Here is a 57,671-nt window from a genome sequence, read left to right on the forward strand (position 1 = left end):
AAGTCGGCGCCGTGGCAGTCGGCGGAGCTGCAGCCGCCGAGGCCCTTGGCGATGTGCTCCCCTCGCTCGAGCACGGCGGGATCGGCGCTCCGCTCGATGGGCATCGGCGGCACGTCGTAGACCTTCGCCATGCTCTCGTCGAACGCGCGGACCTGGAGCCCGACAAATCCGCCGAAGCCGACGAGCGCGAGCCCGAGCGCGGCGCCGATCCCTTGAAGTACCCGCTTCGTCCTCGTCTGCATCGGCAGAGGTTACGTGAAGCGCGTCGTGCGTGGGGCGCCTGTGCGACGCGTGACACACGGCGCGACGGGACTCGGGTAGAAGCTCGGCATGGTCGCCGAGACATGTCGGGTCGCGTCTCCGCTGAAGCAGAAGCCGCGCTATCGCGGGGTCTCCCACCAGGCGGGCTTCTTCGTCGCGATCGTCGCCGGCTTCCTGCTCGTCGCGTGGGCGAGCCCCGGCGTGGCCCGCGGCGCCGCGGCCGTCTTCGCTGGCAGCGTCGTGATGCTCCTCGGGACGAGCGCGCTCTACCACCGGCGCCACTGGGAGCGCGTCGGCCGCGAGCGCATGCGCCGGCTCGACCACGCCGCCATCTTCGTGCTCATCGCGGGCGGGTGGACGCCGCTGCTCACGGTTCTCCCGCGGCCCGGCGGCGGCCACGTCGCGCTCGCCGTCATCGTCGGTGGCGCGGCGCTCGGCGTCGTCAAGTCGATCCTCTGGCCCAACGCGCCCAAGTGGATCATCGCCGTGCTCTGCGTCGCCCTCGGCTGGGCGGGCATCGGCGAGGCGGCGCGCGCGTCGTCGGTGCTCGGCCCCGCCGCGATCGGCCTCCTCCTCGCGGCGGGCGTGGTCTACAGCGCGGGCGCCCTCGTGTACGCACGCAAGCGCCCCGATCCGCTCCCCGAGGTGTTCGGGTACCACGAGGTGTTCCACGCGCTCGTGCTCTTGGCCACGGCGTGCCTCTACGGGTTCGTCGTGATCGTGCTCGGCCACGCCTGAGGTGATCACGAGCTCGGTCATGCCCGCTGAGCGCCGTCACGCCGACGTGATCAGCCGGCGCGATCAGCCGGCGCAGAGAAAATCGGCGCCCTCGAGGCGCCCGCCGGCCGTGAGGCGCGCCCGCACGATATCGCGCGCGTAGCCGCCCACGCCCGCCGCGCCCGCCGCGCCCGCCGAGGTCGTTCGCCGTTCCCGCTCGGACAGCGCGAAGGCGCCGCGGCCGCGCAGCGCCACGAGGACGAAGGCGTCGAACGGCAGCGCCTCGGGCGCGACGATGGGTGCATTCTGCAACGACCTGCCGATCTTCGCGGGATCGAGGTCGACCCAGAGATCGGCCGCGAGCCCACGCTCGGCGAGGGCCCTCCCGAGGCGCCGCCCGGTCTTGCCGGCGCCCCAGATGGCGAGGGGGCGGCGTGACTGCCCGCTCTCCAGCCCCGGCGCGAGCGGGCCGAGGTGCTCGTCGAGGTGCCGCGCGAGGTAGTGCGCGCGGGCGAGGAGCAGCGCGCGCTCGGAGCATCGCGCGTCGCGAAACGTGGCGCGGCCGGCGTGGTGACGCCACGAGAGGAGCACCCGCGGCACCTTGGCGAGCCCGAAGCCCGCCTCGGCGAGGCGCAGCCAGAGGTCGTAGTCCTCCGCCCAGTCGTGGTCCGCGCCGGCGGCGCCGGGCTCGCGGTAGCCCCCCACCTGCGCGAGCGCGTCGCGGCGGAGCAAGGTCGACGGGTGACACAGCGGCGCCTCGATGAAGCGCGCGGCGGCGTGCTCCTCGCGAGTCACGAGCCCGTTTTGCCACGCCACGTAGGCCTCCAGGCCCGGCGCGGGCGTCTCGCTCTCCACGGCCACTTGGGTCCCCACGGCGCCGAGCCCGGGATCGCTGGCGAGCAGCGCCGCGCTCGCCTCGAAGCGTCCGGGGAGGCTCAGGTCGTCGGCGTCCATGCGCCCGAGCAGCGCGTGCCGCGCGAGGCTCACCCCGAGCGCGAGCGCGCGCGCGACGCCGACGCCGTGGCTCTCGACGACGCGCACTCTCGGGTCACGGTCGGCGAGCTCCCGCACGCGGGCCGCGCCGCCGTCGAGCGAGCCGTCGTCGATCGCGAGGAGCTCGCGCACGAGCGGCGATCCGAGCACGCCGCGCGCGGCGGAGGCCACGGTGCCGGCGGCGTCGCGGAAGGGCAAGAGCACGCTGATCGCCGCCCCGTCGCGCACGCCGCTCACCTCGCGAGCACTGCCGCGAAGCGCAGCGCGGCGCGCACCGTGTCTTCGGGCAGCCCCGTGTCCGCGGCGAGCGCGGCCACCGTAGGGCGCTCGCCACGGGAGGCGCGGGCGCGCGCCGCCGTCACGACCGCCGCGAGGTCCTTCGCCACCGAGCCGCTGGGGGAGGAGTCGCCCGACGCCGTGTCGGCGATGGAGTGTCCCTCGGCCTCGAGGGCCGCGAACAGCGCCTCGATCTCGTCGCTGCTGGCCGCCACCGTGCCGAGCGCGCGGGCGACCTCGTCGAGGGTGATCGCGCGGGCCGCGTCGCCGCGGAGCAGCTCGCGGAGGACGAGGGAGAGCGCCGGACGCAGGGCCATGTCTCTTAGTGCACGCCTCGCGCGGTGCCCGCAAGGGCGACCTGCCAGCGGCGCGGCCCTCGCCCCTGGGCCGCCTCGTGGGTCTCAGCGGTACGGGCCCTCGAAGCGGAGCCTCTCGCGCGCTCGCTCCCACGGCGCCTCGCTCGGGGACGTGCGCGCGAAGCCGGGAGCGAGCGCGAGAAGAGCTTTCACCGCGCGTCGGGCCCCAGCTCGAAGAGGGTCAGCTCGGGGCGACAGCCTATGCGCACGGGGAGCTTCGAGAGGCCGATTCCACGGTTCACGTAGAGCACGCCCCCGCGCCTCCACGCGTGCCTCCCGCGCACGTACGGCCGGTCACGCGCGGGCCCGGCGCAGACCGAGGTGAATGGCAGACAGAGCTGGCCGCCGTGGGTGTGCCCGACCAGGCCGAGGTCGAAGCGCACGTCCTCGTCGAGCGCGTGCCAGTCGTGCGCGACGGCGAGCCGCTTCTTGCCCGCGGGCACCGCCGCGAGCGCGCGCTTCGCGTCGGCCCGCCCCGCCTGGACCTCGTCGACGCCGGCGAGCCACAGATCGCCCCGGAGCTCCACGGCCTCGTTGTGCAGCACGCGATAGCCGAACCCGGTGAGCACCGCGGCGATGGCGTCACGTCGCGGCGTGTCGTCTCCGTAGGGCTCGGAGTCGTGATTGCCGAGCACCGCGAAGACGCCCCCCGGTGCGCGGAGGCCCCGCAGGCCCTCGAGCTTCGCGCGCCGCTCATCCGTCAGCTCGTACCCGCTGATGAAGTCGCCCGCGAGGAGCACCACGTCGGGGGCCTCGGAGTTGGTGCGCTCCACGACCCGCGCGACCTTCTCCCGGTCGGACCGCCCCGCGTGCAGATCCGCGAGCAGCGCGATCCGGAGCGGCGCCGCCGTGAGGGCGAGGTGCTCGCGGGTCACCTCGGTGAGATCGGGCTCGACGCGCTTGCCCCACGTGAGCGCGCCACCTCCCGCGACGCCCAGCGCGGCCGAGGCGGCCCAGCGGCGCCCGCGGGCCCCCGCGCGCCGCCGCGCGAACCACAGGCCCATCGAGCCCAGCGTGAAGAGGGCGGCGAGCCAGTCGCCCGCCAGCGCCAGCGAGTCGAGGTCTACACTCTCGACGAGGGCCGTCACGGCGCGCGCCCGGATCTCCGGAGCTGCACGAGGCCGAACGGGCCCTCGGGGGCGGGCGGCTCGGGCGCGTCGGCGGGCTCGACGATGAGCTCGAACTGGCCATTATCGAAAGGGGCGCCGGGCGCCGGGCGACTCGGCACCATGCGCTCTCGCTGGCCTCGCGCGTTCAGCGTGCGGGCGCGGTAGTGGCAATACGGGTTGTTGCCTGGGCGGCCGAGGATCGCGTGCGCGGTGAACGTGCAGCCGCCGAGGCACACGTCGGCGAAGTCGCACTCGGCGCAGAAGCCCCAGAGGTCCTCCCGAGTGCGGGCGCGCGCGAACGCGAGCTCGGGGGAGGACTCCCAAAGTGCGCGGACGGTGGAGTCGCGCAGCGAGCCCCCGACGTAGCTCGTGGTCTGGAGGGAGGGGCACCCCTTGACCGCGCCGTCCGACTCGATGCCGAGCACGTAGCGCCCCGCCTGGCACCCTTGGAAGTGGTCTGCGCCCTCGGGCTCCAGCGAGCGGAGAGTGGCCTCCTCGGGCCCGAAATAGCCCAGGTTGTTCCCGGGCATGAGGAGCACGCCGTCGCGGAACGCGCGCTCCTTCAGGTGCGCGACGCGGGGCAGGAGGTCGAGCAGGTCATAGGGCTGGAGCACGAGATCGGGGCGGTCGGCGGCCCGGCCGAGGGGCGTGGTGAGCTGCACCTGCCACGACGCGATCCCGAGGCCGCGCAGGTGCTCGTAGAGGGCCTCGAGCTCGCCGCGGTTCTGGCGGTTCACGTTCGTGTTCGAGGAGGTGGCGATGCCCGCCGCGCGGAGGGCCTGGAGCGCGCGCGTCGCCGCCGCGAAGCTGCCGCGGTTCGCGCGGAGCAGATCGTGGGTGCGCTCGAGCCCGTCGACGCTCACGCTCGCCGCGAAGAGGCCCGCGTCCGCCGCCGCGCGCGCGAGGGCCTCGTCGACGCCGCGGCCTCCGGTGGTCATGGTGGGGCGAACGCCCGCCTCGGAGAGGGCCTTCACGACCTCGAGGAAGCCGGGGTGCAGGTACGCCTCGCCGCCGATGAGCACCACCTCGCTCGCGCCGAGGGCGGCGAGCTCGCGGGCGACCTCGAGCGCGCGCGGCGTGTCGAGCTCGCTTGCGCGGGGATCGCCCGCCCGAGACCCGCAGAAGACGCAGGGCTGGTCGCAGCGGAGGGTGAGCTCCCACACCACGTAGTGGGGCCGGAACGCGCGCGCGGGGTCGGCCCGCTCGCCTCTGCCCGGCTCGGCGACGATTGGCAGCTGCAGGCGCCGCGGGTTCCGTGCCATGATGTTGGCGAGGATAGGCCATGCAGCTCGACAAGTGTTCCGCGTGCGGTGGCTTCGTCGCCCCGCGCTCTCCGAAGTGCCCCCACTGCGCCGTGGTCTCGCCCGTGAAGGTCGGCGTCGGCACGGCCCTCCTGGGCGGCGCCATCGCCTTCACGCTGATGGCCTGCTACGGCATGCCTCCTCAGCCCCGCGGGCCCGAGATCGTGCCCCCCACGCCGGAGCCCAATGGGGCAGACGCGGGCTCACCGATCGAGGTCGTGCCGCCGCCCACCACCACGCCCACGAGGCCGCCAGGGTGAGCGCCCTCGGCCGGTGTGTTTGCGGGGGCTTCGTGCTGGTGGCCCGCGCGTCGTGCCCGCACTGCGGCGCTTCCCGCGAGCCTTCGTGCGTGCGGCGCGGGCTCGGGCTCGTCGGCGGCGCGCTCGGCGGCGCGACGATCGCGTTCACGCTGATGGCCTGTTACGGCCGGCCGCCCTGCCGCGGCGAGGCCTGCAAAGAGGTCGACTCCGCGGGCGCCGAGACCGGCGCCACCCCGGCTCCCTCCGCCAGCCCGAGCGCCGACGCTCGGTAGCGGCTCTCGGAGCGGCTCCCGCCTGCCATCGCGGTCCTAACGAACCTCCGCCACGAGCCCTGAGCCGCGCGCCGGAACGCCGATGATCGACCCCAGAGCCCCGTTCGGGTCGCCCGGAGCCCGATTTCGCGTGCCCAAAGCCCTGATCGGCGACCCCGAGCGCCAAAAATCGCGCCAGGAGTGACCGCGGCGGGCCCCGGAGCCCCTGATCGCCGACCGAGCGGCACCCTTTCCGCGCCCGGCGCGCCCCGAGCGCGCACACCGACGGCTGATCGCCGACCCGGCGCGGCCGAAAGTGCGCCGGGGGCGAACGATCGCGCGCCAGGCGTGACCGATCGCGCGCCAGGCGGGGCTCTACGCGTTCGCTCCTCACCGCCGCAGAGCGCTGGCCGCTCGCGTCACTGCTGCGGATAGCAGGTGTGCTCGGACTCTTTCGGCGCGTTGAAGCGCACAACGCGCGTGCAGGTGTAGCCCGTGCGGCACTTGGGCGCGGCGGGGTTGCAGAGCGCGAGGCAGTAACCGCCCTGCGAGACGAAGTCGGCGCAGAAGCCCTTCGCCTTGCCGGGCACGTCGGGGCACTCGCCCGTGCACTTGACCGTGCAGAGCCCGCCCGGGTAGTTCGTCGCGCAGATGCGATCCGCCTGGGGCAGGGCGCACTGCGCGTCGTTCTTGCACGGATCGCCGATGCCGCCGCCCTCGCCCGGCGTGTCGAAGGGGGCCGAGTATTGGTAGGCAGCCACGTATTTCTGCCAGAGGTTCCACACCAGCCACGTGCCGCCGGCCTTGTCGCGCGCTTCGCGGGGGAGCACCTGGTAGATCGCCGCCGTGGCGCCGTTCGTCGGCGTGACGCGTGCGCCATCGACCGTGAACGACGTGCGGTTGGGGCCAAACCCGGACGCCGTCGCGCCGCTCAGCTTCACCGCCTCGACGGCCTCGCGGAGCTGCCGCGCGAGGCAGTGGACCTGCCGGTCGAAGCCGGCGAGGCGGGGATCGCACACGCCCTTCGCCTCGCACCCGCAGTCGAAGGCGTACTCCACGCGGGCGGGGTCCTCTGGGTAGATTTTCAGGCTCACGAGCCCGGCGCGCACCTGCGCGAACACGAGCAGCGCGATGGGGTTGATATTGTACGTACGCGCCGACGTGACGAGCGCGTCGGAGGCACGCAGTCCGCTCGACTGGTAGGTGCCGAGGAAGCTCCGGCTGCCGTACGAGGTGCGCTCCAAGTACTCCTGAACGACCGCGCTGGTCGCCTGGGTGGCGTCGAGGAACGACGCGTCGTCGATGAGCGTGTTGCGATCGTACGGGGTCTCGATCTCCTCTTCGACCGGCTTCCAGGGCTGCAGGTCGCTGGGGTCGAGGAAGCTCGTCTCGACCTTCGTCGCGCACGCCGAGAGCGCGAGGCCCACGCAGGCGAGCGCCAGCGCCACCCGCGCAGCGCTCGCCCACCTCGCGCGTCCGCTCGCCTGTATCGCCCGCCCGCTCACGCCGTCACCCATCCGCGCCTTCCCGCTCGTGGCTCGCCGCCCGTGCGCCCATCATGCCCTGGTCGCCGCGTTCGCGCCACGACGAGGACCGTGGCTGGTCTGGGCGTCTCCGCGCGCCGCCACTACTTCACCGTGATGGGGACGCGGGTCCACGCGACGCCGCCGCGGTTGTCGTGGACCACCGCGAAGAGCGTGCCGAACCCCGCTTCGGCCGAGCCCTTGAGCTTCGCCTCGCTCGCGGGCACGGCTCCCGAGCCCACGTCATAGAGCAGCCGCGCGGAGTCGATCTCGGCGAGGGTCGAGTAGTAGTTGACCCACACCTGCTCGCGCGAGACCGCGCCGTCCGTGCCCACCACGCCCTCCTGCACTTCCCAGCTCGCCTCCGGCACGACGGTGCCGACCTTGGTCTCCGGGCAATTCATGCGGTTCGTGAGCGAGCATCGGTCGACCACGATGCCGACGCTGGGGTCGATGGGCGCCCCCTCGTAGGTGAGGCCGGTGATGACGGGGTTCTCGTTGCGCTTCTTCTCGTAGACGTACGTGCGATGGATCCCGAGCACGTAGTCCTTCGAGGAGACGGGCAGGCCGTCTTCGTCGACGCAGGCGAGGGGCACCTGCTGGCGAGTCGCGATGTCGGGGCGCTTGAACACCACGCGCCCGGCGCACGCCACCGTGAAGACGATCGTGAGCCCGTACGGCTCGTCGGGGGTCTCCTTGCGAGGGATGACCGCGCCTTCCGGGACCCGGTACGAATAGCGTGTACCCTGCACCAAGATGGGGGTCAGATCGGTGCCGTCCGGGATGCCCCCAAGGAATCCGCCCGCCGCGCCCGCGCCCCCTGCCGCGCCGCCGCCCGCCCCGCCACCGCCGAAGGCGCCGCCGTCCGGCGAGGCCGCGACGCTGGGCGAGAAGCAGCCAAAGTAGGCGTCCGCCGGGGGGTTCACGCAGGTGAACGGCAGGAAATAATGCCGCATGGGACGCGTCGGGTTCGGGCGCCCGTCGTACGCGAGCACGTCGAGCGTGACCACCTCGCCGGGGCGCGCGTACGGCTTGTCGGCGCGCGCCGCGAAGAGCCGGACCGAGTCGACCTTGCTTATCGAGTCGAACCCCTGGCCGCCGCACGCGAGCGCCGAGAGCAGCGCCAAGGCGCCGAGCAAGACCGGCCTCGACCAGGAGGAGCTCGCGAGAGCGCGCGCCGGCGAGCTCGGGCGGGGGAGCGGGCTCACAGCTCCCCTCGCAAGCCGAGGCTAGGCAGAATGGGGAGGCTGTTGGTCTGCGTGCTCACGGTCGAGTTGTAATTGTACGTCACGCCCTCGGAGTTGGCCTGGTTGTAGACGTTCAGGATGTCGACGTAGAAGCCGAGCTTGGCGCCGTTCTTCAGGTACCAGGTCTTGTCGAGGCGGATGTCGAGCTGGTGGAAGAGCGGGTTGCGCTCGCTGTTCGGCGGGTTGCCTTGCAGCGGCAGATAGGCGCCCACGTTGAGGTCGTAGAACCCGTAGAGCTGCGGCGTGCGCAGGCTGCCCGAGATCAGGCGATAGCGCGCGCCGAACTCCCACCCGTCGCCGAGGCGGTAGCTGCCGAGCGCCGTGAGGATGTGGGTCTGGTCGAACGGGAAGATGCGCTCCTCCTCGTTCGGGCCGTCCTTCCGGACGCTTCGCGAGAGCGTGTACGCGAGGAAGCCGAAGAAGTGGTCGTCGGGCTTGTAGCGGAGGAGGGTCTCGAGGCCGGCGGCGCGCCCGGTGCCCGTGTTGCCGACCCGCGGCACGACCAGGTTGTCGAGGTCGCGGTAGAAGCCCTCGAGCGACACCTCGACGTGCTTCGTGAGCTCGCGCTCGACGCCCAGTGAGTAGTGGATCGCGCGGTTCGACGAGAGCCCCGGCACGCCGAAGCGCGCCGCGGTGTCCTGCGGCTGGGGTGGCTGCTGGAACACGCCCACGCCGCCCTTGAGCGTCGTGCGCCGGGGCGACGAGGTGAGGTCCTGTCGGGCGGCGAAGCGCGGCGACACGTCCCAGCGCTGGGTCGCTTTCGTGTAGTCTACACGCAGGCCGGTCACGAAGCGCCCGCCCCGCCACGGGGTGATTTCCAGCTCGTCGTAGAGCGCGGGTGCGTAGATCGTGCCCGTCTCGGTGAGCTGCAGGGGAGGGCGACCGCCGAACGGGGCGCCGGGCGGCTCGCCCGGGCGGGGCAGGGGCGGCAAGCGCAGGGCGATCTCGTAGGGAGTCCACAGCCAGTCCATGCCCACGTTCATGCGCACGCCCTGCCCGAGCTTCTGCGCGACCTCGGTGCGGAGCGTGAAAGGCGTGCTCGTGAGCGTGAAGTAGTTGTCGCCGAGTTGGAAAGCGATGGCGTCTTTGCCGCCGGCCGCGACCACGCGCAGCTCGGTGCCGTCGGAGACCTTGTTCGTGTACTTGCCCTGGAAGCGGTAGAACGCCGTGCCGAAGCTGAGGTTGCCGCCGATGCCCGGGTTCGAGGCGTTGACGCCCTTCACGAGCACCTCGAGCCGGTCGTCGGAGCCGAAGAACGCGAAGCGCAGGTTCTGGTTCTTGCCGATGTCGCGCTGAAGGATCGCTTGGTAGTCGTAGTACACGGGGGCGGTGGTGACGCCCGCGCCGGCCGCGTCGAGCACCGGCTTCAGCCACACGTCGACGTAGCTCCGGCGGCCCGCGAGCGCGAACTTCCAGCCGGTAGAGAACACGGGGCCCTCCGCGAGCACGCGCGCGTCGATGAGATCGACCTGCGCGAGCGCGTGCAGCTTGGGCTTCGGATCGCGGAGCCCGACGTCGACGATGCCGCCCACGACGCGCCCGTACTGGCTCGAGAAATTGCCGGGGTAAAAGTCGATCTTTTCGAGCATCTCCGTGGGCACCACGCTGGAGAGCCCGCCGAAGTGGTAAACCAGCGGCACGAGCGTGCCGTCGACGAAGATGTTGGTCTCGTTCGGGGCCGAGCCGCGCACGATGAGCAGGCCCGCGAGGCCGGGCGGGCGGGCCACGCCCGGGAAGTTCTGGATGGCGCGGAGGGCGTCGCCGTTCGTGCCAGGGATGCGCGACAGCTCGCGGCGCTCGAACGTTCGCTTCGTGACCTCCCGCGGGGGCTTCTGTCCCTGGACCGTGACCTCGACCACCGGGCCTGTGACTGTGTCAGGCGGCGGCGGGGCCCCGACGAGGACCACCGGGTCGAGGGTCAGCGCGAGCTCGAGCCGCTCCCCGGGCGCGATGTCCTTCTGCGACTTGTAGGGGACGTAGCCCTTCGCCTCGACGACGATCGTGTACGAGCCCGCGGGAAGATCGCCCGGGTCGAACGTGCCGTCCGCGGCGGTGACGACCTGCTTCGTGACGCCCGCCCCCTCGAGGCGCAGCGGCACGCCGGCGAGCGCGCCGCGGCTGCCCGCGGCGACCGAGCCCACGATGCGGCCTGGCTGCGCGGGGAACGTGTAGACGTGCTTGATGCGCGCCGGGATCGGCTTCCCGTCGCGCTTGGCCGGCGTGAACACCAGCTTGCGCCCAGCCTCGAGCGCCGCCTCGTCGAAGCCGTCGCCCGCGGGGGCCTCGACGGCGGCCTTCGCGACCGCGCCCGAGGCGTCGAGATCGAGGAGCAGCACCACGCGGACGGCCTCTCGGCCCCGCGTCTTCATCGCCGCGGCGGGGTAGACGGCGCCCTCGTCCTTCTGCAGCGTCGGCAGCTCGATGCGCGGAGGCGCCGGCGCCGGGGTCTCGTCGGGCTTCGGAGGCTTGACGAGATCTCCCGACCGCTGCGCGCTCGCTGAGCGCGGCCACGCGGCGGCGAGCGCGACCAGCGATGCCCCGATGAGGGCTCCGCGGACGCGAGAAATCGCCATTCTTTTCGCGCCCATGACGGAGCGACCGTACCAAGAAGCGTGGGAGGCGTGCAACGGCGAATCGGCGAGCCCAGGGCGTTCGAGGTGCGCATCGGTGGTTCTCCGACAGGCCGTTCGTGCCCGACGAACCCTCCTCGGCGTGGGAGCGGCAGCGCTCGGGCTGCGCCCTGGCGCGGGGAGTGGTAGACAAGGGGCTGTGGGGAGTTCGCACACGGGAGGGGTCTACGGGCGGCGCGCCGCCGCCGGATCTCGTGGCGTGACGCTCGCGCTCCTCGCGGCCTGCGGCGCCGCGCTCCTGCTCGCGGGCGCGTGCAGCGGCGCGGCGGGGCCTGCATCGGGCCCAGGGCCCGCGCTCGACGCCTCCCCGACGGACGCCCTGGTCGGCCCGAGCGCGACCGATGCCCCACCCGCGCCCTGCGTCGACGGTCAGCCTGGCCCGTACCCCGCCTCGTCGAGCCTCGATCTCGCGGCCGTGGTGCCCGACCTCACCTTCGCGGCGCCCTCGGGACCGCTCGCGCTGCGCACGTTTTACGAGCCTTGCGCGCCGCGCGCGCGCCTCCTCGTGCTCCGCGAGGTCGCCGGCTTCTGCGAGGGGTGCCGGTGGAGCCTCGCGCACACCGCGGACCTCATCCCGCCCGAGCTCCGCGAGCGGGTCGAGGTGGTCGACCTGGTGGTCTCCGACGAGCACAACTTCCCCGTCGCGACCCCGGCGGATCTGGCGCGTGCCGCCAAGGCGCTCCCCGGGCTCTCCCCGGTCCACGCCGCCGATCCGCGGTTCACCTTCGGGCCCGTGGGGCTCGCCGACCGGCGCCTCCCTTTCCTCGTCGCGGTCGAGCGCCGCACGATGAAGATCGTTCAGTTCCTCGTCGACCCTGCGCCGGAGGACGCACGCTTCACGCTCCGCCAGACGATCGCAGCGCTGGACGGCGTGCCGGCGCCGGCGCCCGAGCCCCTCGCGGTCGTCGACGGGCTGTTCCCGCAGAACCACTGGGCGCTCGTTCAAAACATGCGCACGCCCGGCGCGCCGCCCCCCGACCCCACGAACGCCGTGGCCGACGACCCCGCCGCCGCCGCGCTCGGCAAGCGGCTCTTCCACGACGCGACCCTCACGCCCTCGGGCACGGTGTCCTGCGCGACCTGCCACGCCCCCGAGAAGGGCTTCGCCGATGGCCGCGCGCGCGGGTTCGGCCTCACGGAGGGCGACCGCCACACCCCGTCGGCCACGCTCGCCGCCCACGCGCGGTTCCAGTTCTGGGACGGCCGCTCCGACACCCTCTGGCATCAGGCGCTCGGGCCCTTCGAGAACGCCAGCGAGATGGGCTCGAGCCGCCTGTTCGTCGCGCGCCGCGTGGGCGCCGCCTACGCCGCCGAGTACGCCGCGGTGTTCCCGCGCGCCCCGCTGCCGGCGATGGGCGACCTCGCCCGCTTCCCCGCGAACGGCAAGCCCGGCGAGCCGAGCTGGGACGGCATGGCGGCCGCCGATCGCGACGCCGTCACGCGGGTGTATGTGAACGTGGGAAAGGCGATCGCCGCCTACGAGCGCACCTTGCGCGTCCGCCCCGGTGCCCTCGACCGCTACGCGGCGGGGGACCTCACCGCGCTCACGCCGGCGCAAAAGACGGGCCTCCACGTGTTCTTCCTCGCGGGCTGCGCGCAGTGTCACCACGGCCCGCGGCTCACCGACGACGCCTTCCACGCGCTCCGGTTCGAGACCGGTCGGCGCGACGGGAAGCCAGACCGCGGCGCGCTCGACGGGCTCGCCGCGCTGCTCGCCGATCCCATCCGCCGCGAAGCCGCGCTCTACTACGACGCGCCGCCGCCTGCGCTCCCCTTCACTGTGGTGCCGGGGTCGATGCTCGGGGCCTTCAAGACGCCCACCCTCCGCGGCGTGGCGAGCCGCGCGCCCTACGGACACGGTGGCACGCTCGCTGACCTCGCCGCGGTCTCGAAGCACTACGGGGAGCGCGGCCTCGCGGCGGACGATCCGCGCACGGTGGGCGACACGGAGCCCTGGGCGGTGCGCTTCATCCCCCAGCACGCCGACGAGATCACCGAGCTCATGCGGGTCCTCGACGAGGCGTCGATCGAGCCGTGATGGCGCTCGAAGGCGCGCCCCGGGTAGCAGGCTACGAGATCCTCCGTGAGCTCGGGCGGGGCGGAATGGGCGTCGTGTACGAAGCGCTCGACGCCCGCCTGGAGAGGCGGGTCGCGCTGAAGGTCCACCACGCCGGGGGCTCGGCCGAGGACACGGAGCTCGCGGGCGCGCAGATCCGCGCGGAGGCGAAGCTCGCGGCGCGCATCGCGCACCCCGGTGTGGTGCCCATCCACGACGCCGGCGTGACCGACGCGGGCGATCCCTACTACACGATGGAGCTCGTCTCTGGCGCCGGCCTGCACGACCTCATCGACGAGGGGCCCTTCCCCGAGGAGCGGGCGCTCGACACCCTCGCGCAGCTCGCCCGCGCTGTCGCCGAGGCCCACGAGCTCGGCATCGTGCACCGCGATCTCAAGCCCGCGAACGTGCTCGTCGACAAGTCGGGGCACGTGCGCGTGCTCGACTTCGGCCTCGCCCGACGCTGGCGCGCGGCGGAGGACGACCAAACCATCGCTGGCACGCTCGAGTACATGTCGCTCGACCAGCTCGTGGGGGAAGCTCCGCGCCCCGCGCACGACGTCTACGCGCTCGGCGTCATCTTCTACGAGATGCTCACAGGGCGGCTCCCCTACGGCGGTCACAACGTCGTCGCGCTCGTCGCGCGGCACCTCGACGCGCCTCCGAAGCGCCTCCTCGAGCTGCGACCGAACCTCGCGGCCGACCTCGAGCGGCTCTGCCTCCTCTGCCTCGAGCGCGACGCGGACAAGCGCCCCACCGCGCGCGCCCTGGCTACCGCCGCTGAGGGGCTCCACCGGGGCCGTCCGCTCGACGGCCTCCTCTCGCCGTCGAGCGCGCCACCGCACGTCCCGAAGGCCCTCACGTCCGCGCCGTTGCCCGCCGCGCTCACGACGGAGGCGACGATCATCCACGCATGGTCGTGGACGTTGAAGGCCTCGGCGCGCTCGCTCTGGCCGCTCGTGTCGAACACCGATCGCTTCAACAAGGCCGCCGGGCTCCCGGCGGTTCACTACGACGAGCCGACCGACGGCACCGGCGTGAGGCGAGGCCGCGCCCGCGCCCTCGGCTTCGCGCTCGAGTGGGACGAGCACCCGTTCGAGTGGGTGCACGAGTCCGAGCACGCGGTGTACCGGCGCTACACGAGCGGGCCCGTCGCGGCGGTGTGGAACCGAGTCGCGCTCACTGCCCGGGACGACGGCTCGACCGAGCTCGTGCACGAGGTGCGCGTCGCGCCGCGGAGCGCGTTCGGGCGCGTGGCCGCCGAGGTGCAGCTCCGGTTTCTCCTCCGCCCCCGCGCCGACGCCGTGTACCGCCGCCTGGAAGAGGCCGCGCGCGCGCTCGGCGACGCGGTCGCTCCGGCGGACGACCCGTTCGAGCCACCGCACGTGCCCGACGACGCCCTCCGCGCGCGGCTCGCGAGCGCGGCGAAGCGGCTGACGGGAGCGCGCCGCCAGACGAGCGAGACGAGCGAGACGAACGAGACGAACGAGACGAACGAGACGAACGAGACGAACGAGACGAACGAGAGCGAGGCAGGCTTTCGCGCCGCCCTCGTCGGCAAGCTCACCGAGCTGTTGCTCACCGCGCCCGCGAGGGCCCTCGAGCGCCTGCGCCCGTACGCGCTCGCGGACGCGTGGGGTGAGGCGCGCGCCGAGGTCCTCGATCTCATGCTGCACGCCGCGAGCGCGGGGCTCCTCGAGGTCGCGTGGGACCTCGTGTGCCCGGAGTGCGCGCAGCCGCGCGCGACGATCCCATCGCTGGGTGGGGTGAGCCGCACCGGCGCCTGCCCCTCCTGCCGCGTGACGTACGCCGAGGACCTCGCGTCTACCGTGGAGCTCGCCTTTCGGCCTCCACGCTCGCTGCGCGAGACGACGGCGTCGGTCTACTGCCTCGGCTCGCCGGCCGCGCGGCCTCACGTCCTCGTGCAGCAGGTGCTCGCGCCCGGCGAGGTGCGGGTCGTGCGTGCGCGCCTCGGGGTCGGAGAGCACCGCGTCGCGGGCCCGGGCCTCGCGCCATGGGAGCTCACGGCGAGCCCCTCGGCGTACCTCGATGTATGCAAAATGCACGTAAAAGACGGCGCCGTGTCTGCGGCGACCCACCTCGTGCGAGCCGCGGAGATCACGTTCGAGCTCGAGAACCTCGGCGTCGAGCCAGCCCTCGTCCGCGTGGAGACCCTGGCCCACCGCCGCGACGGCGTGACCGCGGCCGTGGCGCTCAGCCACCCCACGCTGCGCGGGCTCATGTCGGTCGCGCTGCTCCCCGAGGGCGAGCACGTGTCGGTCACCCACGCGGCGTTTCTGTTCGTGAGGGTGGGGGAGCTCCTCGGCCTCTTCGCGGACCTCGGCGACGCGGGCGCGCTCGCGCTGCTCCAGTCCCTCGACGCGGTCCTGGTCGACGCGAGCAGCCGACACCGTGGGCGCGTGGTGGAGGCCTCGTCCGACGGCGTGATCGCGGCCTTCCCCGACGCCGAAGCGGCCGTCTCCGCGGGGCTCGAGATCGCGTCGACGCTGGGCGCGCGCGCAGCGCTCGGTGAGCGGCTCGGCGGCAGGGTGCGCCTCGCGGTCCACCAGGGGCGCTGCGTCGCGTTCACCCGTGGTGACGGCGTCGCCTACTTCGGCGAGACCGTCGCGGTGGGCCTCTCGCTGCTCGCGGGCGCGGAGCCCGGCACCGTGGTCGTCTCGGGCGTGGCCGCCGACGATCCGGGCGCGACCACCGCGCTCCGGCGCGCCGCGTGGAGGCGCCGCGACGAGCGCGCGCCCATCGGGCTAAGCTCGGACCGAGGGCCCAGCCTGCGCCGTGTGGTGCTGAGCCCGCCCGAGACCGAGTAGCCCGCTGCGCACCACGGGCCACCGCGGCCCCAACGGTAGCGCTATGTTCCTCGCAGCGACACGAGCGGCACCTTCCCGCGGGAGACGTCCATGCCCAACCTGCGCCTCAGGCCCAAAGAGCACCTCTCTTCGTTCCGGCGCATCGCCATCGGCACCTGGGAGACCACGAAGGACCCGCAGGTCTACGGCGCGCTCGAGCTCCGGGCCGACGAGGCGCTGCGGTACCTCGCCGAGTTTCGGGCCGCGACCGGCAAGCGCGCGACCCTGAGCCACCTCATGGCGAAGGCCGTGGCCCACGTGCTCCACGAGCTGCCCGACGCGAACGCGGTGCTCCGCTGGAACCGCATCTACCTCCGTGACGACATCGGCGTGTTCTTCCAGGTCGAGATGAAGGACCCGGTCACCGGCGAGATCGATCTCTCCGGCGCCACCCTCTTCGACTGCCACCAAAAGTCACTCGAGCAGATCGTCGACGAGTTCTCCGCGCGCGTGAGCACGGTGAAGGCCGGCAAGGACCAGGCGCTCGAGGGCACGCGCTCCACGTTCAAGAAGATCCCCTACTTCTTGCTGAATACGGTGCTCAACGTGCTGGGGTTTCTGTCGATTACGCTGAACCTCGACCTGCGGTGGGCGGGTATCCCGAAGGACCCCTTCGGCTCCGTGATGGTGACCAACATCGGCTCGCTCGGGCTCGACGAGGCGTACGTGCCGCTCGTGCCCTACAGCCACGTGCCGCTGCTGCTCGCCGTGGGCGCAGTGAAGCGCGCCGCGGTGGTCGAGGGCGACCGCGTGGTGGTCGGCCAGGTGCTGCGGGTCTCGGCCACGTTCGACCACCGCGTGCTCGACGGCTCGCACGCCGCGAAGATGTCGCGCGTCCTGCGCGCCTTCTTCGACGACCCGTTCGGGAAGCTCGGGCCCATCCCCCAGGCGCCCGCCGCCTCGCCGGAGGGCGAATGAATGGGAGACGGCGCGGGGCGTGACCGGGAGCCACGCGCCGCGCCGTGACGCGCCTCCTCCCGCCTACTGCTCGAGCTTCGCGAGCTCGACGATCGCCCGCGCCCAGGCGGCGAACTTCCACTCGCCGAGATCCCGGATCGTCTTGATGCCGCACGCCGCGAGGTGCTTCTGGTGCTCCTCGGTGAGGCCCTCGATGGCGGCGATGGGGGCGTCGCAGATCTCGTTCAGGGTCTTGGTCTCGTAGGCCTTGTCGACGGCGCGGTTCACGTTGATGGGCATGGAGTTCTCCTCGGGTCAGTGGCCGGGGGGCGAGTGGGGCGCGGAGCAGGACTCCCCCCTCCGATGGGCCACCACTCTATCCACCTCGTCGCACGCGACCAGGGCAATCGGCGTGGGTCACGAGCGCGGGGCGCGGGACCGACGAAAGGCTTCCCCCCGACGCCCCGGCCTCGGTACGCTGCGTCACCGCTCAGGGAGGCTCCATGGCGTCGCCAGTTGTCGTTGCACTCGACGGGAAGGTGAGCACCTTCTCGCTCTCGAAGGTCGATCGCGAGAAGCTCTATGGCAAGCGGGAGCGCGTCGTCGTCGACGAGGCGGGCGAGCCGTGCGTGGGCGCGTCGCTCACCACCGACGGCGGCGCGATCATCCCGCCTGGCGGGCTCGCCTACGCCTACCTCGACGACGCGTGGGACACGCTGGAGCGCTCGGAGCTCAAGGCCGTCGACGCCGCCGGCGCGCCGGTGCCGATCGCGCCTTCCACGCTCGGCAAAGAGCAGGCCCTCGTCGGCCCGGTCGACCCTTCGAGGCTCCTCGATCACACGTGCACCACGGTGTACGAGCTGCGCCCCGAAGAGGTGTCGGAGGCGCTCACAGCCGCCCTCGCCGCGGGCGACGTGTTCGAGACTCGCTTCAACTACCGCGACGACTACGCGGACGCGGCCGCGTTCCTGCTCGCGAACGAGCAGGGCACGTTCTTGCTCGTCGGCGAGCCCTCGCGCTTCGAGATGCTGCGGCAAGAGCAGCAGCCCGCGGACCTGGCCGAAGAGGCCGAAGACACCGACGACCTCGACTTTGGCATGATGTGAGGAGCGCGCGATGGCCCGACTGATCCCGCTGATGGACGCGAAGAAGCGCGACGCTCACGTCGCCGCCGAGTGGGCGAAGAAGCCCCCGGCCTTGCGGATGCTCGGGCCGAGCGGCGGCCCGGCCCGGCTCGAGCGGCTCATCCGCACGACCGACGCGACGGGCTACGACGCCCTGCTCCGCGCCCACGGCGACGACGCGGGCGTGGCGCGCGCCCTGGTAGCGGGCGATCCGGAGATCGATCTGCACCTCGTGGGTCGCCGGCTCGGCGACGCGGCGCGTGTGTACCTGCGCCGCGACGGCGCGGTGCTCTCCGTGGCGCGCGTGCTGCGCGTGGTGCGGGGACCCGACGGCGTGGAGCGCTCGCGCGATGACTTCCTCGACGTGGAGGCGACCCTCGCCGAGGAGTCGGCGCCCATGGTGTGGACCGGGAAGCTCTCGCCGATTGGTGAAGCGATCCGGAAGTTTGCGTTCACGAAGCAGCTCCAGCTCCGGCACGTGAGCGGCCTCACGTTTCAGTTCCTCTACGACATCGCGAAGGAGCTCCACGGCGCGAAGAAGATGGTCTTCGTGGGCACTGGCCCGAAGGGGCAGGGGCCGCTCATCTTCACCACCAACGGCGCGCCGTACCGCGGCTTCCTCGAAGGGCGCGTCGACGGTGACGCGTATCGCCTCGTGCTCCACCTCTCGAACCTCGAGCTCAAGTCGGCCGGAGGCGCGTCGTGAGCGCGCTGCTCGCGGGGGTCACCCTGACGCCGTACGCGGGGGGCCAGCGAGGCGCCATCGGCGCGCTGCGCGACGCGAGCCTCGTCGCGCGGCTCCAGCGCTACCGCATGGAGGTCGCGAAGCGCTACCGGGTGATCACGGCCGACGAGCTCGCCGCGTCTCTCCCGCGGGGCAAGGCGTGGCTCTCGACCAAGCTCGACGGCGAGCTCTGGTTCCTCGTCAAGCGGGGCGCCGAGGTGGTGCTCGCGTCGTTCAACGGGCGGGTGCTCTCGGGCACGCCGCTCGCGCGCGAGGCCGCCGCCCGGCTCGAGGGCTCGGGCGACGCCATCTACGCGGGCGAGCTCACGGCCACGCCGCCGGAGGGCCGCCCGCGCGTGCAGCACGTGGGCGCGGCGCTCGCCGACGAGACCTTGGAGCCGCGCCTCCGCTTCTTCGCGTTCGACGTGGTCGAGCAGGGTGAGCCGGGTGAGGGCGCCGAGGACGGCGCGCGCCTCCCGTACGAAGAGCGCCTCGCGATCCTTCGCGAGCGCTTCGGCGCGGAAGACCATGGCGGTCGGGTGGCGCTCGTCACCACCGTCGCGGGCACCGGCGAAGACGCGCTCGCGTACTACCGCGAGTGGGTCACGGCGCAGCGCTTCGAGGGCCTCGTGCTCCGGAGCGAGGTGGGGCTCACTTACAAGATTAAGCCGTTCTTCACGGTCGATGCGGTCATCGTGGCCTACGGCGCGCGGCTCGAGGGCCAGCGCACGGTGCTCCGCGAGATCACGGTCGCGCTCCGGCGGGACGACGGCACGCTGCAGCTCCTCGGGCCCGTGGGGACCGGCTTCAGCGAGGACGACCGCGCGACGTGGCTCACCCGCCTCGCGGCGATGGAGGTGCCGAGCGCCTTCCGAATGGCGAACCGCGACGGCACGCTCTGCCGGTTCGTGCGGCCCGAGATCGTGGTCGAGGTGAAGCTCTCCGACCTCGTGGAGACCGACGCGAACGACGTGCCCGTGGTGCGCATGACGCTCGCGTACGACGCGAGCGCGGGCTACGCGCCGCGCGGCGACGCGCCGATCGCGGCGATGTTGTTCCCCACGTTTCTGCGAGAGCGCACCGACAAAACCCCCGACGTGGCGAGCGTCGGCATGACGCAGATCACGAGCCGCCTCGCGCTCGACCCCGACGCGCGGGCGGGCGGCCTCGCCGCGCCCGCGCCGGCCGAGGTGCTCCGCCGCGGGGTGTGGGTGAAGGGCGCGACCGCGGTGCGCAAGTTCGCGCTGCTCGCGACGCACAAGGAGCCTCGCCAGGGCTTCCCGCGGTTCCTCGTGTATGGCACCGACTTCTCGGGCGGGCGGGCCGAGCCGCTGAAGACGAGCCTGCGCACGGCGAGCACCCTCGAGAAGGCCGAGCAGCTCGTGGCCGCGTGGCTCGAGGACAACGTGAAGCGCGGGTGGCTGCCCGCCGGCGAGGGGGCGGCCGCGGAGCCCGCGCCCGCGCCTGCCGCGCCGAAGAAGGCCGCGAAGAAGGCCGCGGCGCCCGCGGCGGACAGCGCGCCCCTGGCGGCCGCACCCGCGGAGCCCGGCGCGACGGAGGCCGCGCCGCCCAAAAAGAAGCCCCGCAAGAAGAGCGAAGCCTGACGGCAGGGCGTTCCGGCTGCCCAGGGCCCTCTGGCCCGCCGCCACGCGAGGGCGTGGAGGACCCGCTCGACTAGAGCGCCGAACCGCTTGATTCGGTCGGCCTTTCGCCGATTTACGTCGCCGTACTCGTTGCTCCTCCTCGCCTAGGAGCAGTAGGACTCGTCGTCGCGCCTCGCACGGCTCGCAACAAAACCCTCGGTCATCAAGCGGTTCGGCGCTCTAGCTAGCTTAGCTAGTCTCCTGGAAGCGTGATCCCTTCCAGAAGTCGCGCGGCTCGGCCTTTCGCCACAAGGGAGCGAGGGGGTGTCCCGTTTTCGGCGGCGGTGGGAGGATACTCATGTTCGAGGGTCGGCGTTCTCGCGCGGTCACACCCGAAACCACTGTCCCCTGAGCGCAAAGCGCCGCCTCCACCGCGCGGAACGACGTCCGAGTTGAGGACGGGCCCGCCGCCGCCGAAAACGGGGCACCCCATCGCTCCTCGGCATGACACCGAAGACCGGACTTCTGATACGAACCACGACTCCAGGGGACTAGGGGCCCGCCACCCTCACGGCGACCCACGCGAGCACCGCGGTGAGCACCCCGTGGATCACCATCGCGGCGGCGCTCGCCCCCTCCTCGGCGGCGCCCTCCTCCCGGGCGCGGGCGGTCCCCACGATGTGCGCGGCGGCGCCCATCGCGAGCCCGAACGCGTGGCGATCACGCACGCCGAGCGCGCGGAGGAGCGCTGGACCGATGAGCGCGCCGACGACGCCCACGAGCACCACGACCACGGCCGCGAGGGAGGCATCCCCACCGAGGCGTGCGGCCACCGGCGCGGCGATCGCGGTCGTCGCGGATTTGGGAGCGAGCGACGCGACGACCACGCGCGAGGCGCCGAGCGCGCGCGCGACGAGCACCGCCGTGAACGCGCCGCTCACGGCGCCGAGCGTGAGCGACACGAGCACGGCGCGGGCGCGGTCGCGCAGCTCGTCGAGCCGCGCGTCGAGCACGTACGCGAGGGCCACGACCGAAGGACCCACGAGCCACGACAGCGGCCGCGTGGCCTCGCGGTAGGTGGCGAGCGGCAGGTGGAGCGCGCGCAGGGCGAGGCCCACGCACACGATCGTAAGCACCAGCGGGTTCAGCCACGCGCGCTGCGCCCGCGCCCGCGCCTGGAGCGCGCGAAATCCCTCGTAGAGCGCGAGCGTCCCGGTGAAGAGCGCGACGGCGAGGCCGACCTCCCCGATCATGACCGAGCCATGCGCTGCGCGGTGAGCCCGACCACGGCGAACACCACGAGTGTGCTCACCACGGAGGCGACCACGACGGGCACGAGCGCGCTCGAGATGAGCTCCACGCTCGTAGGGCCAAAGATGGCCACCGCCGCCGGCACGATGAAGAGCGCCATGCGCCCCGTGAGCGCGCCGCAGGCCTCGGCGATCGCGGCCCGCGGCACGAGCCCCGCCCTGAGCGCGACGAGCAGCGCCACGAGGCCGAGGACCGGGCCGGGCAGGGGCAAGCGCGCGAGGCGCTCGAACGCCTCGCCGAGCGCGGTGAAAAAGGACACGAGCAGGAGGCCTCGCAGCATGGGCGGGAGCAGAGCACACTTGCCTGGCGTGTGGGCGTGGCGCGCGCCTGGCCGCGTCCCGTGCCGCGCGTCCCGCGCTGCAGAGCGCCCTCCCGGGGTCGAATTTCGCGCCCGTGGCCGCGAGCGTCGATGACGCCGTCGCCGGCCCGTGCTGTAACCCCAGCCGCGGTCGCGGCAGAGGTGGCCGCGGCGGGCACGACCCCGCGCCGGACTCGGCCCCACGCGAACCAGGAGATGCTATGGCGGACTTTGCGTTTACTGAGCTCTTGCCCCTCGGCGAGGACACGACCTCCTACCGCAAGATCACCGGCGACCACGTGTCCACGTTCGACGCGGCCGGCGCCACCTTCCTCCGCGTCGAGCCCGAGGCGCTCACCAAGCTCACCCAGGAGGCCATGCGCGACATCGCGCACCTCCTGCGCCCCTCGCACCTCGCGCAGCTCGCCCGCATCCTCGAGGACCCCGAGGCGTCGCCCAACGATCGCTTCGTCGCGCTCGACCTCCTGAAGAACGCGAACATCGCGGCGGGCGGCGTGCTGCCCATGTGCCAAGACACCGGCACCGCCATCGTGATGGGCAAGAAGGGCCAGCGCGTCTACACCGGCGGCGGCGACGAAGAGGCCATCGCGCGCGGCATCTACCAGACGTACGCGACGTCGAACCTGCGGTACTCGCAGCTCGCGCCGCTCGACATGTACACGGAGAAGAACACGGGCACGAACCTCCCCGCGCAGATCGAAATCTTCGCGACCGACGGCGACGCCTACAAGTTCCTCTTCATGGCCAAGGGCGGCGGCTCGGCCAACAAATCGTATCTCTTCCAGGAGACCAAGGCCCTCCTCAACCCCGCGAGCCTGCTCGCGTTTCTCGAGCAGAAGGTGCGCTCGCTCGGCACCGCGGCGTGCCCGCCGTACCACCTCGCCGTGGTCGTGGGTGGCACCAGCGCGGAGCACGCCCTCAAGGTCGCGAAGCTCGCCTCGGCGCGCTACCTCGACGCGCTCCCCGCGCACGGCAGCATGACGGGCCACGGCTTCCGCGACCTCGAGCTCGAGGCCGAGGTGCTCGAGCTGACCCAGGCGGACGGGCATCGGCGCGCAGTTCGGCGGCAAGTACTTCTGCCACGACGTGCGCGTGGTGCGGCTGCCCCGGCACGGCGCCTCGTGCCCCGTGGCGATCGCGGTGTCGTGCTCGGCCGACCGGCAGGCGCTCGGCAAGATCACCCGCGACGGAGTGTTCCTCGAGGCGCTCGAGTCGGATCCCGCGAAGTACCTGCCTGAGCCCAGGGAGGAGGCCCTCGGCGGCGAGTGCGTGAACGTCGACCTGAACCGCCCGATGTCCGAGGTGCGCGCCGAGCTGTCACGTTACCCCATCCGTACGCGCCTCTCGCTCTCGGGCTCGCTGATCGTCGCGCGCGACATCGCGCACGCGAAGATCAAGGAGCGCCTCGACGCGGGCCTCGGCATGCCCGACTACATGCGCAACCACGCCGTGTACTACGCCGGCCCCGCCAAGACCCCGGCAGGTTACGCGTCGGGCGCGTTCGGTCCCACCACGGCGGGCCGAATGGACTCGTACGTCGAGCTGTTCCAGAAGAACGGCGGGAGCCTCGTGATGCTCGCGAAGGGCAACCGCTCCCGCGCCGTGACCGATGCGTGCAGAGTGCACGGGGGCTTCTACCTGGGCTCCATCGGCGGCCCGGCGGCGCGCCTCGCGCAGGACTGCATCAAGCAGGTGAGCGTGCTCGAGTACCCGGAGCTCGGGATGGAGGCCGTCTGGAAGATCGACGTCGTCGACTTCCCGGCGTTCATCGTCGTCGACGACAAAGGCAACGACTTCTTCGCCGACATGGACGGGGCCTCGAAGCGCCTGCCGGTGGCGTAGCGGTCGCCGTCGCCTCTCGTCCCGTCGCTCCGCGGGTTTGCTACGCTCACGTGATGTTCGTCGTCGCGCTCCTCGCGCTCGCGCGCACCGTAGAGGAAGAGGTGCCGGCCCTCGCCGCGGATCTGGGCGTCACGCCGTACGACGCCGGGCAGCTCCTGCGGAGCGGACCGCCGTCGATCCTCCTCCGCGTGGCAGACCGCGAGCGCGCGGCGTGGCTGCTCGGCCGCGTCCGAGCGCGGGGCCACGACGCCGTCGCGTTCGACGCGTCGGTGGTCGCCGCGAGCGACGTCATGCCCACCGTACGATCGTTCACGCTGGAGGCCGCCGCGCTCGTGTGCGCGTGCCACGGCCGGCCCGACGAGCGCGTCGAGTTCCCCGATCTGGTCGCCCTCGTGCGCGCCGTCCATCAGACCCGCACCGAGTCCACGGTGTCCACCAAGCAGACCTCCGTCAGCCTCGGCCGGCTCGCGCTCTCCGGCGGGCTCATGCTCACGAAGACCGTCACCAAGGAGGCCAAGAAGAGCACCGACGATCGCGAGGCGGTGCTCTACCTCTTTCGTCGCGTCGGCAAGCCCGTGCTCTTCGGGGCTACGCGCGCGCGATACGCGGGCCTCGGCGCCGACGTGAGGCCCACTCAGGCGGAGAACTTCGAGCGGGTCATCGCCCTGCTCCGCGAGCGGGCGCCCGACGCCGCGTACGACGCACGGCTCGTGTCGCTCCGGGTTGGCGTACGCGAGAAGGTGTCGCTGGCGGGCGCCAGCGGAAGCGCCCTCGGCCTGACCATGACAGCGTCTTCGGCGAGCGCCGTCGACATCCTCGCCCACACGGTCGCGCTGGCGCTCGCGCGACGCGAGGCGGGGCCGTACCGCGGGCGGTAGCCAAGTCGCCGAGCGCCGCGCCGCCGCGCTCAGTAGCCCGCGAGCGCTCTCACCACTGGAATGAGCGCGGCCGCCGCGCGGTCGTGCACCGCCTGGCTCGGGTGGTAGTCGCAGCCGCCGAGCTCGGTGGTGGGCTCGGGCGCGAGCGCGACGTAGTGCACTCGCGCGTCACCCGCCCGCTGGCGCGCGGTCACGGCGGTCGTCACCGCGGCCGTCTGGTCGGTGCGTGCGCCGTAGCGCGCGGGCGTGGCGTCGGTCTGCGTGGGGCCGACGAGCGCGAAGATGTGCGCCTGCGGGGCGCTCGACCGCGCGCGCGTGAGCAGCGCCTCGTACGCCGCCTCGAAGGCCGCGAGGTCGGGCGGGTCGAACACCTGGGGGCGCTCCTGGAGGAAGTCGTTGGCGCCCACCATCACGAACACGGCGTCCGGCACGAGGCGGGAGGGCGCCCACACGCTGAGCGCGTCGTCCGGCAGCGCGCGGTCGTAGAGCTCGGGGAAGAGCAGCGGGCTCCCGCGCCGGTAGTTCTTCGTGAGGCCCTTGCCCTGGTAGGCCACGCCGACCTCGTCGGCGTCGAGCGCGCTCGCGACCTGCGCCGCGAAGGTGGTGTGGAAGTTCTGGGTCGCGGCGGAATAGGGGCACTGAGGGCCCGGGCCGGCGATGCCGTAGCCGTTGGTGAGAGAGTCTCCCAGGAACTCGAAGACGCGCCGCCGAGGCCCGGGAGCCGGGAGCAGCGTACCCGCGCCGAGGCCCACGCCGAGGAGCTGCGTGCGCCCGCCCACGGCCTCCGTGCGGCGATAGAGCTCGAGCGTGTGCTCCGAGGCGGGGAGGCCCTCCGCCAGGCGGTAGGTCGAGCGGCCCGGGCTCAGCACCAGCGGCGCGGCCCGCCACACGCCGTCGACCGCGACGTCCCACTCGCTGGGTCCGCCTGCGCCCGGCAGCTCATCGAGCGTGAGCGACACCTCGGTGCCGCGAAACCTCAGGCGCAGCTTGCTGCCGGGCCACGCGGCGCGAGGGCCCGCCGGGTCACGCGTGTCCCAGCGGCCGAAGGTGGCGACGGAGGGCGCGGGGCTCGCGTCGGGTGCGTTACGGTCTGCGCCCGCATCGCTCGGCGGCCGGCCGGCGTCGCGCGGGCTTGGCGCCGGCTCGCCCGGCGTCGTCGAGGGCTCCGCCGGCGGTGTCGGAGTCGTCGCCGAGGGCCCGGGCGCCGACGCGGTGCTCGTGACGACGACCTCGCAGCCGAGCCCCGTGAGCCCGAGCCCCGCCAGGACCAAGACCGCATGGAAGGGACGGCGCAGGGCGGGGGAAAGCGAGGGCCGCATGGACCCGCGAGGATACGCGACGCGCCCGTCGCGCGCTCGTCACGGGAGTAACTATTTTCCAGGGCCCGTCGCTGGCGCCGCCTTGGCCTTCCGCCGGCGGTCGTCGCGGTAGTCGAACTTGGCTTTCGACGGGCCTGGCGGGCTCTTCGCGATGATGGGATCGGGGAAGAAGTCGTGCGCCTCCACCGTGGGCGCGGGGGTGTTGCCGGCGTCGGCCGGGGGCTTCCACGAGGGCGCGCCGGCCGCGTCCTTGCAGCAGCGGAACGACCAGAAGTAGTACCACTCGTCGGGCGTGTGCGCGTGGCTCGAGGGCCGGCACTGGTTTCTGACGTGACCCCACGCGCCGCCCTTCAGCGCCGCGAAGCGGGACTTCTCGACGGCTTTTTCGTCGTGAATGGCCCACTCGTCGAAGTTGCCAGTCTGGTCGTACACGCCGAAGCCGCTCTTGCAGCCAGGCATCGAGCCCGACGGCACGCTCTGGTCGAGTCGCGACAGCTCGGCGAGGCGCGTCTCCGGGTCCTTCGACGAGAACAGGAACGCCCCGTACTTCTTCTCAGGGTTCACATAGAAATTGTCGATGTTGCACACGTCGTGATCGCGCTTCCACCCGTAGGGGAAGGGCGTGTGCTCCGGACCCTCGCACGCGGCGGTCCACTCGCTGCTCCAGCAGAGGCGCTTCCCGTGGGCCTCGCACGACGCCTGCGCTTCATACCAAGTCGCGTTCCACGCGGGGTGGCCGCCCGCCTTGTTCGGGTACTCGTACGGGTCGATGCAGAACTGGCGGTGCTCGGTAGGCACGAGGCACTTCTGCTTTCCCTTCGCGTATTCGTGGCAAATCTTGAGGTGGTTCGTCGTGTCCTTTTCGAGCTCCACGCACTCGCGCTCGACCTTCGGACAGAACTCCGTGTCGACGTACACCATGTCGGCGGGACACGCGGCCGACGAGGCGCCGCCCTCCACCAGGGGCGCCGCGTCGATCGAGGCGTCGGCGCCGTCGGCGGTGGCGTCGGGGGGCGTCGGGGCGGGCGCGGCGCTGGCCTTGCGCGCGGTCGCGGCCGCCGCGTCGTCGGGCTCCGCGTGGCTGCACGCGGCTGCGCCCACGAGCGAGCCACAGGCGAGGGCGACGACGACGAAGTGGGCTCTCATGGGGAGGTGGAGTCTCCCCCCGCGAGGCGCGCGAGGCAAAGAAACGGGCGCACGATCGGCTGCGCGAGGCGGGGGCGAGATCGACCGGGCGGCGCGAGGAGCGGGGGCGCCGCGCCGCACCCGCGGTAGTCTGACCCCGTGAACCTGGAAGTGAGCCCCGCAGGGGCGAACGAAGGCCTATGGCGGGCCCGAGCCGCAGGCGAGGTGGCGCCATGAACCTCGAGCTCCGAGAGGCCTCGTCGCAAGCCCGCGCCCTGCGTCCAGCGGCCGAGCTCCTGGCTGAGGCGGCGCGTGAGGCTCGCCTCCTCGGCGCGGCGACCCCCGTGAACCTCACCGAAGAGCGCGCGCGGCTCGCGCAGGCGCTCGCGCGTGGCGAGTGCCCGCGCCCCCGGTGGCGCTACGGCCGCGGCGGCCGAGGCGAGCTGCGGGCCCGCCTCACGCGGCTCGCGCGCGCGCTCGAAGGCGTCGAGGGGCCCCTCGCGGCCCTCTACCTCGCGCGCGCCGAGGAGCTCGCGCTCGAGTGTGCGCTCGTGGGCGCCGTGGGCACGGGCGCCTTCGGCCCGCTCGCCGCGCGCCGCTTCCTCGAGGCTGAGGGCGTCGATCGCGGCCTCGACTTCGCGCGTGAGCACGTGGGCGACCACGAGCCGGAGGCCGCCCTCGGGCCCTCGCTCCCGTCGCACGATCCGTCCCCGTCCTCGCTCGTGTCTCGGATGCGCGCCGAGCTCTCCGCGCGCGGCATCCCGTTTCGCGTCTGTGTGGTGGAGGGGCTCTCCGCGCTCGCGGCAACCGGCGACGGCGCGGTCTTCGTCGCGCACGGCCGCGAGACCCGAGGGGACGACGTACCCCGCACCGTCCTCCACGAGCTCGACGGCCACGTGCTCCCCCGCGTGCGCGCGGCCGCCGCGCCGCTCGCCCTCTTTCGCTTTGGGGCGGCGCGCGCCACGGACGACCAGGAGGGCTACGCGCTGCTGCTCGAGGAGCGCGGCGGCTTCCTCGGCCCGGCGCGGCGCCGCGAGCTCTCCGCGCGGCGCGTGGCCGTCCAGCTCGCCGTCGACGGGGCATCGTATGGCGAGTGTGCGCGCGCCCTGATGACTCGGCACGCGTTCGAGGCCGGGGCCGCCGCGCGGCTCGCCGAGCGCGTCTACCGTGGTGGAGACGGCGTCTGTCTCGGACTGGCGCGCGACCGCGTCTACCTCGACGCGTGGCTGCGGCTCCGGGCCGCCTTCGCCGAGGAACCCCACCTCGAGGGGCTCGTGTCGGGCGGCCAGATCTCGCTCGCAGCGGCGCGCGCGCTCGCCGGGCATCCCCTCGACTGACGCTGCCCTCGAATCGATCGGCGCGCCTCGCGCGCGCTCGCCTCCGAGGCTAGCCCGCGCGGAGGGGCGCCTCGTGGCCGCTCTCGGCCACGTACTCGCTGTAACCTCCGCCGTAGAGCCGAGCGTCGCCCGCGTTGATCTCGAGCACGCGGTTCGACAGCTCGGCGAGGAAGTGACGGTCGTGGGAGACGAAGAGCATGGTCCCCTCGAAGTCCTTCAGCGTCGAAATCATCATCTCCTTGGTGTCCATGTCGAGATGGTTCGTGGGCTCGTCCAGCACCAGGAAGTTCGGCGGATCGAAGAGCATCTTGGCGAGCACCACGCGCGCCTTCTCGCCGCCGGAGAGCACGCGACAGCGCTTCTCGACGTCGTCCCCCGAGAAGCCGAACACACCCGCCAGCGTCTTCAGGGCGCCCACCGAGGCCTTCGGGAAGTCCTTCACGAGCGAGTCCCACACGGAGTCGTCGGGGGACAGGAGGTCCATCGCGTGCTGCGAGAAGTACCCAACCTTCACGCTCGGTCCCACCGACACCTTGCCCGCGTCGGGCGCGAGCTGCCCCACCACGAGCTTGAGCAGCGTGGACTTGCCCGCGCCGTTGATGCCCATCACGCACCAGCGCTCGCGCCGCCGGATGAGCATCGTGAAGGCCGAGTAGATCCGCCGGCTCCCGAACGACTTGTCGATGCCCTCGAGGCTCACGATGTCTTCGCCCGAGCGCGGCGGCTTCGGGAAGTCGAACGACACCTTGCGCCGGCGCTTGGGAGGCTCGACCTTCTCGATCTTCTCGAGCTTCTTCACGCGCGACTGCACCTGCGCCGCGTGGCTCGCGCGGGCCTTGAAGCGCGCGATGAACGCCTCCTCCTTCGCGAGCATGGCCTGCTGCCGCTCGTACTGGGCCTCGGCGTTGCGCTCGGCGATCGCACGCTGGCGCTCGTAGAAGTCGTAGTTGCCCGAATACGTGGTGAGCTCGCCGCCGTCGATCTCCAGGATCTTGCTCACGATGCGGTTCATGAACTCGCGGTCGTGGGAGGTCATGACGAGCGCGCCGTCGAACGACTTCAAGTAGCCCTCCAGCCAGAGGATCGACTCGAGGTCGAGGTGGTTCGTGGGCTCGTCGAGCAGGAGCACGTCGGGTCGCATGAGGAGCACGCGCGCGAGCTCCACGCGCATCTTCCAGCCGCCCGAGAGGCTCTCCACGGGGCCGTCCATCACCTCCTGGGCGAAGCCGAGCCCCGCGAGCACCTCGCGCGCGCGCCCCTCGAGCGCGTACCCGCCGAGCTCTTCGAAGCGGGCCTGCGCCTCGCCGTAGCGCTGGACGAGGGCGTCCATTTCGTCGGCCCGATCGGGATCCGAGAAGGCCCCCTCGAGCTCACGGAGCTCGCTCGCGACCTCGGCCACCGCCCCCGCGCCGGCCATCGCCATCGCGACCACGGTCGCGCCGTGCATGTCGCCGACGTCCTGGCTGAAGTAGCCGATGGTGGTGCCTCGGTCGACGGAGACCGTCCCCGTGTCGGGGGTCTCCTCCTTCAAAATCATTCGAAATATCGTGGTCTTGCCCGAGCCGTTCGGGCCCACGAGCCCTACCTTCTCGCCGCGATTGATCGCGGCCGAGGCGTCGGTGAAGAGGATCTGCTGGCCGTGCTGGCGCCCAATCGAGTCGAGCCGGATCATGAGGGGCGACTCGATACACGAGCCGCCGCGACAACGCGAGCGCCGGGTTTCAAGCTACTCGCTGTAGCTGGTCCTGGAGGGGCGGGTGGCGGCGATGGGCAGCTCGACCACGAAGCGTGCGCCCCACGGGCTGTCCTCGAGCGCGACGTCTCCGCCGTGGCTTCGGGCCACCTCGCGCGCGATCCCGAGGCCGAGGCCCGAGCCTCCCTCGGCCCGGGCGCGCGACCGGGCGCCGCGGAAGAAGGGCTCGAAAATGCGTGCGCGATCCGACTTTGGCACCCCGTCGCCCTCGTCCTCGACGACGACCACGGCGAGCGCGCCCTCGCGAGCGCAGGTCACGCGGACCAGCGCGCCGCGTGGGGAGTGCGTGACGGCGTTGTCGATGAGGTTTCGGAAGAGGCGCGCGAGGTCGCTCGGGCGCCCCGACACGGTGATCTCCAGCCCGGACAGCTCGAAGGACACTCCTAGCTCGTCGGCGCGTGCGCGCGCGAGGTCGACGGCGTTCCCCACGATCGCCTCCAGCGACGCATCTTCGGGCTCGGCGTCGACCCCCGTCCGGGCCAGGGTCAGGAGGTCGTCGGTGAGCTCCTTCAGCGCTTCGGTCGACTCGAGCGCCGAGCGGATCGCGCGCCGCAGCTCGGGGGCCTCGCGGTCCTTGCGCACCGCGAGCTGGAGCTCGCCGTAGAGCTTCGTGAGCGGAGACCGGAGCTCGTGCGCGGCGTTGGCGAGGAAGCGACGCTGCGCCGCCAGCAGCGTCGCGATGGTGTCGACCATGTCGTCGATGTCGGTGGAGAGCTGCATGAGCTCGGCGTCGCCGGACCGCACCCCGACCCGCGCGGACAGATCGCCCGAGGTGACGCGATGCGCGACCTCGGCGATGCGTTCGTGGTCTCGCGTGACCCTGCGCGCCACGAGGTGGGTGACGAGCGAGGTCCACACGAGCGCGGCCACGTACGCGAGGGCCAGCGCGTCGCGACGGGCCTCGGAGAGATCGTCGAGCTCCGCGCGCGGGGCGGCGACGAGCAGCGCCTTCTGCGGGTGCCCTGGCACCGAGACGAACACAGCGCGGTAGCGGACCCCGTCGTGGGTGAAGTTGAACGCATCGTCCGCGTCGTGGGCGATGTAGGTGCGCGACGGTGGCTTGGTGGCGAAGGCGCCCGACGCGGTGATGGGGCGATCTTGATCGCCGTAGAACACGGCTGGGACCGGCGTAGGCCTTGGGAGAAACCGGAAGTCGCGGGCGGGGGCGTCCGCCGCCTCCGCCGCGGCGTCGTCGCGGAGCCGCCGGTCCAGGCGCGCCTCCGGGAGCCGCGCGAACTGCTGGAAGAGCGCACCGAAGACGAGGCCGAGGGTCACCGCGGTGAGCAGCACGGTCGCCGCGAGGAGACGAAAGCGGAGGCTCATGCGGAGCTTAGGGGCGCTCGGCGCGGAGGCGGTAGCCCACTCCGCGGACGGTCTCGACCATCCACGCCATCGCCCCGAGCTTGTCGCGGAGGCGGCTCACGTGGACGTCGAGCACCCCCGACCCCGGGTCGAATTTGAGCTGCCAGACGTCGAGCAGGATCGTCGCGCGAGGAACCGCGTCGTTCCCTGCGAGCGCCAGGCGCGAGAGCAGCGCGAACTCCTTCGCGGTGAGGTCGAGCGGCGCCCCGTCGAGGGTCGCCCTCCGCGTGAGGCGATCGAGGGAGAGCGGGCCGACGTCGAGCGCCGCCCCGATGCGTCCGCGGCGCGCGAGGGCCGCGACCCTGGCGAGCAGCTCGTCGACGTCGAAGGGCTTCGTGAGGTAGTCGTCCGCGCCGGCGCGCAGGCCCGTCACCTTGTCGCTGCTCTCGCCGCGGGCGGTGAGCATCAACACCGGGGTCGTGAGGCCGCTCGCGCGCAGTCGTCGCGCGACGTCGGGGCCGTTCGCGTCGGGGAGCATCCAGTCGAGGAGGATGACGTCGAAGGCGGCGAGGGGCGCGCGCTCCAGCGCCGCGGCGCCGGTGTCGGCTACCGCGGTCGTGTGGCCCTCGTCGTGGAGGACGCGGACGAGGAAGTCGCTGAGCTTGGGGTCGTCTTCAATCACGAGGATGTGCACGCGCTCAGCGTAGCAGCGCGCGGAGCCCGCGCGGAATCGTAGGCTGCTGCGCGGAGGCGGCGCCCTCGACGCGCTAAAAGCCGGGGCTGTGGCCGGCTAGGCTCGGGGCGCGCGCCGAGCTGACCGGCACGCGCTCCGGCGGGGTGGCGAGCGCGCGGATCGAGTGGTGGGCGTCGGCCTCGCTCTCGCCCCCGTAGCCGCGCGGGCCCTCGGGCGGGGGAGCGGCGAAGAACGTGGCGGTCGCGGAAGGCGGCGCCGGGGCGCGGGCCGGCGCCGGGGCACCCCGGTCGCGGAGCACCGCGAACGAGGCGAGGCCCGCCGCGGCGGCCACCGCGACGGCGAGCAGAACATCGCGTCGAGTGCGGGTCATCAGCACTCGATGATATTCACGGCGAGCCCGCCGCGCGCGGTCTCCTTGTACTTCGTCATCATGTCGGCCCCGGTCTGGCGCATGGTCGCGATCACCTTGTCGAGCGAGATGCTGTGTTTTCCGTCGCCCGAGAGCGCGAGCCGCGCGGCGTTGATGGCCTTGACCGAGGCCATCGCGTTGCGCTCGATGCACGGCACTTGCACGAGCCCCCCGACGGGGTCGCACGTGAGCCCAAGATTGTGCTCCATGCCAATTTCTGCTGCGTTTTCCACCTGTTCGGGGGTGCCACCGAGCACCTCGGCGAGGCCGGCGGCCGCCATGCTGCAGGCGACGCCCACCTCCCCCTGACAGCCCACTTCGGCGCCCGAGATGGAGGCGTTTCGCTTGTACAGAGTGCCTATCGCGGCGGCGGTGAGCAGGAATCGGTGGGCGCCGTCGTCGCCCGCGTTGGGGATGAAGCGGAGGTAGTAGTGCAACACGGCGGGGAGGATGCCCGCGGCCCCGTTGGTGGGCGCGGTGACAACACGTCCGCCGGCCGCGTTCTCCTCGTTCACGGCGAGCGCCCACAGGTTCACCCAGTCCATCGCGACGAGAGGATCGGTCGTGCGCGTGTCGCAGGTGAGCTTGCGGTGCAGCGCTGCCGCGCGGCGACGCACCTTGAGGCCTCCCGGGAGGACGCCCTCTCGCTCGCACCCGCGCTGCACGCACCGCCGCATCGCGTGCACGATGCGGCTCAGGCCGTCGCGCAGCTCGGTCTCGGACCGCAGCGCGCGCTCGTTCTCGAGCATGAGGGTGCTGATCGACAGTCCGTGTCGCTCGGTGAGGGCGAGCAGCTCGACCCCGTTGGCGAAGGGGTAGGGTGGCCGCGGTCGTTCGAGCGCTCCGGGGAGCGCGGGCTCCACGGCGCCGTCGTTCACGACGAAGCCGCCGCCCACCGAGTAGTAGATCCGCGAGACCTCCTCCGGCGCCGCGTCGCCGTCCGCGCCTGGGAGCGCGCGGAGCTGGGCGGTGAAGCGCATGCCGTTCGGGTGGAGGGGCAGGCTGCGGCGCCTGTGGAAGACGAGATCCGCGGGGTCGAACGGGACGTTGGCCCAGCCGAGCAGCCGCACCTCACGCGCCGCGCGGATCGCCTCGACGCGGGCGGGTGCGGCGTCCGGATCGACGTCCTCGGGGCGCTCGCCCTCGAGGCCGAGCAGCACGGCGAGATCGCTGCCGTGGCCCTTCCCGGTGTGCCCGAGGGAGCCGAAGAGCTCCACCTTGAGGCCGCTGACGCGCGCGAGCAGGGCGCTCGTGTCGAGGTCGTCGACGAAGCGCCGGGCTGCGCGCATCGGCCCCACGGTGTGGCTGCTCGACGGTCCGATCCCGATGGTGAACATGTCGAACAGGCTGAGGTGCACGAGGCATGATCGCCCCGCGGCCTGCGCGCCACAAGCGCGGCGTCAGCGCTTTCCAGCGAGGCGCCACTGCCGAGCTTGCCCGAGCATCTCGAGCACCTTCTGGCCGCCGTAGCCGAGGCGCGCCACCTCCGACGCGTCGAGGTGCGCCTGGTCGCGGAGGCCCCCCCACGCGAACCCGAGCTCGAACGTCTCCGGGTTGGCCTCGCACAGATCGGACAGGAGCGATGCGGCCGCGTGGTCGCAGTCGCCCTCCTGCACGTAGAAGCCCACGTGCAGCCCGAAGCGTCGCCGGTACTCGTCGAGCTCCGCGGTGACGCGGATCCTCGAGCTGTACACGGGGCGGCCCGAGCTCGATTTTACGGTGTCGAGGAGGCTCGCGCCGTTGAACATCACGCTCTGGCCGTGCGCCACGCGGCCCGCGTCGCACGCGGCCTGGAGATCGCCGGCGTAGTGGAAGAACTGGATTTCCCGCGGCCCCGGGTAGGACACGCCGTCGACGACCTGGCTGGCGCTCGAGACGCCCTCGATCTCCTCGCGCAGGAAGGCGCCTACGGCCACCACGTGCACGCCGCGCTCGTTCAACGCGCGCACGAGATCGCGCAGGAACTCCGGGGTGCTGCGGAGGCTCTTGATTTCGATGATGACCGAGAGACTCGGCTTGCCCGTCACCTCCCGGTGCACCGCGACCGCGCGGCGCACGGGCCAGGGCGGCGCGAAGGTGTTTCGCATGCACTCCTCGTCCGACGGGCTGCGCGGATCGTTCGCCATCGCCCCGATCGCGTCGCCGAGGTCGTCGGCCTTGCCGAGGGTGAGCGCGCGCGCGAAGAGGTCGAGCCAGGAGTCGACCTCTACCCCGCCGAGCCCGGTCTTCGGCGTCTTGCGGACGTCCTGGTATTGGCAGATGCCCATCGCCTCTTGGATGGTGTCGGCGGGCGTCGCGTGCGCGATGAGCGAGGTGTCGAGCACGCGCTCCATGAGCGCGTCGAGCGCCGCCGCGTCGCCCCGGGCGGCCTCCCACGCGGGGAAGAGATCGCGATCGACGAAGAGGTCCCACTCGATGCCGGAGAGGTGGAGCGGGCTCTCGTCGTCGCCGACCGACTCGGCCCCTCGCGCCACGCCGAAGGCCGCCACGACGGGGTTGTTCTCGAGCATCGGGATGATCTTCGTGGGGTCCGCGCCGGCCTCGAGCGCCGCGCGGATCTGCTCGAACACGTCTGGCATGAGGAACGCGAGGATGCGTTTCCACTTCGCGTCGGCGAGCAGCGCGGGCGACGCGCCCATGAACGCGCCGTGGCCGTAGAACTGCGTTCGAATCGGCGTGAGCCGGAACGAAGCGGGCACGAACGGCAGATCGTCGACCTTGTCCCAGAGCTGCGCGCCGAGCTGCAGCACCTCGGCCCCGACGATGCGGGCCTCCGCCTGCAGGCGCCGTCGGCGCCGTCGGAAGAGGGCGCGGACCCCGACCCACCAGCCCTCGACGCGCGCCCACGCGGCGCCCAGGAGCGAGAAGAACCGAAATCGGGCGCTGTGCTCCGGGGTCGCCACGAACCTCAGCCTAACGCAAGCCGCGCGCTGCGCGCAGAAACGCGACGCGCGACGCGTCGTCGTACCGGTCGCGGCTACTGCGTGGTGGCGCTGAAGGTGGTCGCACCCGCGACGTTCGTCGTGACCTGCGCGAGCAGGTAGACGCTCTCGCCAGCCGCCAAGGAGATCGCCGGCACGCAGGAGTCCGCGCCGGGCACCGTCGCCCCGCACGAGTCGTTGTTCGTGCCGAAGCACGCGTTTCGCTCGCTCGTGAGCGGCGGCGCGGAGAGGCCGCGGTAGGCCACGAGCGTCGTGTTGACCCCGGTCGCGAGCGACAGATCGGCCACGAGTGTCCCGCCCGTGGGGTTCGTGACGCGGATGTAGCGGTACGGCGCGAGGGTGGTGAGGAGCGTGCGCGGGCACGCCCCGGTCGACACGCGCGTGATCGTCTGGGTCGTCACGAACGACACGGGCTCCGTCACGGTCTCGCCCGAGTTTGGGGACAACATGACGTCGTGGTCGACCGCGGGCGCGGGCTCGGGGCCGACGAAGTTCGTCTTCACCTCGAGCTTGAGGCGTCCGGCGGCGGTGGCCGAGGTGGTGCCCGTGTACACGACGACGCTCCCGCCGGGGGGCACGTTGAAGGTGAGGGCGCCGGACCCCGCCGTAGTCGTGACCGAGGTGATCTGCGCGGTGCAGTTGATGCGGTTCCCCGGATCGGGAATGGTCGTGGCGCCCTCGTAGGCCGCCGTGACCGCGGTGAGCTTGGTGGCGCCCGGCGGCACCACGTGCGTCACGGTCACGTTCACCGACGTCGCGCTCGGGTTCGTCACCCGCGCGTAGTGGAAGGGCGTCTTCGTCGTCGTCATGCTCGCAGGGGTGCCGCACACGCCCGCGACCAGGCGCTCCACGGTGCGGGCTGTGCTCGAGGTGTTGAAGATGCCGCTCACGACGCCGCCCACCGTGGGGGAGGCCACGACCTCGTCGGCGACCTGGGGTCCGCAGGGCGCGGGCGCGCCGGGAGTGCAGGTCCCCGAGCACTGCTGGCGCCGGACGTGGGCGGGGTCGGCGCAGAGCCCCTCGATGTGTTTCACCTCGCCGGAGAGGCACCCGCCGGTCACCTCGCCCAGGCACGCGCTCTCGACCCACAAGCACGCGGCGTCGCACTGGCGGGTCTGGCTGCCGCAGAGCCCGCACTGCGAGACCTCGCGCGCCGCGGGGAGGCAGTTGACGGCGGCCGTCTTCTCGCCGAGGCACGGCCCGTAGGTCCCGACCACGCTGCCCGTCTCGCAGAACGCCTTCTGGACGCCGCACTTGCCACAGCGGCGATCGAGGATCGCGTTCACGGGCGTCCCGGCCGGGCACGGGTCGCCCTCCTTCGGCGCCCGCGGGTCGAAGGGATCGCCCGGGTAGGGCGTGAAGCCGCTGTCCGCCGCGTCGGCGGCGTCGGGCCGCGCGTCGACGACCACCACGTCGGCGCGATCCGGCTGCGCGTCTTGTGGCCGAGTGTCGGGCGTCGCGTCGGTGGCCGGCGCGCTCCTGTCGGGTGACGCACCGTCCGTGACGGGCGTGACGGGCGTGAGGGCGCGGCGTCCGGCTCGTCGTCGGGCGTGACCGCCGAGGTCGCGCACGCGAGCAAGCCTGCGAAGAACGTCGAAGCGCACAAAAGCGAGATGCGGAACCGGGTCATCGGGCCTCCAACGGTAAGCTCAGGACCGCTCAGCGTACCGTTCTCCTGCCGCCGTATCAACCTCGTGACGCTCACCCTTTTTCGGGGGGGGCGTCAGGGTACGTTCGGCGCGCCGGGGGTCTCCGGGGAGCTCTGGAAGGACGCGTCGGGCTCACCGCTGGGAATGCGCGCGTAGCTGCGGCTCCCGGAGGAGGCGTCGGGCGGGTAGACCACCTTGCCGAGCGTCCCGCCGTCCGCGGCGAGGAGGAACAGGGTCTCGCCGCTCTTGTTGCTGATGCCGAACTCGGCGTTGAAGCAGTGGCGCTGGCCGCCGTCGGGACAGGCTCGCCCGCCGTCACCCGCTCCGCCGCCGCGCACGAGCAGGTACTCGCCCCTCGCGAGCACGGTGGCAGGCGGGAAGGTCACGGCCTCGGCGAGCTTCGGCTCACCGGTGGCCTTGTCGCGGTCGGCGAGACGCAGTCCGCCGAGGTCCTCCGCCGCGGCGCCGCTGTTCACGAGCTCCACCCACTCGTCACCGCCGGAGATCTCGTTGATGAGGATCGCCGCGGCCGAGAGGTTCGTGCCCGCGTCGAAGGCCACGCCGGTGTCCCGCGCGGCGTCGCCGGCGGCGTCGAAGGGCGGGGGCAGGGGTGGGATGGGGGGGAGGGGCGGGCCTGTGTCCGCGCCGGCGTCGGGCGCCGGGGGCTCGGACGTCGAGCACGCGTAGGTGCCGAGGGCGAGCGCGAGTGGCCCCACGACGCCTAGCCCAAACGCGACCCACCTCCAGCGCCTCCGCGGTCGAACAGCTCTATTGTCCATGAAATTCCCGTACTTGCTTGATGACCAGGTGCCCGTTCGCGAGCACCTTGAACTCGAGGTCCAGCGCGGCCGGCTTCCGCGTGTCGAAGTGGACGAACGGGCACGGGCTCGCGGTGTACCCAGGAGTAACCGTGCAGTGTGCGCTCTCGACCGCGCGCACGACGCCCACGAGCTCGGCGATCTTGGCCTCGGGCAGCACGGACGTGGCGAGGGGCGGGCCGTAAGGCGTGGGCGTGGCGGCCCGCAGGAGCGTGATGCGGTCGGGGCGCGAGGGATCGGCGCTGAACGTGACGAGCGAGTGCTGCGCGCTCGTGCCGGGCGTGGGGTTCGTGACCAGCTCGTTGCCCTGCTGGAGCGCGATCGTGTACCCCGCGATGCCGGCCCCGTTCACCACCCGCGTGATGACGACGCCGTTGGCGACCACGTCGGCCTCGGTGTCGTAGGCGGGCACGACGGCCAGGCCCATCGCGCTCGTCGCGTGGTCGAGGCGGGCGAACGAGCGCTCCTCGATCGCGCGCTTGTTCCAGAGGCTCGCGTACACCGCCTTCACCGCGCACTGCGGGGTGCGCGGGTTCACCTTCAGCTTCGTGGCCACGCCCGAGGTGTCGACCTCGATGGCGCAGGAGAGCTCGGCGTTGTCTCGCGCCGCGAGCTTCACCGAGAAGCTGTCGTGGAGGCCCGCGCCGTCGAAGCCGGGGATGTCCTCGGCGTTGGCCGAGGAGCGGAACTTGAGCTCGTCCATCGCGGGGAGGCGCGTGGCGAGCGCGGCCACCTCGGCGGTGAGCTCGGCGAGCTGCGCCGGCGGCACGCGCCCCGCGTAGAAGGCCCGCTGCGTTTCGGCGACGCGCGCGGCCCGCTCGTTGGACGACAGCTCGCCGCCCTTCTCCGCCAGGACGAGCGCGTCGACCTTGGCCTTCACCTCGGGGTTGTGATCGAGGAAGTCGCGGTAGCGCTGCACGGGCACGCCGAAGCCGAACGGCGCGAGGTCGTAGCCGAGGCGCCGGCTCACGCTCGCGGGGTCGGCGTAGCGCCCGAGCACGCTGGGGCTCGCGAGGAAGCCGAGCCCGAGCGCCTTGCCGCCGTACCGGCCCCCGTCCTGCGCGCACGCCGGCCCGAGCACGGAGCACATCGCGTCGTAGGAGCGCAGGTCCGGCTCGCGCGTCACGGGGAGGGGGACCCACGGCTTGCTGGTGCGCTCGCGGAGCTTGGCGAGGACGAGCTCGGGCGTGGTCTCCTCGAGCAGGTAGCCGGCCTTTCCCACGACGAGGTGCACGGGCTTGTCGGCGAACCGCGCGAGCTCCGGGTGCTCGGGCGACGCATCGCGCAGCACCATGTTGGGCGTGCCGCGCTCTTTGCTCTTCAGGTTCACGTGCGAGGTCACGTCTTGGTACGACCGGGTGATCGTCCCCGCCACCACCGACAGATCGAGCGGCAGCTCGTCGAACACCGGGAGATCGGTGGGGTGCAAGTTGCCGTAGTCTTTCGGAAAAATGCGCAGATAGCCCCACGCCTCGCCGGGGTTCAGCGGCAGGTACTTCACCGTGCCGAGCACCTGGTCGATGGTGAGCGGCTCTACGCCGAGGGCGCGCAGGCGGTCCGCCACCCGGGCGAAGGTCTGCTGGGGCCCGGTGGTGACCACGGCGTAGCGCACGCCCTTCACCTGGAGGCGAGGCCGTAGGATCTCGACAGCGCGGAGCAGGCCCTCCTCGTGGATGACGTCGTCCGGGTAGAACTGGATCGCGTACGTGGGGGTCGCCTCGCCCCCGAGCGTGTACGTCTGGATCGAGCCGGCGATGTAGCGCTTGTCGTCACCGTAGTAGGTGCCGTCGTTGAAGGTCGTCGGGTCGTCGGACACGCCGAGCGCGTGCCTCGCGAAGTCGTAGTGGTACTGCGCGTAGAGCGGGCTCGTACCGCCGAGCTTGTAGTTGGAGTTGATGAAGTAGGTCACGTCGCCGCCGCTCCGCGCGTCGATGAAGTACTTCATGACGTGGCCGGCCTGTCCGAAGCCGCCGCCCTCGGTCGCGAAGGCGCGGAAGGCCCTCGCCGACCTCAGCGACGGGAGCGAGAGCGTGCGCGCGAGCTCCGCGTCGCTGAGATCGCCGTCGCCCTCGTCGGGCGGTGCGACGGGCGACGAGCACGCCGCGAGCGAAGGCGCGGTCGCGGCGGCCACCGCGAGGGCCAGGGCCACGAAGGCGCGCCCGACCCACGCCGTGGCCCGCACGGGGCGAGTCGCGCGCGTGTCGGGGGTCGTGGTGCGCGACGTCGTCATCGTGGCACTCCCGTGGAGCTGGGCTGAAGCATGGGTCGGGTTGGGTGTCGCGCGAACGGGGCGAGAGAGAGCGAAGGGCGAAGAGAGGATGCCACGCGCGACGCGCGGCGTCTTCGAGGGTCAGCAGTCCTCTTGGCGGAGGAAGCGCACGACGCCGTCTTTGGTGACCTGCAGGATGCGGCGCCGGCACGCGACCGGGGTGCCGCTCGGGTCCACCGACACCTTGCTGGAGCTCAGCTCGTAGCCGTCCGAGGCGGGCGCGTACGCGGCGGGCGAGGTGGCGTCGCAGCTGAAGGCCTCGCCGCCCAGCTTGGCCAGCAAGATGGCCTCCTGCGGGCTGTTGATGTCGCCCAGGAACGTGCGCGCCGACTCGTCGGTCGAGACGGTACCCACCTCGTCGCCCCGCGTGTAGACGAGGTAGCTCATCGTGCATTCGCCGGTGGAGCGTACCGCGCCTCCCGGCGCCGCCACCTTCGGCACCACGCTGAAGCCGTCGCACTCGCTCGCGATCAGGCGTAGCTCGGCGACGCGCCTCTCGCAGGTCGGTCGGTCCGAGGCGCCCGAGCAGGGGACGCCGCGCACGTCGTCCGAGAAGCGCGCCGACCACTGGGCGATCCACCCTGTCCTTGGCGCGCTCGGCGTCGTCGGGCGGGGAGGGCACGCCGCACCCGCGGGGCACGGCCCGTCGGTGGCGGGGCTACCGGCAGACGACTCCACGAGCTGGGTGGACTCGGTGCGGAAGCCGACGAAGTCGACGTCCTTCGCCGGGCGGAGGCCCGCGGCGAGGCGGAGGCCGACGACGGGCTCGCACGCGGACGTGAACCCATCGGGGACGGTGGACGGGTCCGCGCAGGCGGCAGACGCGGTGACGAGGAGAGCGGCGGCGGCGAGGAGGATGTGGCGCATGCTGCCCCTTACGCACGGTGTGTGCCAAACCGAGAACGTCGATAAATGCGCTAAAATTGACGTTTGTGTGCCACTGCGGGGCGTCGCTGGCACAGCCTGGACCCTCGTCGTGATGCGTGTCAGGGGGTCGGATCCGCCTCGCGCGCGAACCAGGCGGCGGCGTGGCTGTCGATGATGCCGGCCCCCATGGCCTTCCACGGGGCCGACTGCCAGGTCCCGCGGCTCAGGATGACGTCGTGATGGAGCGGGCTCGCCCTCCACAGGTCGAGCGCGCGCTTGGCGTCGAGGGCGTAGCCGGCCGCCTCGCCCGGCTCGCCCACCGCGATCTCGAAGCCCGTCCCGCCGAACGGCGTGAGCTCGGCCGGCTTGCTCCACATGCACTTCGCCTGCGCGTGGTCGGGCGTGTAGCAACAGGCCGTCCACGCCCCGCGGTCGGTCCAGCTGTGGCCGTTGCAGCCAGAGCGCTTGGGTGAGCCGGCGAGGTCGCGCACGTGGGTCTCGGCCACGTGGGTCAGCGCGCGTGTGATCGGGATTGGCGGCAGACCGTTCTGTTGCCGGTAGGCGTTGATGGCGTTCGCGAGCTCCAGGGCGCGAGGCGCGATCGCGGGCAGCGACGACGGCGCCGGTGGCGCCGGTGGCGGCGACGATCCGGAGCCCTGCGGGCCTGGCCACGTCCACCCCGGCGGGAGCTGAAGCCACCCGGACGGCGCGGGCGGCGGCGAGGTGAGCACCTGCCCGAGCAGCGTGGTCCACGGATCGCCCGGGGGCGCCGGAGTCGAGGGGGCGGGCGGCGGTTGCGGCGCTGCCGGCGGAGGAGCGCCCGGAGGGTAGGCCTGAGGGGGGTAGGCCTGAGGGGGGTAGGCCTGAGGGTAGCCCTGAGGAGGGTAGCCCTGCGGAGCGTAGCCGCCCTGCGGGTAGCCTTGCGGAGCCTGAGGGGAGGGTGCCTGTTGGCCGCCGTAGCGTGGCGGCTGCGGCGGTGGCGCCTGCCTGCGGATGCAGGCCCCGGCCACGAGGAGGAGCGCGACGCTCGCCGCCGCACGCGGAAGGTTCATCCCCTCACGTTAGCCGGTTTCGCGGCGCTCTTGGTGAGCTCCTCCGCGTGCTCTCCATAGCGTGCAGAATGCATATGTTTGGGGCCGGTCACACTCCGCGCTGCGCGGGCGACGTGAGGGGCATGTCCTCCCTCCCACGAGCTCACGCTCGCCTCCTGCGCGCCTCCTGCGCGCTCGCCCTCGCCTCGCTCCTCGCCGTCGACGGATGCGCGCCCCCGTCGCGCGTCGCGCCGTCCCGGCCGCCTTTTCGGCCCGTGGCCGCGGTCGACGCGGGGGCGCCCCCGCCGCCGCCGGTCGCCGGCCCGGCGTTCGACGCGTGTTGCGTCCGCGACCTCGGCCCCGAGGAGCTGCCGGATGCGGCGGTGTGGCGGGCCGTGGACGACGTCACGCGCGAGGCCGCGAGCGGGGCCGCCCGCCCCGCGGTGGCCGCCACCCCGTGGGACCGGAAGAAGACCCCCAGGTTCCTGGACCGCGTCGTCGAACGCTATGGCCTCACGGGACCCGAGCGCGCGCTGCTGTCGCGCAACGGCATGGTCGTCCTGTCGCGCGTCACCTTCCCGAGCTACGGCGAGGCGATGCACGAGATCCATCGGCAGGAGCTGCCGCTGTACGTCACCGCCGACAGCCTCCTCCAGGCCGTGTTCCGCTCCCACGAGAGCCTCCTCGTGCACGCGGAGGCGGCCCGCGAAAAGCGCCTGGGCGCGGTCCTCGAGGGAATGCAGAAGGCCCTCGCTGCGGAGCGTAGCGCGCCCTCGCCTCGCTACGCGCCGGCGCTCGCGCGGGACGCCGCGGTCTACCTGGGCGTGGCGCGCGCCCTGCTCGAGGGCCGGGACGGGACCGGGGAAGTGGGCGACGGGGGCGGGTCCTCCGGCGACGCCCAGGTCGATGGCCTCGTGGCGAGAGCTCACGCCGCGTCGGCGGTGGAGACCGTGGACCTCTTCGGCCGCCCGCGCGTGGTCGACTTCACCTTCTATGCGCCGCGGGGCGTGTACCTCGACCAGACCCAGCTCCACGGCTACTTCCGCGCGATGGTCTGGCTGACGCGGCTCGAGCTGAACCTCGCGTCGCGCGGATCGCGGAGCTCCTCGCCGGTGCTCACCACGGACGAGACCCCGCGGGAGGCCGCGCTCGCGCTCGTCCTCGCGGATCTCGCGGCGCACGCGGGCGTCGAGGCGGAGGTGGCCAAGCTCGACGCCTTCGGGCGCAAGCTCGCGGGAAAGACCGAGATCGTGCCGCTCGCAGCCTTGTCGAACGTATTGAAACAGAAGCGCATTTCGCTGCTCGACGTGGACGCCGCGGCGGGCGCGCTTCGGGCGGAGATCCGAGACGCCCCCACGCGCACGGTGAACTACCACGTCATGCCGTACGGCACGTCGGCGGCCTCGCTGCCGACGATCGCCACGCTCCTCGGCGTCGCGATCACCGCCGACGCGCGCACTCTGTCGACGCTGGCCCCGAGCGACCAGCCGGCTCACCTGCCTCGCGGTCCGGAGCTCGCGTACCTGCTCGGCGCCGACGCCGGCGTGCGCTACCGACCCGACGGGCTCGCCGGCGCTGCTGCGCGCCGCCCGCGCGGACCTCGCCACGAACCTCGGCGGGGACGACCTCCACACCGCGTGGACCCGCCTCGTCATGGGCGCGCTCGAGGCGCCGCGGGGCGCGGTGCCTTCGTTCTTCGCGACGCCCGCGCACGCCGATCGGCGGATCTCCACTGGCATCGCGGGGTACGCGCAGATCCACCACGCCCACGTGCTGCACACCGCGCAGGTGTACGATTTCGCGGGCTGCACCATCCCCGACGCGTACGTCGAGCCTACGTTGGGCGCGTACGACGCGACCCTCGCGTACACCGCGCGCCTGCGCGAGCTCGCGGCGCAGCTCGGCCCCGCCGCCGCGGGGGAGGACGACGTGGCCGGACAGGTGACGCAGGCCGCCGAGCGCCTCGCGAAGGTCGTCGCCGCGCTTCGAGCCGTGGTGGTCGACGAGCTCGCGGGTCGGCCCGTGAGCGACAAGCAGCTGGCCTTCCTCCAGATGGTCGCCGAGTACAGCCGGCCCGGGGGCGGCTACGAGGACATGACGCCCGGCCGGTTCAACGGGTGGTATCCGGTCATGCACTCCGAGCGCAGCGACGCGTTCATGAAGGTCCCGTTCGCGATCGACCACTTCACGTCGACCCGGCTTCGCCAGATCGCCTACGTGGGCGAGGGTCGCCCGGCGCTGGGCGTCTTCGTGGTCGACGTCGGGGGCGAGCCCCGCGCGATGGTGGGGCCGGTCACACGGGCCTACGACCGTGTGCGCCCGCTGGGCCGTCGCGCCCCGCCGACCGACTCGGCGCCCGACATGACGGGAGGCGACGCCCCGATGACCACGCCGCCCGTCGCCGCCCACGAGCGGAGCTACGTAGCCCCTCCCGAGGCGCCTCCCCAGGCCGAAGTCGAGGGCTACGGGAGCGGCGAGGGCGTCACGGTCAAGACGCCGCGCGCGCTCGGCCCGCTGCAGATCGAGGTCGTCGACGCCCACGGCCAGACGCTCGCGAGCGCGCGCGTGGCGACGACGGCCGCGCCGCGAGGCTCGGAGGCGCCCGCGGTGGTGGCGCCCTTCGTCTGGGCCCCTGGCGCGCGCAAGCCAGAGTGGGTCGGGGTCCTCCGAGTGCGGACCGCGAGCGGCGCCGTGTTCGACGAGAGGGCGCTGCCGTCCCACTCTCCGTTCGAGCTGCCGTGAACGCGCCCGCGGTGTACGTGTAGACTGCATGCGAGGCGCCCCCTTTGGCGGCGCGTGCTAGGCTGCGTCCGTGACGCCGATCGACGAGCTCCGCGCGCTGCTCCGCCCCGCCGGGGGCGGGCTCTACCTCGTGTCCACCGGCAAGCGCGCGCAGCTCGAGCTGCAGCAGCGCCTCTACGGCGTTGCGAACGAGGCGGAGGTGGCCCGCGCGTTCGACGCTGCGCTCGAGCGCCTCGCGGGGGCTCGCGCCTTCATTCTGGGGGTCCCCTCCGACGTGGGTGCCGGCTTTCGCCGGGGCGCGAACCTCGGCCCGCAGGCGCTCCGCGAGGGCCTCCTCGACGCGGTGCCCGAGCTCGCCAGCCGCTCGCGCGAGCTTGGCCTGGTCGACCTCGGCGACGTGTTCGTCGTGCCCCAGCTCCTGCACGACGAGATGCTCTCCGAGGCCCAGAAGGAGCGCTCTCGGCGCGCGCTCTACCCCGATCTGCCCGCGCACGTGCGGGCGGAGCTGCCGGTGTCGCCGCTCTCGATCGCGCAGCGCGCCACCGCGCTCGCCCTGTCGATTTGCCCGGGCGCGGCGCCGGTCGTGCTCGGCGGCGACCACTCCACGGCGTACCCCGTCGTCACCGAGCTCTTGCGCGCACACCAGGCGGCCGGACGGCGCACGGCGGTGGTGCAGTCCGACGCGCACACCGACCTGCTCGCCGAGCGCCTCGGCGTCCAGCACTGCTTCGCGACATGGTCTTACCACGTGAACGATCAGCTCGGCCGCGATGGCCGCCTCGTGCAGGTCGGCGTTCGCGCGTCGGGTCGCGACCGGGAGCATTGGGAGGGCACGCTCGGCGTGCGCCAGCTCTGGGCCGACGAGTGCCGACGCGACGAGGGCGCGGCGATCGCACGTGTGGTCAGCCACCTCGAGGCGCTCGGGGTGGACGGCGTGTACTTCTCCAACGACATCGACGGCACCGACGCCGAGCTCGCGAGCGCGACCGGCACGCCCGAGCCCGGCGGTCTGTCGCCCGAGCTCGTGCTCGCCCTCATCCGCGCGCTCGGCGAGCGCTTCGGGCTCGTGGGCGGCGACGTCATGGAGCTCGCCCCCCCGCTCGGCGCAGACGCCCGCGCCCGCGCGACCACGATCGACCTCTCGGTCCGCTACCTTCGCGCCACCCTCACCGCCATCCTTGGAGCTGCCGTTTGAACCCCCGCGCCCTCTCTCCCCAGGTGCTCGCCCTCGTCGTGAATTTGGCAATTGTTCTCATTGCTTGCAGCAAGAGTGAGGGCGCCGGAGCGTCCGCTGCGTCGAAGGAGCCCGCGCCTCCCGCCGCGAAGGTAGAGGCCCCGCACTACGCGATCGAGCTGAAGCCGAAGGCCGGCTGCAAGGTCGGCGCCGAGTGTCTGGCGACGGTGGAGCTCGACGCGCGCGGCGGCTACCACATCAACCAGGAGTTTCCGTACCGCTTCACGGCGGGGCCGGCGAAGGGCCTCGTGTACCTCGGGCGCGACACCGCCGCGCCCGGCGTGTTCTCCAAGGCCTCGGGCGACCACGCCACGCCGAGCGAGGCCCACGCCACGATGACCGTCCGCTTCAGGCCGACGGCGGCCGGCGCGGCGCAGGTCGCGGGGGCCTACAAGTTCTCGGTCTGCTCGGAGCAGAACTGTCAGGTCGAGGTGGCGGAGCTCGCGGCGCCCCTCGACGCCGCGCCGTAGCCACGGGCCTCACCCGCGCGCGCGACTGTCGACGCGCTACGAGCCGCTCGCGGCCTTGGGCTTCACGGTCGCCGCTCCATCGACGCCGACGCCGTCGTCCCCTTCGATCGACGCCAGCGCTTCCTTCTCTCCGATGTCGTCGACCCGCGGGACGACCCCGGTGAGCGCCGTGATGACGCGCTCGAAGGTCTGGAAGAAGCGGATCGCCTTCAGCGGCCCGTTCATCCAGCCCACGGTGATGCAGTAGTTCTTGTCGTAGGGCGGCGCGTGGTGGAGCGCGTGGTGGTCGGGCGGTAGCACGAGGTGCGCGCGCTGCAGCAGGCGGACCGCCGCCGAGGGCTGGTCTTGGTGCGACCACTTGTGGATCTGGCTGGTCATGCCGACGAAGATCGCCATCGCGCAGAGGCTCATGCCGGCGAACGTCGAGGCGAACGAGGTGTTGGCGGGGCCGAGCAGCCAGATCCCGGTCGCCGACACGACGGAGCTCAGGCCGAGGTTGTGGCCGTTCGTCTCGATGAAGTCGTGCCGCGTGATCGCCTTCTCGTCGACGTGGTGCTCACGGAAGGTGCGGATCGCGAGGCGGCCCAGCACCGGAGTGTCGAGGTTGCCCCAGCTGTCGAAGCCCCAGTGGGCCACGCCCGAGACGAAATCGGCCGCGAGGATGCCCAGGAACAGCGCGAGCGGCACCCACCATCCAGAGATCGCCGGGCTGCGAGAGAGGCGCACGAGCAGCCACACGAAGAGCGCGAGCGCCAGGAGCGACACGCCGATCTCGTAGGCGCGGTGGCTCGCGGAGTAACCCGCCAACTCCGAGCGTCGATTGTCGCTGTTGGCCATTGCTTCGTCTCCCTCGCCCCTGTCTCGCCACCCAGCGTCCTACGCGGCGCCCTCGGAGACAAGGCCTTTGACGCCGACGCGGTTGGCGCGGGTCTCCGAGGCGCTCGGTCGGCGACCGCCCCGCAGCCCCTACGCGCGAGCGCTGCCGCCGGCTCCACCGCCCGGGCGACCCGTCGTCGACGAAGAGCCCGCTTGCGCATCACGCGCCACTGCGGAAAGCTCTGGTGCGAGGTCGGGAATGCGAAGAAGAACGTGGGCGACGGTCGCGGCGGCGTTCGGGCTCGGGGCGCTGGCGCCCGGCGAGGCGCGCGCGGTCATCGGGGGCAACGACCTGGGCATCAACGTGCACGTGCCGTCCAACGAGCTCCTCGACGCGACGAAGACGCTCGGTGTGGGCTGGATCCGCGTCGACGGCGACTGGCTCGCCATGAACCCCGCGTCGGGCCGCTTCGACTACGCGGCGGTCGATCGCGTGGTCGACCAAGCCAACGCGCGCGGGCTCAAGGTCTACCTCACGCTCGGCTACACCCCAGCGTGGGTGCCCCGCGCGCCGCGGTCTCGCGCGGACACCAACCCGCGCAACGACGAGCCTGCCACCACGGCCGAGTGGACCGCCTTCGTGCGCGCCGCGGTCGCGCATTATCGCCCCAAGGGGGTCCGCCACTTCGGCATCTGGAACGAACCGAACCTCGACCAGTTCTGGGAGAACGCTGCCGGATCCGGCCCGTACATCGACAAGATCCTCGTGCCCGGCGCCGCGGCCGTGCGGGCGACGTGCGCGGACTGCTTCGTGGTGGGGCCGGACCTCGCGCACGTGGGCGAGTACGACGTGTTCTTGCGGCCCGTCGTTCAGCGCGCGCGCGGCTCGATCGACATCCTCGCGCACCACATCTATTCGGGCTGGCCGGAGACCGGCACGACGGTCCTCGACGGCGATAACTTCTTGAACGCGCTCGAGAAACGGAGATTCTCGTTCACCCGAATCAGCCTGCGCGAGCTGCTCGACGAGGAGCGCTACACAGGCGAGGTGTGGATCACCGAGACCGGCTACCAGGCCAAGCAGATTGGCAACGCCGGCGACGAGGGGAAGCAGGCCACGTACGTGCGCCGCGTGATGGAAGAGCAGCTCCGCCGGCCCTGGTGGACCCACACGTTTTTCTACGAAATCCTCGACTGCAAGCCCGACCAGGCCGACTGCCCCATCGACGGCTTCGGTCTGCTCCGCGCGAACCGCACGGCGCCTCCCGCGCGAACCTTTCCTGCCGACTATCGCCAGAAGCCGGCCTTCACGGCCATCCAGCAGTTCATCGCCGCGAACCCGGGCATCGTGGCCGGCGCCCCCCCGGACGCGGGCGCCCCCGACGGCGGGCGCGACGCTTCTACGCCCGACGGCTCGGCGACGCCGGACGCGGCGAGCCCTCCCCCCCCAACGCCCACCCCAACCTCCACCGCAGAGCCGCCTGTCACGCCGCCGGGCGCGCCGCCTGGCGCGAGCGGCGCGAACGGTGCGGAACCGACCGGACCCAGCGCGGACGCCGGCGGCTGCACCGTCGGTGCGCCAGGGGGCCCCGCGAGCGCGCTCGCCGTCCTCGCGACGGCGCTCGCCGCGGCGGTGGCCCGTCGGGTACGCCGTCGCGCTCGCCCGTGAATCCGTCCCTCGCGCGAGCGCCCCAGATGCGCGCGCGCGCGCCCGTCAGCAGCCGTACGTGAAGATCCAGCCGTCCTTCGAGACGACGAGCTCCTTCGCGGCCACGAAGATGCCCTTCCGGAAGATGCGCACGGTGTACGTGCCGCCGTCGAGCTCGACGTTCGACATCGCGCGGTTCGGCGGGACGGAGGTCTCGAGCACCGGCTTGCCGTCCTTCATGACGACGAACTTGTCGACGCGATCGCTCGCGCGACACGTGTCGGTACCGTTCACCAACCGCCCAATGTACTTGTGCACCGCTGCAGGCGGCGCGGCGGGCGCCGCCGCCCTGGGCACGTGCGTGAGCTGCACGATGGTCTGCTTGTGGGCCTTCACCTCGATCTTGCCGCTCCAGGTGTCGCCGTCGTCGGCCACGATCTTCACCTCGACGTACGCGTCGTGGTCGGGCAGCGGGAAGATCGCGGGGAGCGTCTCCTCCTTGACCACGCCGTCGACCTTCACGAGCGCCTTGCCGTGCGCCGCCGACACGAGCTTCAGGCTCGTCCGCGACGAGAACTCGAAGCTCTCGGACTTGGTCCACTCGGCCTGAGCGGGGAGCGCGAAGGCGGTGACGATGGCGGCGAGCGCAAGAACGCGGGCGAGCTTCATTGAGGACTCCGAGGGGTGGGATATCGCGCGCTCTTCGACGGAGCGACCGAGCGGACGATGCAAAAAAGAAAAGGGGGCGGGGGAGATTCGGCGAGCGCGCGGGGAGCGGCTGCCCTCGAGCGCCGACCTGGGGTACGCCGTCGCTGTGAAAACCTTCCCCGCCACCTGAAGGCTTTTCACCACGACATGCTCACGCGCGGCACCGTGCCGCCGTGCCTCCTCGCCACCGAGATCTTCGGCGACTGACCAAGGGCAGGTGGAGCCCGCTGCGCAAGCCCTCTCCAGCGGCGCGCGCGTGTGCTAGTGCGGGCCCGCCATGCTCTTCACGAACGCCCTCATCCCGACTGTCAAGGAAGCCCCCTCCGACGCCACGAACGTGAGCCATGTCTTGCTCTTGCGAGGCGGCTACATCCGCCGCGTGGGCGCCGGCATGTACGACTACTTGCCCCTCGGGCTGCGTGCCCTGCGCAAGGTGGAGGGGATCGTCCGCGAGGAGATGGACCGCGCGGGTGCGCTCGAGATCCTCATGCCGGCGCTGCTGCCCGCGGAGTACTTCCGCGAGACCGGGCGCTTCGACCGCTTCGGCGACACCCTGTTCCGCCTCAAGGACCGCAAGGGCGCCGAGTACAACCTCGGGCCCACCCACGAGGAGATCGTCACCGACATCGCGCGCCGCGAGATCCAGAGCTGGCGCGACATGCCGCGGAACCTCTACCAGATCCAGTCGAAGTTCCGCGATGAGCCCCGCCCCCGTGGCGGCCTCCTGCGGTGCCGCGAGTTCATCATGAAGGACGCGTACTCGTTCGACGCGACGGAGGAGGGCGCCAAGGTCAGCTACGAGCGGATGCGTGCAGCTTACACGCGGGCGTTCGACCGCATGGGCCTCACCTACCGCCTCGTCGCGGCCGACTCCGGCGCGATGGGCGGCTCGACCAGCGCAGAGTTCCAGGTCCTCGCCGACAGCGGCGAAGACGCGATCGTGGCCTGCCAGAAGTGCGAGTACGCGGCCAACGTCGAGGCCGCGACCGTGAAGACCCGCGAGCCCGCGAAGGCCACCGAGCCGACGCCCGCCATCGCCAGGGTGCACACGCCCAAGGTGGGCTCCATCGACGACGTGTCGGCGTTCCTCTCGCGGCCGAAGGACCACTTCCTGAAGTCGCTCGTGTACCTCGCGGGCGAGGCGACCGTGCTCGCGGTGGTGCGCGGCGATCACGAGGTGAACGAGGTGCGGCTTGCGCGGGCGCTCGGCGTCGACGAGGTGTTCCTCGCCGGCGAGCTCGACGTGAAGAAGGCCACCGGCGCGGCCGTGGGCTTCGCCGGCCCCGTAGGGTTCAAGGGAAGGGTCCTGGTCGATCGCGCGGCGTCGCTCGTCGCGAGCGGAGTGTGCGGCGCCAACGAGACCGACCACCACCTGACCCACGTCGCGTTCGAGCGCGACTACCAGGCCGAGGTGGCCGACCTTCGCCTCGCGCAGGGCGGCGACGACTGCCCGAGCTGCGGGGCCGAGGGCGGGCTGCTGGCCTACAAGGGCATCGAGGGCGGGCACATCTTCATCCTCGGCACCCACTACTCCGCGCAGATGGGCGCCACGTTCCTCGATGAGGCGCAGGCCAAGAAGCCCATCGTCATGGGGTGCTACGGCATCGGCGTCTCGCGCCTCGTGGCGACGTGCATCGAGCAGCGCCACGACGAGCTCGGCATCGTGTGGCCGATGAGCCTCGCGCCCTATCACGTGCACCTCGTCACGCTCGGCACCGAGGCGAAGGAGCCCGGGGTCTACGCGGAGGCGAAGAAGCTCTACGACGCGTTGTGGGCGGCGGGCGTCGAGGTGCTCTGGGACGACCGCGACGAGCGCCCCGGCGTGAAGTTCAAAGACGCGGATTTGCTGGGAATTCCGCTCCGCGTCACCCTCGGCTCGAAGGGCCTCGCGCAGGGCCAGCTCGAGCTCAAGCCTCGCACCGAGAAGGACCCCAAGAAGGCCGAGCTCGTGCCGCTCGCCGACGCGGCCGCACAGCTCATCGCCCGCGTGAAGGCTGCGCTCGCGGGCTGAGCGCCCGCGGTGTCTCTTCCCTCCCGAACCGTAGAGGCCTCGCCCATGTCCGCCACACCCGACGAACCGTTCGATCGTCTCCCCTCCGGCCGCGTCGTCGCCTGCTCCGAGGAGGGCTTCGCGCCCGCCGAGAACCTCCTCTCTACCCGCGCGCCGGAGTTCCGCTTCGGCGTGTTCATCCCCGGGAAAGGGCAGGAGTTCGACTCGTGGGAGACCCGCCGGCACAACCCCTCGGCGCCCGACTGGGTCGTGCTCGAGCTCGGCACGCCCGGCGCGATCGCCACAGTCGACGTCGACACCCACTGGCATGACGGCAACCACGCCGAGCTCGGCGCGGTGTACGCGCTCGAGGGCACGCCAGGCGAGTCCCCCACGCGGGCGGACCCGCGCTGGCTCGAGCTGCTCGCGCCCGCGCCGCTGGACGGCCACGCCCACAACGTCTTCCGCACGCCCGCGGGCCACGGCCGTGCGCTCACGCACGTCATGCTGGAGAACCACCCGGACGGCGGCATCGCGAGGCTCCGCTGCTACGCAGGGCGCGCGCCCGCGGAGACCGATCCGGGCGACGAGCGCGTCCGGCGGATCCGCCACGAGGCGCCTATCCCGCGCGGCGGCGACGAGGCCCACGAGGCGCCGAGCGCGGCGGCCGTCGCGGCGCGGTGGGCCGCGCTCGCGCCGGACGCGGAGGTCGACCTCGCGTGCGAAGCGCTCGGCGGCCGCGTCGTCGCGACGAGTAACAACCGCTACGGGCACAGCCAGGCGCTCATCGCCGAGGCCGCCCCCACGAGCATGGGCGACGGCTGGGAGACCAGCCGCAGCCGCGGCGGCGCGCACCTCGACTACGTGGTCGTCGCCCTCGGGCGAGCCGGGGTCGTCGAGCGCGTCGAGGTGGACTTCACCTACTTCGTCCTCAATAACCCCGTGGAGCTGCGGCTGCTCGGCGCCGATCTCGGCGAGGTGGCCGACGGGGCGCTTCCAGACGACGTCCGGTGGATCGAGCTCGTCCCCGCACGCCGGTCAAGGCGCTCGCAGGCGGCGTTCTCCACGTCGCGGGCCAGTCACTCCAACGCGCCGGCCGCGTGAGCCACGTGCGCCTCGAGACCTTCCCGGACGGCGGCGCCAACCGCCTGCGGGTCTGTGGCCCTCGCGCGGGCGATAGGCCCGCGCGGCCGCGGCCGGCGGCGACGCGCTGCGGGCGCCACAGGTGGGAGATTCCCGACCCCCGCGAGGCAGTGGCTCGTGAGCGCCGGGCTGCCCCCCCCCCCCCCCCCCCCCCTGCCCACTATCCCCCGAGGCCCTCGAGCATCGCGAGGAGGTTGTCGCCGTGCTCGCCCATCTTGGCGAGGCTCGCCGCGGGGTCTTCCTTCACCACGAAGGTCTCGAGCAGCTCCTCCGGGATGTCGGAGAGGAAGCGGCTCGGGGTGCGGGGCGTGGGCTTCCCTCGGAGGGCGCGCGCCTTGCACTTCGTGAGCACGAGCTTCTCGCGAGCGCGGGTGATGCCTACGTAGAAGAGCCGGCGCTCCTCCTCGATGTCCTGCTGGCTCGCGTCGGTGGCGCGCGCGTCGAGGGTGCGCGTGTGAGGCAAGAACCCTTCCTCGACCCCGATGAGGAACACGTGATCGAACTCGAGCCCCTTCGAGCCGTGGAGGGTGGAGAGCGTCACGCGGTCGCTCGTGTCTTCCTCGTCGTCGCCGAGGTTCAGCGTGAGCGCCTGGAGGAAGGACATGAGCTCCCGCTCCGCGGTCTCGTCGTCGCCCTTTTCGCGAACGCGGACCTCGCGCTTCTCGAGCGTGCGGAGGATCGAGTCGAGGTTGCCCTTTCGCCGCGCCGCGACCTGAGGCGACGTGGAGGAAGCGTCGAGATCGCCATAGATTCCGACGGCCTCGCAGAGCTCACGCCCCGCCGTGCTCGCCGGGACGCGATCGACCACGAGCCGCTTGCGGAGCTGCCCCACCGCCCGCTCGAGCTTCTTGCACCCCTCACGCGCGGCCGAGGGCACGCCGTCGAGCGCGTCGACCCGCTCGATCGCCTGCCACAGTGTCCAGCCCTTCGCCACGGCGTGCAGCCCGAGGCGCTCCACGCTGGTCTCGCCGATGCCGCGCGGTGGGTAGTTCAGAATGCGGCGGAGGCTGATTTCGTCGGCGCGGTTCAGCGTGACCTTCAGGTACGCGAGCAGGTCCTTCACCTCTTTGCGCTCGAAGAACTGCTGGCCGCCCACCATGCGATACGGCACGCCTCGCTCGCGGAGGGCCTCTTCGATGAGCTTCGCCTGGCCGTTCGACCGGTACAGCACCGCCGTGTCCTTGGGGCGCACGCCGGCCTCTTTGGTGAGCCTCGCCAGCTCGCGCCCCACGTAGGCGGCCTCCGCCTCCGGGCTGGGCGCGGTGCCGAGCCCCACGATGGGGCCCCCGGCCTTCTCGGTGAAGAGCACCTTCTTGTGCTTCACGTCGGCGCGCTTGGCGATGACCGCGTTGGCCACGTCGAGCACGGGCGCGCGCGATCGGTAGTTCTGCTCGAGCTTCACGACCAGCGCGCCGGGGAACTGCTCCTCGAAGTCGAGGATGTTGCGCACGTTCGCGCCGCGCCACGAGTAGATCGACTGGTCGTCGTCGCCCACCACGCAGATGTTCTGGTGGTCGCCGGCGAGCAGCCGGAGGAGCGCGAGCTGCACTCCGTTCGTGTCCTGGTATTCGTCGACGAGCAAATACCTGTATTGTGCACGGTACTTCTCGAGCACGTCGGGCTTCTCGCGGAACATGCGGGCGACCTCGCACACGAGATCGTCGAAGTCGAACGCGCGAAAGCCTCGCAGGGCGGCCTGGTAGCGCGGGTACACGCTGGCGGTGATCGCGTCGTATTCGTCCTCCACCGAGGCGGCCTCCACCCGATCGCGGAGCTGCTCGGGCGAGATGAACGCGTTCTTTGCGTTGGAGATGCGCGTGAGGATGGCGGGCGCGTCGTACCCGCGCTCGCGGCTGCTGCGCGACAGGATGTCCTTCACCGTCGACAGGCAGTCTCCCTGGTCGAAGATGGTGAACGTGCCGCCGAGCGAGCGCTTCTCGCGAGTGAGCACCGAGAGCCCGAAGGAGTGGAACGTGGAGACCGTGAGCCCCTTCGCCGCTCCAGCGTTCTTGCGTTCGCGGAGCACGTGCTCCACGCGCTCCGCCATCTCGGCGGCGGCTTTGTTCGTGAACGTGAGCGCGACGATGGCGTGGGAGGGTACGCCGCGCTCCACCATGCGCGCGATACGCTGCGTGATGACGCGGGTCTTTCCGGAGCCGGCGCCCGCGAGGACGAGCATGGGCCCGGACATGTGCTCGACGGCGCGCGCCTGAGCGGGGTTCAGCTTCGGCTGCGACATTCGGGGTCATCGTTAACCACGGCTCCGGCGCTCGGGAAAGGCCCAACGGACGCTCACGGCAAAGACGACGGGCCCCAGCCGCGCCGAGAGAGATCGCGCGCTCGCGCGCCGCACGATTCGGGTACGCTCCGGGGCGATGAGAAAGCTCCTCGTTCGTGCCCGGGCGTCCTCCCTGTCTCCTCGCTCGGCGCCCGGCGTCGCGGTCGGGGTGTCCGCCGCCATGCTGGTCGCCTGTGGCGGCCCGCCGCCGCCGGTGGCGCCCATCGCGGCGCCCGAGAAGCCCAAGCCCGTAGAGATCGCCGTCGCGCCCGCGCCGGACGTCTCGCCCGTGGCCGAGCCCAAGGGCCTCGTCGCGTTCGGGCGGGTGGCTCACGCAGAGCAGTCCGCGAACGCGATCGTGGGCTGGACCGGCATGCCGCTCCCCGGCGCCAAGGAGGCGCTCGGCGCGGTCCTCGGCGAGGAGCTCGCGGGCGTGGTCGACATCGACAAGCCCTTCGATTTCGCGGTGCGGGTCGCCGGGAACAAGCGCGCGCCTACCCCCCAGTTCGTGGTCTCCATCCCGCTCACGTCCCTCGACGAGGCGAAGGCCAAGCTCTCGAAGTTCACCCTCACGCCCATGCCCAACGGCGTCATCAAGGTCGACGGCCTCGCGCCCCCGCCGAAGGACGAGACCGACGAGCCCCGCGTGTGCGTGATGGGGGCCACGCCCGGCTCGGCGCCCGCGCGCCTCGTGTGCGGCGATCAGGGCGCCGTCGAGTCCATGGCTCCGTACGCGATGCGCACCCTCTCGATCGCCCCGAGCCAGAGCGACGTCCACATCGAGATGCAGTTCGGCGCCGTGCGCGAGTCGCTCGAGAGCGTGCGCCGCCTCCTGCCCGCGCTCGCGGGCGGGATGCTGGAAGGGAAGAAGGACGTGGGGCCCGCCACGCGCGACATCATCGAGGCGGCGGTCGGTGATCTCGCCGACTTCGCGGTCGACAGCGATCGCGTGACGCTCGACATCGACGCCAAGCCCGAGGGCGCGAAGGCCCGGCTCCGGTACTCGTTCCGCACGCAACAGGCGACGCTCACGAAGATGCTCGTCGCGGGCGTGAAAGAAGTGGGGCCCCCGCCGCCGGCGCTCGTCGGCCTGCCCGCCGACGTCGACATGGCCGCGTGGACGCGCCCCGGTGATCCCACGCTCTACGATCGCCCGCGCAAGCTCTTCGCGGCGTTCCTCGACGAGACCCTCGCCAGCGATGTGCCGGCGGCCGATCGAAAGGCCATCGTGGCGCTGCTCGCCGATCGCACGCTCCCGATCTTCCAGGGGGGGATGGTGTTCGGACGCGGCTACGATCTCGACGCGCTCAAGGCCGCAGCGGTCGAGAAAGACGGGGCGAACGCGACCGATAAGCAGCGCGCCGAGCAGAAGGCCGCGCTCGCCACCCAGGCGGTGGGCTACACGCTCATGCGCCTCGAGCGCCCGGCCGCGCAGGTGGCCCTCGTCATCAAAGACTGGGCGACCCTCGGGCTCAAGGTGATGCGCACCAAGAGCGCGAAGGACAAATCGAAGCCGCCGCTCCCGACGCTCCGCGCGGCCGCCGTGGGCGCGGGGCTCCCCGCGGGGACGACCCACCTCGAGCTCGCCATCCCGCGCCCGCCCCGGCGTGACGACAAGGGCAAGGTAACCTTCGCGCCGAAGCCCGTGATCGCGCACATCTTCATCGCCCCCTCCGATGCGAGCGCTCCCGGTACGTCGTGGGTGGCCGTCGGGCTCGATCCGAAGCTCGTCGCGGCGCGTATGATCGCGGCGCGAACCCCGACCGGGCCCACGCTCGGCACGCGCCCCGAGTCGAAGGAGCTCCTCGCGACCGCGTCGCGCTCGGGCTTCCTCGTCACGCCGCGGCTCGCGGCGCTCGTGAAGGTGATCGATCGTGGCGGGCGGGGCGCGCCTGGCTCGAGCGCCGACATGTTCGCCACCGCGTTCGCCGCGAGCGCACCCGAGGCGCCTACCCCGCAGGCGCTCGGCGGCGCCTTCGTGACGACGATCTTCGTCCCGAAGCAGGCCATCGGCGCGACGGTGAGCGGCCTGATGCGCCGCTGAACTCGTCGGTGCGACGCCGGCCGCCGGTCCTCGTGTACGGGAGCCGCGACGCTCGCCCGGCGAACCCGCTCTTCCGTATCCCGCTGAAGCGCGAGGTCGAGCGAGCGCCGCTCGCCGAGGAGCAGCGACGAAGCACGAGATCGACCTGGGAGCGGTCAGTCGAGGGCGTCCAGGGGGACGTGCTTGGCGGCCGCGCGGAAGGCCTCGGCCGCGGCAGGGACGCCGCAATAGACCGCCGAGTGCAGTAGCACCTCGCGGAGCTCGATCGCAGAGGCGCCGTTGTTCAGCGCGCCCCGCACGTGCCCCGCGAGCTCGGTCGGCTTTCCGAGCGCGACGAGCATCGCCACGGTGACCAGGCTACGCGTCTTCGGATCGAGCCCTTCGCGTGCCCACACGTCGCCCCACGCGTGCCGCGTGAGCAGGTCTTGAAGGGGCGCGTCGAACTCCGTCGTCGCGGCCTCCGTGCGCGCCACGTGCTCTTCCCCCATGACGCGCTTTCGGAGGGCGTGCCCTGCCTCCCACCGTGGATCTCGCTCGCTCATGGCGACCGCATAGCGC

At 72.4% G+C, this 57,671-nt stretch carries 46 protein-coding genes and 2 pseudogenes; 20 read left to right on the forward strand and 28 right to left on the reverse strand.

The window, feature by feature from the left end; translation table 11 throughout:
• Positions 1-242: hypothetical protein (locus tag IPQ09_09755; protein ID MBL0194486.1), on the reverse strand; the 242-nt coding region annotated here is incomplete at its 3' end.
• Positions 243-330: 88 nt separating this feature from the next.
• On the opposite strand from IPQ09_09755, the gene IPQ09_09760 reads away from it, so the two are divergent.
• Positions 331-999 (forward strand): hemolysin III family protein, encoded by a 669-nt coding sequence (locus IPQ09_09760; protein MBL0194487.1) that lies wholly within the window; start codon positions 331-333, stop codon positions 997-999.
• 63 nt (positions 1,000-1,062) lie between these two features.
• Here the strand turns inward: IPQ09_09760 and IPQ09_09765 are convergent, their stop codons facing one another.
• The 4 genes from IPQ09_09765 to IPQ09_09780 form a co-directional block, all read right to left on the reverse strand.
• Entirely contained in the window at positions 1,063-2,199 is a 1,137-nt protein-coding gene (locus IPQ09_09765) for a glycosyltransferase (GenBank protein ID MBL0194488.1), read from the reverse strand.
• A gap of 5 nt (positions 2,200-2,204) precedes the next feature.
• Positions 2,205-2,564 carry a hypothetical protein gene (locus tag IPQ09_09770; protein ID MBL0194489.1) on the reverse strand — a complete coding sequence of 120 codons (360 nt, stop codon included), beginning with the start codon at positions 2,562-2,564 and terminating at the stop codon, positions 2,205-2,207.
• Between the two features lie 188 nt (positions 2,565-2,752).
• Entirely contained in the window at positions 2,753-3,691 is a 939-nt protein-coding gene (locus IPQ09_09775; protein MBL0194490.1) for a metallophosphoesterase, read from the reverse strand.
• Positions 3,688-4,974: a radical SAM protein gene (locus IPQ09_09780; protein ID MBL0194491.1), complete on the reverse strand. Its 1,287-nt coding sequence runs from the start codon at positions 4,972-4,974 to the stop codon at positions 3,688-3,690. The genes IPQ09_09775 and IPQ09_09780 overlap by 4 nt, the downstream gene beginning before the upstream one ends.
• A gap of 20 nt (positions 4,975-4,994) precedes the next feature.
• On the opposite strand from IPQ09_09780, the gene IPQ09_09785 reads away from it, so the two are divergent.
• Positions 4,995-5,273, forward strand: coding sequence for a hypothetical protein (locus IPQ09_09785; GenBank protein ID MBL0194492.1), 279 nt, complete (start codon positions 4,995-4,997; stop codon positions 5,271-5,273).
• Positions 5,274-5,362: 89 nt separating this feature from the next.
• On the forward strand, positions 5,363-5,545 hold the full coding sequence (locus IPQ09_09790; protein ID MBL0194493.1) for a hypothetical protein: 183 nt from the start codon (positions 5,363-5,365) through the stop codon (positions 5,543-5,545).
• A 398-nt stretch (positions 5,546-5,943) separates the two neighbouring features.
• On the opposite strand, the gene IPQ09_09795 is transcribed toward IPQ09_09790, so the two are convergent.
• The 3 genes from IPQ09_09795 to IPQ09_09805 all read right to left on the reverse strand — a co-directional run bounded on the left by IPQ09_09795 (position 5,944) and on the right by IPQ09_09805 (position 10,882).
• A complete protein-coding gene (locus IPQ09_09795; protein ID MBL0194494.1) occupies positions 5,944-6,972 on the reverse strand; it encodes a hypothetical protein in 1,029 nt (342 codons plus the stop codon).
• A gap of 179 nt (positions 6,973-7,151) precedes the next feature.
• Positions 7,152-8,255 (reverse strand): hypothetical protein, encoded by a 1,104-nt coding sequence (locus tag IPQ09_09800; protein MBL0194495.1) that lies wholly within the window; start codon positions 8,253-8,255, stop codon positions 7,152-7,154.
• Positions 8,252-10,882, reverse strand: coding sequence for a TonB family protein (locus IPQ09_09805; GenBank protein MBL0194496.1), 2,631 nt, complete (start codon positions 10,880-10,882; stop codon positions 8,252-8,254). Before IPQ09_09805 ends, IPQ09_09800 begins: the two co-directional genes overlap by 4 nt.
• Positions 10,883-11,123: 241 nt before the next feature.
• Here IPQ09_09805 and IPQ09_09810 point away from each other — a divergent pair, with 241 nt between their 5' ends.
• From IPQ09_09810 to IPQ09_09820, 3 genes are all read left to right on the forward strand, one after another.
• Positions 11,124-12,962 (forward strand): hypothetical protein, encoded by a 1,839-nt coding sequence (locus IPQ09_09810; GenBank protein MBL0194497.1) that lies wholly within the window; start codon positions 11,124-11,126, stop codon positions 12,960-12,962.
• Positions 12,959-15,808, forward strand: coding sequence for a protein kinase (locus IPQ09_09815; GenBank protein ID MBL0194498.1), 2,850 nt, complete (start codon positions 12,959-12,961; stop codon positions 15,806-15,808). Before IPQ09_09810 ends, IPQ09_09815 begins: the two co-directional genes overlap by 4 nt.
• Before the next feature lie 90 nt (positions 15,809-15,898).
• Entirely contained in the window at positions 15,899-16,765 is an 867-nt protein-coding gene (locus tag IPQ09_09820) for a 2-oxo acid dehydrogenase subunit E2 (protein ID MBL0194499.1), read from the forward strand.
• A 63-nt stretch (positions 16,766-16,828) separates the two neighbouring features.
• Here IPQ09_09820 and IPQ09_09825 read toward each other — a convergent pair whose 3' ends face one another.
• Positions 16,829-17,044 (reverse strand): hypothetical protein, encoded by a 216-nt coding sequence (locus tag IPQ09_09825; GenBank protein ID MBL0194500.1) that lies wholly within the window; start codon positions 17,042-17,044, stop codon positions 16,829-16,831.
• Between the two features lie 203 nt (positions 17,045-17,247).
• Between IPQ09_09825 and IPQ09_09830 the strand changes: the two genes are divergently transcribed.
• Genes IPQ09_09830 through IPQ09_09840 form a run of 3 tightly spaced genes read left to right on the forward strand, consistent with a single transcriptional unit; the run spans position 17,248 to position 20,196 of the window.
• Entirely contained in the window at positions 17,248-17,850 is a 603-nt protein-coding gene (locus tag IPQ09_09830; GenBank protein MBL0194501.1) for a hypothetical protein, read from the forward strand.
• Positions 17,851-17,860: 10 nt separating this feature from the next.
• Complete coding sequence (locus IPQ09_09835; GenBank protein ID MBL0194502.1) at positions 17,861-18,574, forward strand: hypothetical protein; 714 nt, start codon at positions 17,861-17,863, stop codon at positions 18,572-18,574.
• On the forward strand, positions 18,571-20,196 hold the full coding sequence (locus IPQ09_09840) for an ATP-dependent DNA ligase (GenBank protein MBL0194503.1): 1,626 nt from the start codon (positions 18,571-18,573) through the stop codon (positions 20,194-20,196). The genes IPQ09_09835 and IPQ09_09840 overlap by 4 nt, the downstream gene beginning before the upstream one ends.
• Before the next feature lie 530 nt (positions 20,197-20,726).
• Here the strand turns inward: IPQ09_09840 and IPQ09_09845 are convergent.
• A complete protein-coding gene (locus IPQ09_09845; GenBank protein MBL0194504.1) occupies positions 20,727-21,428 on the reverse strand; it encodes an LrgB family protein in 702 nt (233 codons plus the stop codon).
• Entirely contained in the window at positions 21,425-21,766 is a 342-nt protein-coding gene (locus tag IPQ09_09850) for a CidA/LrgA family protein (GenBank protein MBL0194505.1), read from the reverse strand. Before IPQ09_09850 ends, IPQ09_09845 begins: the two co-directional genes overlap by 4 nt.
• Before the next feature lie 239 nt (positions 21,767-22,005).
• Here IPQ09_09850 and IPQ09_09855 point away from each other — a divergent pair.
• Positions 22,006-23,647, forward strand: a pseudogene (locus tag IPQ09_09855) (fumarate hydratase).
• Positions 23,648-23,700: 53 nt separating this feature from the next.
• Positions 23,701-24,525 carry a hypothetical protein gene (locus tag IPQ09_09860; GenBank protein ID MBL0194506.1) on the forward strand — a complete coding sequence of 275 codons (825 nt, stop codon included), beginning with the start codon at positions 23,701-23,703 and terminating at the stop codon, positions 24,523-24,525.
• A 29-nt stretch (positions 24,526-24,554) separates the two neighbouring features.
• Here IPQ09_09860 and IPQ09_09865 read toward each other — a convergent pair whose 3' ends face one another.
• Both IPQ09_09865 and IPQ09_09870 read right to left on the reverse strand, forming a co-directional pair.
• A complete protein-coding gene (locus IPQ09_09865) occupies positions 24,555-25,844 on the reverse strand; it encodes a hypothetical protein (GenBank protein MBL0194507.1) in 1,290 nt (429 codons plus the stop codon).
• 51 nt (positions 25,845-25,895) lie between these two features.
• Complete coding sequence (locus IPQ09_09870; GenBank protein MBL0194508.1) at positions 25,896-26,990, reverse strand: SUMF1/EgtB/PvdO family nonheme iron enzyme; 1,095 nt, start codon at positions 26,988-26,990, stop codon at positions 25,896-25,898.
• 212 nt (positions 26,991-27,202) lie between these two features.
• On the opposite strand from IPQ09_09870, the gene IPQ09_09875 reads away from it, so the two are divergent.
• Positions 27,203-28,306, forward strand: a complete 1,104-nt coding sequence (locus IPQ09_09875; protein ID MBL0194509.1) for a DUF1704 domain-containing protein — start codon at positions 27,203-27,205, stop codon at positions 28,304-28,306.
• Between the two features lie 49 nt (positions 28,307-28,355).
• On the opposite strand, the gene IPQ09_09880 is transcribed toward IPQ09_09875, so the two are convergent.
• The 11 genes from IPQ09_09880 to IPQ09_09930 form a co-directional block, all read right to left on the reverse strand.
• Positions 28,356-29,978 carry an ABC-F family ATP-binding cassette domain-containing protein gene (locus tag IPQ09_09880; protein MBL0194510.1) on the reverse strand — a complete coding sequence of 541 codons (1,623 nt, stop codon included), beginning with the start codon at positions 29,976-29,978 and terminating at the stop codon, positions 28,356-28,358.
• Positions 29,979-30,032: 54 nt separating this feature from the next.
• A complete protein-coding gene (locus IPQ09_09885) occupies positions 30,033-31,382 on the reverse strand; it encodes a HAMP domain-containing histidine kinase (GenBank protein ID MBL0194511.1) in 1,350 nt (449 codons plus the stop codon).
• A 7-nt stretch (positions 31,383-31,389) separates the two neighbouring features.
• The gene (locus tag IPQ09_09890) at positions 31,390-32,055 is read right to left on the reverse strand and encodes a response regulator transcription factor (protein MBL0194512.1); all 666 of its coding nucleotides are present in this window, start codon (positions 32,053-32,055) and stop codon (positions 31,390-31,392) included.
• Between the two features lie 73 nt (positions 32,056-32,128).
• Positions 32,129-32,425 (reverse strand): hypothetical protein, encoded by a 297-nt coding sequence (locus IPQ09_09895; GenBank protein MBL0194513.1) that lies wholly within the window; start codon positions 32,423-32,425, stop codon positions 32,129-32,131.
• Entirely contained in the window at positions 32,425-33,801 is a 1,377-nt protein-coding gene (locus IPQ09_09900; GenBank protein MBL0194514.1) for an L-serine ammonia-lyase, read from the reverse strand. Before IPQ09_09900 ends, IPQ09_09895 begins: the two co-directional genes overlap by 1 nt.
• A gap of 63 nt (positions 33,802-33,864) precedes the next feature.
• Complete coding sequence (locus IPQ09_09905) at positions 33,865-35,367, reverse strand: hypothetical protein (protein ID MBL0194515.1); 1,503 nt, start codon at positions 35,365-35,367, stop codon at positions 33,865-33,867.
• A gap of 74 nt (positions 35,368-35,441) precedes the next feature.
• On the reverse strand, positions 35,442-36,977 hold the full coding sequence (locus IPQ09_09910; GenBank protein MBL0194516.1) for a hypothetical protein: 1,536 nt from the start codon (positions 36,975-36,977) through the stop codon (positions 35,442-35,444).
• Positions 36,978-37,129: 152 nt separating this feature from the next.
• Positions 37,130-37,771, reverse strand: a complete 642-nt coding sequence (locus tag IPQ09_09915) for a lamin tail domain-containing protein (protein ID MBL0194517.1) — start codon at positions 37,769-37,771, stop codon at positions 37,130-37,132.
• Between the two features lie 52 nt (positions 37,772-37,823).
• A complete protein-coding gene (locus IPQ09_09920) occupies positions 37,824-40,103 on the reverse strand; it encodes a hypothetical protein (protein ID MBL0194518.1) in 2,280 nt (759 codons plus the stop codon).
• Positions 40,104-40,223: 120 nt separating this feature from the next.
• Entirely contained in the window at positions 40,224-41,009 is a 786-nt protein-coding gene (locus IPQ09_09925) for a hypothetical protein (protein ID MBL0194519.1), read from the reverse strand.
• Between the two features lie 119 nt (positions 41,010-41,128).
• Positions 41,129-42,061, reverse strand: a complete 933-nt coding sequence (locus tag IPQ09_09930) for a hypothetical protein (GenBank protein MBL0194520.1) — start codon at positions 42,059-42,061, stop codon at positions 41,129-41,131.
• Between the two features lie 68 nt (positions 42,062-42,129).
• Here IPQ09_09930 and IPQ09_09935 point away from each other — a divergent pair.
• The 4 genes and pseudogenes from IPQ09_09935 to IPQ09_09950 all read left to right on the forward strand — a co-directional run bounded on the left by IPQ09_09935 (position 42,130) and on the right by IPQ09_09950 (position 46,486).
• Positions 42,130-43,581 (forward strand): annotated as a pseudogene (locus tag IPQ09_09935) (DUF3160 domain-containing protein).
• Between the two features lie 112 nt (positions 43,582-43,693).
• The gene (locus IPQ09_09940) at positions 43,694-44,782 is read left to right on the forward strand and encodes a DUF3160 domain-containing protein (protein ID MBL0194521.1); all 1,089 of its coding nucleotides are present in this window, start codon (positions 43,694-43,696) and stop codon (positions 44,780-44,782) included.
• Positions 44,783-44,852: 70 nt separating this feature from the next.
• Entirely contained in the window at positions 44,853-45,977 is a 1,125-nt protein-coding gene (locus tag IPQ09_09945; GenBank protein ID MBL0194522.1) for an arginase family protein, read from the forward strand.
• Positions 45,974-46,486 (forward strand): hypothetical protein, encoded by a 513-nt coding sequence (locus IPQ09_09950; GenBank protein ID MBL0194523.1) that lies wholly within the window; start codon positions 45,974-45,976, stop codon positions 46,484-46,486. The genes IPQ09_09945 and IPQ09_09950 overlap by 4 nt, the downstream gene beginning before the upstream one ends.
• A gap of 36 nt (positions 46,487-46,522) precedes the next feature.
• Here the strand turns inward: IPQ09_09950 and IPQ09_09955 are convergent, their stop codons facing one another.
• Positions 46,523-47,323, reverse strand: coding sequence for a fatty acid desaturase family protein (locus tag IPQ09_09955; GenBank protein ID MBL0194524.1), 801 nt, complete (start codon positions 47,321-47,323; stop codon positions 46,523-46,525).
• A gap of 238 nt (positions 47,324-47,561) precedes the next feature.
• Here IPQ09_09955 and IPQ09_09960 point away from each other — a divergent pair, with 238 nt between their 5' ends.
• Positions 47,562-48,971 carry a beta-galactosidase gene (locus IPQ09_09960; GenBank protein MBL0194525.1) on the forward strand — a complete coding sequence of 470 codons (1,410 nt, stop codon included), beginning with the start codon at positions 47,562-47,564 and terminating at the stop codon, positions 48,969-48,971.
• Between the two features lie 45 nt (positions 48,972-49,016).
• Here IPQ09_09960 and IPQ09_09965 read toward each other — a convergent pair whose 3' ends face one another.
• Positions 49,017-49,619, reverse strand: coding sequence for a hypothetical protein (locus IPQ09_09965; GenBank protein ID MBL0194526.1), 603 nt, complete (start codon positions 49,617-49,619; stop codon positions 49,017-49,019).
• Positions 49,620-49,935: 316 nt separating this feature from the next.
• On the opposite strand from IPQ09_09965, the gene IPQ09_09970 reads away from it, so the two are divergent.
• Positions 49,936-51,669, forward strand: a complete 1,734-nt coding sequence (locus IPQ09_09970; protein MBL0194527.1) for a proline--tRNA ligase — start codon at positions 49,936-49,938, stop codon at positions 51,667-51,669.
• A 45-nt stretch (positions 51,670-51,714) separates the two neighbouring features.
• Positions 51,715-52,752: a hypothetical protein gene (locus IPQ09_09975; protein MBL0194528.1), complete on the forward strand. Its 1,038-nt coding sequence runs from the start codon at positions 51,715-51,717 to the stop codon at positions 52,750-52,752.
• Positions 52,753-52,951: 199 nt separating this feature from the next.
• Here IPQ09_09975 and IPQ09_09980 read toward each other — a convergent pair whose 3' ends face one another.
• Positions 52,952-55,030: a UvrD-helicase domain-containing protein gene (locus IPQ09_09980; protein MBL0194529.1), complete on the reverse strand. Its 2,079-nt coding sequence runs from the start codon at positions 55,028-55,030 to the stop codon at positions 52,952-52,954.
• Positions 55,031-55,166: 136 nt separating this feature from the next.
• Between IPQ09_09980 and IPQ09_09985 the strand changes: the two genes are divergently transcribed.
• Positions 55,167-57,113: a hypothetical protein gene (locus IPQ09_09985; protein MBL0194530.1), complete on the forward strand. Its 1,947-nt coding sequence runs from the start codon at positions 55,167-55,169 to the stop codon at positions 57,111-57,113.
• A gap of 155 nt (positions 57,114-57,268) precedes the next feature.
• Here IPQ09_09985 and IPQ09_09990 read toward each other — a convergent pair whose 3' ends face one another.
• Positions 57,269-57,655, reverse strand: coding sequence for a carboxymuconolactone decarboxylase family protein (locus IPQ09_09990; GenBank protein ID MBL0194531.1), 387 nt, complete (start codon positions 57,653-57,655; stop codon positions 57,269-57,271).
• Positions 57,656-57,671: the final 16 nt, after the last annotated feature.

It is taken from the genome of Myxococcales bacterium (assembly GCA_016720545.1).
Classification (GTDB): Bacteria; Myxococcota_A; Polyangia; order Polyangiales; family Polyangiaceae; genus JAAFHV01.

Bases quoted from the DNA above. Each gene is read 5' to 3' on its own strand.
- IPQ09_09930 (MBL0194520.1), bottom strand. From the start codon at position 42,061: ATGAACCTTCCGCGTGCGGCGGCGAGCGTCGCGCTCCTCCTCGTGGCC.
- IPQ09_09900 (MBL0194514.1), bottom strand. From the start codon at position 33,801: ATGTTCACCATCGGGATCGGACCGTCGAGCAGCCACACCGTGGGGCCG.
- IPQ09_09965 (MBL0194526.1), bottom strand. From the start codon at position 49,619: ATGAAGCTCGCCCGCGTTCTTGCGCTCGCCGCCATCGTCACCGCCTTC.
- IPQ09_09825 (MBL0194500.1), bottom strand. From the start codon at position 17,044: ATGCCCATCAACGTGAACCGCGCCGTCGACAAGGCCTACGAGACCAAG.
- IPQ09_09920 (MBL0194518.1), bottom strand. From the start codon at position 40,103: ATGACGACGTCGCGCACCACGACCCCCGACACGCGCGCGACTCGCCCC.
- IPQ09_09850 (MBL0194505.1), bottom strand. From the start codon at position 21,766: ATGCTGCGAGGCCTCCTGCTCGTGTCCTTTTTCACCGCGCTCGGCGAG.
- IPQ09_09865 (MBL0194507.1), bottom strand. From the start codon at position 25,844: ATGCGGCCCTCGCTTTCCCCCGCCCTGCGCCGTCCCTTCCATGCGGTC.
- IPQ09_09895 (MBL0194513.1), bottom strand. From the start codon at position 32,425: ATGACCCGCACTCGACGCGATGTTCTGCTCGCCGTCGCGGTGGCCGCC.
- IPQ09_09875 (MBL0194509.1), top strand. From the start codon at position 27,203: ATGAACCTCGAGCTCCGAGAGGCCTCGTCGCAAGCCCGCGCCCTGCGT.
- IPQ09_09990 (MBL0194531.1), bottom strand. From the start codon at position 57,655: ATGAGCGAGCGAGATCCACGGTGGGAGGCAGGGCACGCCCTCCGAAAG.
- IPQ09_09885 (MBL0194511.1), bottom strand. From the start codon at position 31,382: ATGAGCCTCCGCTTTCGTCTCCTCGCGGCGACCGTGCTGCTCACCGCG.
- IPQ09_09955 (MBL0194524.1), bottom strand. From the start codon at position 47,323: ATGGCCAACAGCGACAATCGACGCTCGGAGTTGGCGGGTTACTCCGCG.
- IPQ09_09845 (MBL0194504.1), bottom strand. From the start codon at position 21,428: ATGATCGGGGAGGTCGGCCTCGCCGTCGCGCTCTTCACCGGGACGCTC.
- IPQ09_09970 (MBL0194527.1), top strand. From the start codon at position 49,936: ATGCTCTTCACGAACGCCCTCATCCCGACTGTCAAGGAAGCCCCCTCC.
- IPQ09_09820 (MBL0194499.1), top strand. From the start codon at position 15,899: ATGCCCAACCTGCGCCTCAGGCCCAAAGAGCACCTCTCTTCGTTCCGG.
- IPQ09_09975 (MBL0194528.1), top strand. From the start codon at position 51,715: ATGTCCGCCACACCCGACGAACCGTTCGATCGTCTCCCCTCCGGCCGC.
- IPQ09_09860 (MBL0194506.1), top strand. From the start codon at position 23,701: ATGTTCGTCGTCGCGCTCCTCGCGCTCGCGCGCACCGTAGAGGAAGAG.
- IPQ09_09780 (MBL0194491.1), bottom strand. From the start codon at position 4,974: ATGGCACGGAACCCGCGGCGCCTGCAGCTGCCAATCGTCGCCGAGCCG.
- IPQ09_09980 (MBL0194529.1), bottom strand. From the start codon at position 55,030: ATGTCGCAGCCGAAGCTGAACCCCGCTCAGGCGCGCGCCGTCGAGCAC.
- IPQ09_09760 (MBL0194487.1), top strand. From the start codon at position 331: ATGGTCGCCGAGACATGTCGGGTCGCGTCTCCGCTGAAGCAGAAGCCG.
- IPQ09_09835 (MBL0194502.1), top strand. From the start codon at position 17,861: ATGGCCCGACTGATCCCGCTGATGGACGCGAAGAAGCGCGACGCTCAC.
- IPQ09_09940 (MBL0194521.1), top strand. From the start codon at position 43,694: ATGGGCGCGCTCGAGGCGCCGCGGGGCGCGGTGCCTTCGTTCTTCGCG.
- IPQ09_09830 (MBL0194501.1), top strand. From the start codon at position 17,248: ATGGCGTCGCCAGTTGTCGTTGCACTCGACGGGAAGGTGAGCACCTTC.
- IPQ09_09870 (MBL0194508.1), bottom strand. From the start codon at position 26,990: ATGAGAGCCCACTTCGTCGTCGTCGCCCTCGCCTGTGGCTCGCTCGTG.
- IPQ09_09785 (MBL0194492.1), top strand. From the start codon at position 4,995: ATGCAGCTCGACAAGTGTTCCGCGTGCGGTGGCTTCGTCGCCCCGCGC.
- IPQ09_09985 (MBL0194530.1), top strand. From the start codon at position 55,167: ATGAGAAAGCTCCTCGTTCGTGCCCGGGCGTCCTCCCTGTCTCCTCGC.
- IPQ09_09880 (MBL0194510.1), bottom strand. From the start codon at position 29,978: ATGATCCGGCTCGACTCGATTGGGCGCCAGCACGGCCAGCAGATCCTC.
- IPQ09_09770 (MBL0194489.1), bottom strand. From the start codon at position 2,564: ATGGCCCTGCGTCCGGCGCTCTCCCTCGTCCTCCGCGAGCTGCTCCGC.
- IPQ09_09925 (MBL0194519.1), bottom strand. From the start codon at position 41,009: ATGCGCCACATCCTCCTCGCCGCCGCCGCTCTCCTCGTCACCGCGTCT.
- IPQ09_09960 (MBL0194525.1), top strand. From the start codon at position 47,562: ATGCGAAGAAGAACGTGGGCGACGGTCGCGGCGGCGTTCGGGCTCGGG.
- IPQ09_09805 (MBL0194496.1), bottom strand. From the start codon at position 10,882: ATGGGCGCGAAAAGAATGGCGATTTCTCGCGTCCGCGGAGCCCTCATC.